The following is a 56,544-nucleotide window of genomic DNA, read 5'->3' as shown; positions in this document are numbered from 1 at the left end:
GGGAACGGCTCCAAAAAGCAGGCCGCTACCTTAGCCAGCGATCTCGGTCAAAAGCCGAACAATTCGATTACAGGTTTGTAATGAACCAAGAGGTAGGCATGCAGGTGTTGTTAGTGGAAGACCAGCCGAAATTAGCGCAACTCATGGCCCAGGGCTTGAGTGAGGCCGGCTTCGCAGTGGAAGTCGCAGCCAATGGCATGGCGGCTCAGCGGTTTGTGGAAAGCACTGAATATGACTTGGTGATCCTGGATGTGATGTTGCCGGGTTTGAATGCCTGGAAGTTGCAGCAGGCGATACGCAAGAAGGGTGAGACGCCGGTGTTGTTCTTGACGACCCCGGAAGGGATCGAAGACCGCCTGCGTGGGTTGGAACTGCATGAGGATGATTACTTGCTCAAGCCGTTTGAGGCCAAGGCGTTGGTGGCGCGGGTGAAGAAGCTGTTGCGGCGGGATCGTGGGCGCTGACTGATCCGGCATCTTCAGTGCCTGGGCCACCGCCATCGCAGGCAAGCCAGCTCCCACATTTGGAATGCATTCCCCCTGTGGGAGCCGGGCTTGCCCGCGATGGGGCCCTCATGACCACCCTACATTTCCCTACCGCAACCCATCCCGAAACTGCCCCGGCGTCATCCCCGTCCAGCGCTTGAACGCCCGGTTAAAGCTGCTGGTATCCGCAAACCCCAACAAGTGGCTGATCTCTGCCAATGGGCACTGCGGATCCCGTAGATGCAGCAACGCCAAATTCTCCCGGCATTCATTGAGCAACGCATCAAACCGACACCCTTCGTCCGCCAGGTGCCGCTGCAAACTGCGCAAGCTCAGGTGCAGGGCCTGGGCAATGCGCTCAGCACTTGGCTCGCCGTCCGGCAATTGCGCTTCAATAGCCGCACGCACCTTACGCTCCCAGGTCAGTGGCTGCAGTTGGGCGAGGGTGCGCTTGAGCACGGTTTCGTTGTGCTCGGCCAGTTCGGGGTTGGCGTCGTCCAAGTGGCTGTCGAAATCGTGGGCGGCAAACTCCAGGCAGTCTTCTTCGGCACCGAAGAACACGGGCGCACGAAACACGGTGTGCCACGGATTGGGATCGGCAGGCTCTGGCCGTCGCAGGTGCACCGCCAGCGGTGCGTACTCACGGCCCAGGCGATTGCGGCAGGTGCGCACATAGATCGCCGCAAACGCATCGATGGCTTCGAATGCCGGCGCCGGGCTGCCCGGGGGTTGCAGCAGGCGAAAGCGGTAGCGCTCGCCGTCCCCGCTAAGCGCCAGCGTCAGCGCATCACTGACCACCTGGTGATAACGCACGATGCGCTCGAACACCTCCCGCAGGCTGCCGCTGGCCACCAGCGCATACCCCAGCGCATGAAAGGTGGTGGGGCTGACAAACCGCGACACCCGCAAGCCAATCGCCGGATCACCGCTGGCGTGCACTGCCAATTCCCATAACCGCGTCGTGGCCGACAGCGGATAACGCGCATTGGGATCGTCCATCTGCTGCGGGTCGAGCCCGGCCTGCGTGCACAGCGCGGCGCTGTCCAGGCCCAAGGCGTCGAGCTGCTTGCGCAGGGCGCGGGTCCAGCTGGCGAGGGAAGTGGGTTCGGTCATGACGATTGGCGCTTGCGGTCAACAGGTTGGCGTCCAGGGCTAGCGTCCTGCCAGATCGCGTGGGGCAGGATGAACGCATCGATAACCAGAGGATGTGATCATGGACGGTACTTCTGCAAGCCCCCAGCAGATGAACGCACAACAGCGCTCGGCGCATATCCGTGACGTGGTGCTGGCCGAAGGCGTGCGCTTGCGCCGGCAGCACCCCTGGTTGCTGCATCAAGACGCATTGGGCGCGGGCATTCTGGCGTTTGCGCTGGTCGGCATGATTGGTTCGGCAGCGCTCTACATCACCGGGTATATGGCCTGGTGGGTGTGCCTGCTGCTCAACGCCTTCCTCGCTTCATTGACCCATGAGCTGGAACACGACCTGATCCACAGCATGTATTTTCGCAAGCAGCGCCTGCCCCACAACCTGATGATGGGCCTGGTGTGGCTGGCGCGCCCGAGCACGATCAACCCGTGGATACGCCGCCACTTGCACCTCAACCATCACAAGGTCTCCGGCACTGAGACCGATATGGAAGAACGCGCCATCACCAACGGCGAGCCTTGGGGTTTTGCGCGGTTGCTGATGGTCGGCGATAACGTCATGTCGGCGTTTATTCGCATGCTGCGGGCCAAGACCTGGAAGCACAAACTGTCGATCCTCAAGCGCTCGCTGCTGGTATACGCACCGCTGGCGCTGCTGCATTGGGGCGCGTGGTATGTGTTCCTGGGTTTCCATGCCGCCAATGGCATTGCCAGCCTGTTGGGTGCGCCCATCGAGTGGTCTGCCGGCACGTTGCAGACGATGCAGGTGATCGACATCGCCGCCGTGGTGATCATTGGCCCCAACGTACTGCGTACCTTTTGCCTGCACTTTGTCAGCTCCAACATGCACTATTACGGTGATGTGGAACTGGGCAATGTGATCCAGCAAACCCAGGTATTGAACCCTTGGTGGATGTGGCCGTTGCAGGCGTTCTGCTTCAACTTCGGCAGCACCCACGGCATCCACCATTTTGTGGTGAAAGAGCCGTTTTACATCCGTCAGATGACCGCGAAGGTGGCGCACAAGGTCATGGCGCAAATGGGTGTGCGCTTCAATGATTTCGGGACGTTTGCGCGGGCCAATCGGCTTGGATTTCCACCGCCTGCAGGGTTTCGATCAGCGCCTTCGCCGCAGGCGACAAGCGAGCCCCAGCGCGGCTGATCACCCGCTATGGTTGTTCAGGCTGTCCAGGGCACGGGGCAGGTTGCGCCAGTGCAGCCTCTGCAATTGGCCACTGGCGAAAGCGTCGACGAACGCTTCTTCGGCGCCCGCGGGCAGTTGGCGAAGGTCCATGGTGGGTCCGGCATCCTGTAGGAGAACCGGAATTTTAAGGGGACGCCTTATTCCGTCAATGAAGCGTTTTTGTTTTGTCTGGATCTTAAAGGTACATCTATAGAGCGGGTGCCGTTCGATAGGTGGCGGGGCTGAACACGCGGGTCACCACCAGCATCGCCACTGCCGTCATTGTCAGCACGACCCAGGCGCTGGCAAAGCTGCCGGTGAGTTCGCGCAACCAGCCGGTCAACCATGGCGAAATCGCATTGATCAAAAAGCCCACGCCTTGCACGAACGCCGCCAGTTGCCCGGCTTGGCGCGGGTCGCGGTGATGGTCGAGCGTCAGTAGCAGACTTAGGGCGAAACACGCGCCCAGGCCGAAACCACACAGCGCCACCCACAGATGGGGGAACTGCAACGGCGCCATCAACAGGCCGAGATAACCAATGGTCTGGGCCAGCAGGCTGATCCACAGCAGCGGCCGACGATCGATCCCGCGTTGTGCCAGCACCGGCATCAACAGCGCGGCGATTACCTGGAAGATGGTCATGAACGCCAGCAGCGAACCACTCGGCAGCACGCCCCAGCCCAGTTGCTGATAATAGGCCGGCAGCCACGCGACCAGGCTCATGTAGCCGCAGTTCACCAAGCCGAAATACAACGCCAGCAGCCAGGCGCGGCGATTGCGCAGGCCCTTGAAGGCGGGGATGACTTTCGCGCTTTTTGCCGCTCCCAGTGGCAGCCGGATCCACAGCAACAAGGCCGCGAATGCGGGCAACAGCCATATACCGAGCCCCGCCTGCCATTGCTGGAAATGCGTGGCGGCCACCGGGCTGAGCAGCGCCGCCAGCCCACCGCCGGCCATCAACGATGCGGAATACACGCCCATCGCCACTGGCACACGGTGATGAAACTCGCGCTTGATCATCGCCGGCACCAACGCCTGGATCAGCGCGACACCGGCACCGCCCAGCAACGCGGTCACCAGCAGCGTAGAACCTTGGCCCATCAGCCAGCGGGCCAGGCACGCCAGCAGGATCATCACCAGGCCGAGGGCGATGCCACGCCGTTCACCGAGCTGCGCTTCAACGCGTACACCCACCAGCGCCACCAGGCCCATGCACACCACGGGCAGGCTGGTGAGCAGGGCACTGCTCTGGAAACTCAAGCCGGTGGCCAGGCGAATCTCACCGAGCAGCGGGCTGATGGAGCTGAGGATGGGCCGCAGATTGAGACCCAGGACTACCAACAGTCCCCAGCCGGCGAATTTGCCGGCAGATGAAGGGTTGAACGTCATGCAGCAGGCTTCCGAAGGGTTAAAAATGAGGGGTGAGTATGGGCAGCGCCACGGGTATTCTGAAATTAAATACAACCATGCCAACCAGTGGCAAATGGAATGGTGACTGCCATGTTCGACCCCGTGTTATTGCGCAGCTTTGTCGCCGTAGTGGATTGTGGCAATTTCACCCGGGCGGCCGAGCGCCTGCACTTGACTCAGTCCACCGTCAGCCAGCAGATCCGCCGCCTGGAAGACGCGGTGGCGTGCCAGCTGCTGGATCGCGACCAACGCCGTGTGGTGGCGACGGCCGAGGGCGAGCGCCTGCTGGCCTATGCGCGGCGCATCCTCGCGTTGCATGAAGAAGCCGCCGACGTGTTGATCAGCCAGCAGAGCGACGGTGTGCTACGCCTCGGTGTACCGGAAGACTTTGCCGCCGAACGCCTGATGCCATTGCTCTCGGCCTTTGTGCTGGCCTATCCGCGGGTGCGCCTGGAAGTCACCAGCGGCCTCGGCCCCGAGTTGCAGCGCCAGTACCGCAGCGGTGAATTCGATGTGTTGCTGGTCAAGCAGATCGGTGACAGCGACGACTGCCTGGCCTCATGGCCAGAGCCTTTGTGCTGGGTGGATAGCCTCAGCACGCCGTCTCTGGGCCGCGATCCCTTGCCGTTGGTGGCATTCCCAGTGGGCGGCCTGTACCGCAATGAAATGCTGCAACACCTTGAAGTGGGCGGCTGGCGTTGGCGCATCGGGTATTCCAGCGCCAGCCTGGCCAGTGTGTGTTCAGCGGTAGCGGCGGGGTTGGGAATCAGCCTGTTGCCCCTGCGCGTGGTGCAGTCCGGCCATAGGGTGTTAGGTGCTGACAGCGGTTTGCCCGCGGTACAAGGCGTACGTTTGGCGCTTTACGCCCGTACAGGCCTGGGAGCAGCAGGGCATGCATTGCAGCAGCAAATCTTGAAGTTGTGCGCCGGGCAAATGGCATAGGTCAGTGGGTTCTATTCACTGTGGCACTCGCGCTTAATAGCGAGAGCTGCTCTGTGAGTTGAGCAGCTCGCACACAAGCGCCGTTGCTGCACCTTGTCCGCAGAGGTGGGCGATGTCTTGTCGTGAGCCCACCGCGGATTGCCCATCCTGGCCCGTATAGGCCAGCGTTCCCCCCAGCACTTCAACGGCACTGTGGTACCCGTTGCTGATCAAAAACGCGGCGGTGCCAGCCGCGCGTGCGTAGCGAGCGTCCCGTTCTCTGGGTGGTAAGTAAGCCATGGGATCGTTCGTGTTGCTTGATTGTTCTCTGAACGTGTCCATCACTTGAGTGAAGGGCTTTTGCTCACCGCGAAGCATGTCCCAGACGGCCAGGGTTTCCGCCTGTGTGCCAGACATGTGTGCCACCAACGGTTCGTCGGTGGTGTTCACCCGTTCGGTTTTCAGCTGCGCCACGTCCCATCGGCTAGGAAGCAACCGCTGTGATTGCGCAATACCCAGCAGGTCATCCGCTTGTCTCCCCAGGTTGTGAATGCCTGTGCGTGGAGGTTGCTCATTTGGCGGTTTGATTCGTTCCTGTTTTTTAGTCGGGCCGATGGTGCCCGAGCCCCCCAGTTCGGTAGTGGCGGCCATGGATTCCGCCGCCGGATGCGCAAGTCCCAGTAGGCGAGGAATCCATTTGCGCAGTTGCTGATTCTGCTCTTTCGTACGCTCGATGCCGGTCGTTGTATCGCTCAGAATCGCTCCGATATCACCCATGAGTGCTATCAGTACCGACCGATCTTTAGCCGTCGCGCTGTGACTGCCCGCCGGTATGTCGTTGACCAACCGTTGCAGGGTATTGAGCAAGGCCTGCGGCTTTTCGCCAGGCATGAGCCCTTCAGCTCCAAAAAGATGCCCCCCCAATGGGCCTTGCAGAATACCCAAGTAACTGATCATTTCGTGCGCTCGGCCCGCCGCTAACCCTATCTAGGTGCGTAACGTTTGACCGGGATGATAGAGCAGGTCCCTGGCCGCCACGGTTTGTTGCAATGCCAGTTCGCGTGTACGGCTTCCCTCCACGGACCGACTGGCGGGGTCAACAAACGCATTTGTCTGCGACGGTGCAGCAAGTTGGGTGACCGCGGCAGTGCCGTTGAATTGAGGTATTGAAGAGGAGGAGATCTGATGGATGAACATGTCAATACACCTTTTGGTTAGCTTGGTGTCGTTCAGTGACAGGGGCCACGCGTCGAGTTCCATGCCCCGCAACGGATCAACTGCGCTCGCAACGCCTGCTAAATGATGCCTTTCATGAATATTTTGTATGCCTGAAAAGCATTGGAACAGTCACGTGTCAAAGCCAGCCCTCGCAGGCCGTGGCTTTCAGGTTTTTCGATGTTTCGTTTATTCGGTTTTGATCTAGGTATAAATTTAAAGGTTACTTTAAGAGATAAGCGTCTAGGCCCGATGATTCAGCCTAGGACGGCCTTCCACGCAGGCCTGTCGGTTTTTTGTTTCAAACCGTAGGAAGGCGCCATGGCGCCAGGCCCCGGTTGGTGAGTTGGTCGACCTTGGCCGGCCGCACCGCGCGCCGTTGGGGCAACTGCGAACACAGAAAACTGTTTATCAACAAGGATGAAATCCAGCCGAACCTGCTGGAATTCAACTTGCAGGCGGCCAAGGCCAAGGACCCCGATGTGCGGGTGCAATTGCAGGCTGACGATGGCGTGAATTACGGCGAAGTGGCACGCGCCATGGCGTCTATCGAGCGCGCGGGGATTACCACGCTGTCGGTGATTACAGCGCGCTAATTTCAAACATCTCGACAGTTTTTGGGCCGTCTCCTTGGCAGGGTGCGGCCTTTTTTTTGCGCGCGATTCCTGCCACGACACTGAACCACTGTGTGCGGGCTTGCTCGCGAATGCGGTGGATCAGCCGGTACATGTATCGACTGACCCACCGCATTCGCGAGCAAGCCCGCTCCCACATTTTGATCTTCTGTGGGGTTGAGTTTTTGGTTATTAATAAATAGCTTCTTATTCCTTAACGAATATAATCCCCGTCCCTATACTGTTCAGCAACGTTAAACGCTGCAGGAGGGCACACCCATGCACAGCGAATCGATTCGTTATCTGATCGTGCCGGGCTGGCAAGGATCGCCAGAAGATCATTGGCAAAGTCACTGGCAGAACAACCTGCCCAACAGTGCACGGGTGGAGCAGGCCGATTGGCTCACCCCGCGTCGCGAAGATTGGGTGGCCGCGCTGGCCGAAGCCATCGCCGCCGACAGCACGCCGGTGATCCTGATCGCGCATAGCCTGGGCTGCATCACCGTAGCGCATTGGGCGGCCACGGCCCCCGTGCAGTTTCTGCGGCAAGTGCGCGGCGCCTTGCTGGTGGCCCCCGCCGATGTCGAACGTCCTGCCTGCTCGCCTGCCTTGCGCAACTTTGCGCCGATCCCCACCGACCTGCTGCCGTTTCCCAGCCAGGTGGTCAGTTCCGATAACGACAGTGCCGTCAGTGCTCCACGCGCCTTGGAGCTCGCGCGTAACTGGGGTGCCGAAGCCGGCATCTTGTCCGGTGCCGGGCATATCAATGTGAAATCCGGCCACCAGCGCTGGGAGCAGGGTTTCGCTTACCTCTATCGCCTGCAAAGCCGCCTTGAGCACCACGCCCGGCGTACTGCCTGAACATTTTTCAACGCCCCGTCCCTGAGTGGATTGGGGGCGGGAGCCTGCCATGAGTCTGCACGAAACCTACGGCCAGCCCTTGCTGACCTTTCCCGACGCCGAGAAAAGCCCGCTGAGCATCCGCGCCAAGGCGTTGGTGTTTGTTGATCCGCGTTCGCGCCAATTGCGCGAAGACCTGGAAAGCCTCGCGCCGCGCGCGTTACCTGTGTTGATCCGCGGCGAAACCGGTAGCGGTAAAGAGCTGCTGGCGCGGCATATCCACCGTGGCAGCGACCGCACCGGCTTGTTTGTTTCGGTCAACTGCGGCGCCATCAGCCCGACTTACGCCGATGCCGAATTGTTCGGCTATGCGGCTGGTGCCCACAGTGGCGCGGCCAGCAGCCGGGCCGGTTGGTTTGGATCGGCGAATGGCGGCACGTTGTACCTGGATGAGATCGGCGACTTGCCGCTGCCGATCCAGGTGAAACTGCTGGCCGCCCTGGAAAACCACGAAGTTACCCGCGTCGGTGCCCATCAGCCTAGCCCGGTGGATGTGCGCCTGGTTGCCGCCACCAGCATCGACCTGGCCCAGGCCGTGGCTGCCGGCAAGTTCCATGAGCGCTTGTTCCATTACTTGAGCGAAGGCCGGTTGGACTTGCCGGCACTGCGCGAGCGCGTCGGCGATATCCTGTCCCTGGCCGAGTACTTCCTCGGGATCTACAGTCAGCGCCTGGACCTGCCGGTGCCGCTGATCAGCGATGCAGCCCAGCGTGTGCTGGAACATCACAGCTGGCCGGGAAACACCCGTGAGCTGGAAAACGTTATTCACTTCGCATTGCTGGTCAGCAGCGGCGACGAGATTTTGCCCGAGCATTTGAACCTGCCAGCGGCGGGCTCACCCCTGGAGCGAGTACAGCGAATTTTCAACAGCGCCAGCCCTGCCGAGCAGGAAACCCTGCGCAAATTCCTGTATGAATAAAATGGAATATCAACGTGAATAAAAGATATTGTTCGGGAATAAAAAATCTAGGTATTGTCCATTCCACGCCGCGATAGCACTTCGCTGGCACACCTCATAAAAACGGTCGTCAGAGACGCCCCGGAATGTCGATAAGGACACTGCATGAAAAAGGTTCTGTTGTTTACCGCACTGGCGGCTGCCCTGACTGCAAGCTTGGCCCAGGCCAACGAGAAATTGGTCGTAGCGGCGACCCCGATCCCGCACGCCGAGATCCTCGAGCTGATCAAGCCAACCCTGGCCAAAGAAGGCGTGGACCTGGAAATCAAAGTCTTCACCGACTACGTGCAACCCAACACGCAGGTTGCCGAGAAACGCCTGGATGCCAACTACTTCCAGACCCTGCCGTACCTGGAAAACTTCAACAAGGGCAAGGGCACCAACCTGGTCACTGTAATTGGCGTACACGTTGAGCCAATCGGCGGTTACTCGAAAAAAATCAAGAATATTTCTGAGCTCAAAGATGGCGCCACCGTTGCCATCCCGAACGAAGGCTCCAACAGCGGCCGTGCCCTGTTGCTGCTGCAAAAGAATGGTCTGATCACGCTGAAAGACCCAACCAATGCCCTGTCCACACCGAAAGACATCAAGGACAACCCCAAGCACCTGAAATTCAAGGAGCTGGAATCGGCCCTGCTGCCACGTGTACTGGATCAGGTTGACCTCGACGTCATCAACACCAACTACGCCCTGGAAGCTGGCCTCAACCCGGCGAAAGACGCGCTGATCATTGAAGACGCCAAGTCGCCCTACGTGAACTTCCTGGTGGCACGCCCGGACAACAAGGACAGCGACGCTATCCAGAAACTGTCCAAGGCCCTGACCAGCCCGGAAGTCAAAGCCTTCATCGAGAAGAAGTACAACGGCGCGGTAGTGCCGGCGTTCTGATGTAAGCCAAAACCCCCTTCAAGGTTTCAACGCCGACGGCTACTACAGCGTCGGCGTTTTTTTATGCGGTCTTTTTGAAAAAAACAGGGTTGGAAAATATAGGCGCGTTAACTGCTTTATTGGCCTTGGCAAATGGTTTGGTTCATTTATCAATTTGAATAATTATTTCTGAGTGTATTTATAAATTATCTTACAGTTTTAGTTTTGCCCGATTGAATGTGTGAGAGCAAGCTTGCACAGGTTGTAGGAGTCATCGCATGGAGGCGCCAGTGAGTTATATAAGCTTTTGGAGCCGTTATTATGTTGAATTCCATTTCCCCCAATCATGTGCCGACCTTTATGGCCGCTCCTGCCGTTGGAGCTCACCCGCCGGAAAGTGCTGCAAGCTTCGAAACCCAATACCCCAAAGACCAGTTCAAGCCGGTGCCCAATAATATCCACATGGTCTGGGTCGGCTCCAAGCCCGGCTCAAACCAGAACACCTACTTACGCCAGTGGGCCAAGATGAACCCCAACCATAAAATTATGTTGTGGGTGGACTCTACTCAATTTGATACTTATGCAACTAATAAAACTGCACAGGCCAAAGCTGAAAGTATCTATCCAAACTATCAGTCGGAAAGGCCTGTTCGTGGTTTGTTCAGTCAACTTAAAACGGTGATGAGCAGCCCGGGGAACGAGCAGCGTAATAAGATTGAGCAAAAACAAGTGATCTCAGAGCTTAATAAAGAACTGTCGTCCCCAGGTAACAAAGCATTGAGGGCTTCTCTGCTGCCTGAGGGCGGGAAAGTGACTGCGGAAAATGCTTCGCAAGTGCTAAGTGCATTTGCGCGTCATGCTTCGCGTACCGATGATAAGTTTAATCAAGCAGAAGCCACCATTCTCGACCAGACCACTAAGTCCTGGGACCGCTATGTCAGCAACCCGCCCCGTGATACGACGGCGCTAGCTGCTTTGCAAGGGCGATTCGCAGACCTGAAAAACGTACAGATACGTGATTTGAGCAATCCGGCTGATATACGTTTGAAAAACCAGGACGTTTATCAACATGAAATCATCGGGCGCAATGGCGGTTATGCCGCAGCCTCTGACGTCGCCCGGTATGAAATCGTCAATCGACATGGCGGCACCTACACAGACATCGATCTGGAAAGCGTACGCCCGCTCGATGGCGCGTTGAATGCCCATCCGGACCTGATGCTGGTCGGCATGGCGGCAGGCAAGAGTGAAGCGAGTGGCAACGCCACACCTTATTTTGCCAACGCGTTGTTCGCCAGCCATCCCCAGAGCGCGATGCTGACGACCATGATTGATGACATCGGGGATAAATATCGCTCGATGAAAGGTAATGAGTACGCCGGCGACCGTTATTTCAGCCGCCCGAACAAAAGCACGATCGAAACCACCGGGCCCAACGCATTACGCGGGCATGTCGACCGGGTGATACAAGAAGCCAAAGGGCAACCGGACCAAATACGTAACGACGCCGCATCCTCCGCCGAACGTATATGGGACATGGCGAAGCCAGAGAACAAAGAGTACTGGAGCCTGGTGGATTCGCACTTCAAGTTCCCGGACAACTACGTCAATTTTGAAACGGAAGAGCAGCAGAAAAGTGCCACCAAAGCCATGGCGGGGGGCGCTGATCGGCGGCCATCGGCGCAAGGTTGAAAGCGTGAAAACAGCCTCACCGTGGTGAGGCTGTTTTTTTGTCACAGTGCCTGGCTATTGATTGCCCTGCGCAACGCCATCAACCATTTCACCAACTCCTGCGGATCAATCGGTTTCCCTTCGTTCATTGTTCAATCCCTCGAATCTCAGACCCCACAACCATAGCCGTCACCCGGCAAACCCGCGAATCCGCCGGTTATCTTTTTGGGTGATATCAATATGCTATTTTGGTATTTAAATTTTGCTTTTTATGCCTTTAAAGTTCGCGCTACCCGGCGTTACCCATGTCGGATCGGATTGCGCTCGCTGCATTACCCTTGCGGCGTCATGGACTGGAAATGACCTTCGATTTCGCTTTTATCCTCAGCACCCTGCCGGCGTTTTTGAAAGCCGTGGGGGTGACCCTGCAAGTAGGCTTGATCGCCATTGCCACCTCGCTGCTGGTGGCGCTGATCAACGCGGCGCTGCTGGTGTTTCGCACGCCGTACCTGTCGCGCCTGGTGGCGCTGTACGTGGAGCTGGCCCGCAACACGCCGCTGCTGATCCAACTGTTTTTCGTGTACTTCGCGCTGCCGGCCCTGGGCTTCAATATTTCCGGGTTCTGGGCGGCGATCATCACCATGACGTTCCTTGGCGGCGCGTACCTCACTGAAGTGCTGCGCGCCGGTGTGGAAGCCGTGCCGCTGGCGCAGATCGAGTCGGGCAAGTCCATCGGCCTGTCCGATTGGCAACTGCTGCGGCATGTGATCCTGCCGCAGGCCGGCATTCTCAGCCTGCCGGCGCTGTTCGCCAATTTCATCTTCCTGCTCAAGGAAACCACCGTGGTCTCGGCCGTGGCGGTGCCGGAGATTCTCTACACCACCAAGAGCTACATCGCGCTGTACTACAAGACTTACGAGATGCTCGCCGTGCTGACGCTGATTTGCGTACTGCTGTTCTTGCCGCTGTCGCTGCTGCTCAGCCGCTTGGAAAGGAGGCTCCAACATGGCCAGTTCGGGTCTTGAGTTGTTGTGGGTGTCGTTGCCGCAACTGGGCAAGGGCGCTGCGCAAACCCTGTCGATTTCATTCTTGAGCATCGCCTTCAGCACCGTCGGTGGCGTGTTGTATGGCGTGCTGCGCACCTTGAATAACACGCTGATCAACGCGGCGCTGCGGGTTTATCTGGAGCTGTTTCGCGCAATCCCGGTGCTGGTGTGGTTGTACCTGCTGTTTTTCGGTCTGCCGATTTTCTTTGGCCTGAGCATCCCGAGTTTCTGGTGCGCGGTGCTGGTGCTGTCGTTGTGGGGCGCCAGTGAAGTCGGCGAAGTGGTGCGTGGCGCCTTGCATTCGTTGCCTCGCGGCCAGCGCGAGGCGGGGTTGTCGATAGGCCTGTCTGATCCGCAGCTCTACGGCTACGTGCTGCTGCCACAGGCGCTAAAGCGCATGACGCCACCGACCATCAACGTCTACACGCGCATCATCAAGACCAGTTCCCTGGCGGTGCTGATCGGCGTGGTGGATGTGATCAAGGTCGGCCAGCAAATCATCGAGCGCACCTATGAGTCGGTCCTGATCTACGGCGTGCTGTTCCTGTTTTTCTTCTTTATCTGCTACCCGTTGTCGGCCGCCTCCAAGGTGCTGGAACGGCGCTGGGCCCAAGCATGAGCGCATTGATCGAGTTTCAGGGTTTCAACAAATTCTTCGGCGAGGCGCAGGTGCTCAAGGGCATCGACCTGAGCGTGCAAAGCGGCGAAGTGGTGGTGATCCTCGGCCCCAGTGGCTGCGGCAAAAGCACCTTGCTGCGTTGCCTTAATGGTCTGGAAGTCGCGCATAGCGGTAGCCTGCGCTTTGCCGGCAATGAGCTACTGGACAAGAAAACCGACTGGCGCCAGGTGCGCCAGGACATTGGCATGGTGTTCCAGAGTTACCACCTGTTCCCGCACATGAGCGTGCTCGACAACATCCTGCTCGGCCCGTTGAAGGTGCAAAAACGCGACCCTCGTGAAGCCCGCGAGCAGGCCGAAAAACTGCTGGACCGCGTGGGCCTTGCCGACAAGCGCGACGCCTTCCCACGCCAGCTCTCTGGCGGCCAGCAGCAACGCATCGCCATCGTCCGCTCGTTGTGCATGAACCCCCAAGTGATGCTGTTTGACGAAGTCACCGCCGCCCTCGACCCGGAAATGGTCAAGGAAGTGCTGGAAGTGATCCAGGGCCTGGCCCGCGATGGCATGACCCTGCTGATCGTCACCCACGAAATGGCCTTCGCCCGCGCCGTCGCCGACCGCGTGGTGTTTATGGAGGCCGGTCGCATCCTTGAACACAACACCCCCGAAGAATTCTTTACGAACCCGCAAACCGCACGCGCGCAGCAGTTCCTGGAGAAGTTCTCCTTTGTGTCAACACTGCCCAAAAAACCTAAGGAACTTGCGCTGATATGAAAAAGTTACTGCTGCCACTGTTTGCCGTCGCCTTACTGGCCGGGTGCGATAAAAAGGCCGAAGAGCCTGTAAAGCCGGCTGCCACCGTGAGCTACATCGACAAGATCAAGGCGCGCGACAAGCTGATCGTCGGCGTCTTCACCGACAAGCCGCCGTTCGGTTTTGTCAACGAAGCCGGTCGCTATGTGGGGTTCGATACCGACATTGGCCGTCAATTCGCCAAGGACCTGCTGGGCGACGAAAACAAAGTCGAATTCGTGGCGGTCGAGCCGGCCAGCCGTATTCCGTTTCTGCAAAGCGACAAGGTCGATCTGATCCTTGCCAACATGACTGTGACCCCGGAGCGCAAGGAAGCGGTGGACTTCACCAACCCCAACCTGAAAGTCGCGGTACAGGCCCTGGTGCCAAACAACAGCGCCGTGAAAAGCCTGGATGACCTGGCCACCCGTACGACCATCGTCACCACCGGTACCACGGCTGATATCTGGCTGACCAAGAACCACCCGGACTGGAAGCTGCTCAAGTTCGAGAAGAACTCCGAGTCGTTGCAAGCGTTGTCGGCGGGGCGTGGTGATGCCTATGCGCAAGACAACCTGGTGTTGTTCAGCTGGGCCAAGCAGAACCCGGGCTACCGCGTGCTGGAAGAGAAACTCGGTGATGAAGCGCCGATTGCGCCAGCGGTGAAAAAGGGCAATGTCGAACTGCGTGACTGGGTGAATGCCGAGTTGGCGAAGTTGGGTGAGGAAAAGTTTTTGCTCAAGCTGTACGACCAATATGTGCGTAAAGAGCTGAGCGATGACACCAAGCCTGAGAGTGTGATTGTGGAAGGTGGGAAGTGGCAGGGTTGATCCGTTCATTATTGAGTGACTGACCTACCGCTATCGCAGGCGAGCCCGCTCCCACATTTGAAAGTATTCACACATCAAAATGTGGGAGCGGGCTTGCCCGCGATGAGGCCAGTACAGGCGACGCCTATTCTGGCCAATGCCAAGCCGGCGCATCCAGAATCCCCTGCCCGACGATCCGTGTCTCCCCCAACACCTTCTCCAGCACAATCGAATTACACCCCTCATCCTGCTGCAACGCCGCAATCAACCGACTGGCATGGGACACCACCCACACCTGGCAATGCTGCGAAGCCTGGATAATCAAGCGCGCCAACGCCGGTAACAAATCCGGGTGCAGGCTGGTCTCCGGCTCGTTCAGCACCATCATGGTCGGTGGCCTCGGCGTCAGCAGCGCCGCGATCAGTAGCAAGTATCGCAAGGTGCCGTCGGATAACTCTGCCGCCGACAGTGGCCGCAGCAAACCTTCCTGATAAAACTCAATCGCAAAACGCCCGCCCTGCAGCGGCTCGATATTCAGGCGCGCGCCGGGGAACGCATCGCTTACCGCCCGCTGCAAAGCCTCGGGGTCGCCGATCTCGCGGATCGTCTGCAACGCTGCCGCCAGATCGCGCCCATCGTGGTGCAAAACCGGTGTGCGCGTACCCAATTGCGGCTGGCGTACCGGTGCATCCACATCGCTGCGAAAGTGATCATAAAAGCGCCAGCCACGGATGCTTTCCCGCAGCAGCAACACCTCCGGCGAGCCGCGCAGGCTGCCGACCTGGTCAAATAGGCTGTGATAGTTGGGCGTGTGCTGGGCGAGGACATCCCAGTTTCGACCGTCGCGTGCGCGCACCATGGGCCCGGACCGTTGCACCAGCAGGCTCGCCGGACGGTAGAGGTGGCCGGCCCAGATGCATTCCTTCTTTACTTCCGGGTCCAGGGAGAAGTACGACAGAGTCTTTTCCGGCAGCCCAAGGGAAATCGCGTAGCTGAAGTCGTCCCCGGCAAAGCCCAGGCGCAAGCGTTTGACGCCCTGGCGCACGGTGGCCTCAACCGGCACCTCACCGCTGCGCATGCGCCGGCTGAGGGTCTCCGGCCCGGCCCAGAAGGTGGAGTCCAATCCGCCTTCACGGGCCAGCGCATTGATCACCCCGCCCTGGGCGGTTTCCGCCAGCAGGCGCAGGGCGCGGTACAAGTTGGACTTGCCGCTGCCATTGGGCCCGGTGACCAGGTTCAGCCGGTCCAGGGGCACCACTAATGTGTTGATCGAGCGGTAATTGGCCACCGCGAGGGTCTTGAGCATCGGTCACATACCTGTAGTGAGCGGGCTTGCCGCGCGCGCTGGGGTGCGTAGCAGCCCCAAAAGGAATCACCCCATTCTATCGGAAAGAACTTCTGCACCTGGCGGGGGACCGCTTCGCAGTCCAGCGCGGGGCAAGCCCGCTCACTACAGAAAGCGCCCACCTGTGGAACCCTGAACTAAGCTCACAGTCGCATACACACTGGCAAGTCGGCATCACGCAAAAGGAGCCTGCATGGGCGCTCGCATTTCCACCTGTATTTTTGGTCTTGGCTTACTGACGCTACTGAGCGGCTGTGGCGAGGAAAAGGCTGAACCCAAGGCGCATTCACGGGTGTTTGTGCAGACCGTGCAGTCGGCGGATTTTGCGGCGGCGGTCACGCTCACCGGCGATATCCAGGCCAGGGTGCAAACCGATCTGTCGTTTCGCGTCGGCGGTAAGATTATCCAGCGCATGGTGGATGTGGGTGACCGCGTAACCGCCAAGCAAGTGCTGGCCAAGCTCGACCCGAAGGATTTGCAAACCAACGTTGATTCCGCCCAGGCCCAGGTCGTGGCCGAGCAGGCGCGGGTCAAGCAAACCGCCGCCGCCTTTGTCCGCCAGGAAAAGCTCCTGCCCAAGGGCTACACCAGTCGCAGCGAATACGATTCCGCCCAGGCCGCGCTGCGCAGCAGCCAAAGCGCACTGGCGGCCGCCCAAGCCCAGTTGGCCAATGCCCGCGAACAACTCGGTTATACCGCGCTGATCGCCGAAGCGCCGGGTGTGATTACGGCGCGTCAGGCCGAGGTCGGCCAGGTGGTACAGGCCACTGTGCCGATTTTCAGCCTGGCCCGCGATGGCGAGCGTGATGCCGTATTCAACGTGTACGAGTCGCTGCTGGTAGAGCCGCCGCCGGATGCGCCGATCACCGTCAGCCTGTTGGATAACCCGAGCATCAAGGCCGTGGGCAAGGTCCGTGAGGTCACGCCAGCCGTGGCCGCGAATACCGGCACCGTGCAGGTGAAAATCGCCCTGCAAGCCCTGCCCAAGGGCATGGAGCTGGGCTCGGTGGTGAGCGCTACCGCCAATGGTCCGGCCAAGGCCAGTATCGAATTACCCTGGGCCGCGCTGACCAAAGATCTCAGCGAGCCCGCCGTTTGGTTGATCGACGGCGACGGCAAGGCGCAATTGCATAAAGTTACCGTGGCGCGTTACCTCACCGGCAAGGTCATCATTGGCGATGGCCTCAAAGGCGGCGAAAAAGTGGTGGTGGCCGGTGGGCAATTGCTGCACCCCGGCATGCTGGTCGAGATCGCCCAGCAAGGAGCGCAGCCATGAAGCGCCTGACGGGGGTACTCGCCGCCAGCCTGTTGCTGGTTGCCTGTTCGAAGGAAGAGCCGCCGCCGGAGCCCCTGCGCCCGGTGCTGTCCATGGAAGTAACATCGGAAGATCAGGAAAACCTCGGTCGTTTTGCCGGCACCATCCAGGCCCGCTACGAAAGTAACCTGGGCTTTCGCGTGCCTGGGCGTATTGCGCGGCGCGCCGTGGATGTGGGGGCCGAAGTGGAGAAGGGTGCCTTGCTCGCCGTACTCGATCCCACTGACCAACAGAACCAATTGCGTTCCGCCCAGGGCGATCTGGCGCGCGTACAGGCGCAATTCATCAATGCCCAGGCCAACGCCCGCCGTCAGCAGGAGCTGTTCAACCGTGGCGTCGGCGCCCAGGCCCAGTTGGATATTGCCCAGACTGACCTGAAAACCACCCAGGCCACCCTCGAGCAGGCACAAGCCTCAGTCAATCAAGCCAAAGACCAACTCAACTACGCCGAACTGCGCACCGACCATGCCGGCATCGTCACCGCCTGGAATGCCGAGGCCGGCCAGGTGGTCAGCGCTGGACAGCAAGTGGTGACCCTGGCCCGTCCGGATATCAAGGAAGCGGTGATTGATTTGCCTGCCGGCCTTGCCGAGCGCCTGCCGCATGACGTGGTGTTCCTGGTCGCCGGGCAACTCGACCCGAGCGTCAACACCACAGCCATCGTGCGCGAGATTGAGCCCCAGGCGCAAAGCGCCACACGCACCCGTCGCGCGCGGCTAACGCTGGCCGAAACACCACCGGCATTCCGCCTCGGCACGGCGATCAGCGTCACTCTGAGCACCGCCATCGCCCCGCGCATCGAAGTGCCCCTGAGCGCCCTGCAGGACGTCGACGGCAAGACCCGCATCTGGCTGCTCGACACCCAAAGCCAGACCGTGCAACCGCGCGACATCAGCGTGATCAGCCGTGATGCCAACAGCGCCTTGCTCAATGGCGGCGTCAAACCCGGCGAGCGCATTGTCACCGCTGGCGTGAACAGCCTGAAGCCTGGGCAGAAGGTCAAAATCGACGAGGACAGCCCGCGATGAAAGGGAGTTTCAACTTATCCGACTGGGCCCTCAAGCATCAGTCTTTCGTCTGGTACTTGATGTTCGTCGCGCTTCTGATGGGCGTGTTCTCCTACATGAACCTGGGCCGCGAGGAAGACCCCTCGTTCACCATCAAGACCATGGTGATCCAAACCCGCTGGCCGGGCGCGACCCAGGAAGAAACCCTCAAGCAGGTCACTGACCGCATCGAGAAAAAACTCGAAGAGCTGGACTCCCTCGACTACGTAAAAAGTTACACGCGGCCGGGCGAGTCCACGGTGTTCGTGTTCCTCAAGGACACCACCAGCGCCAAGGACATCCCGGGCATCTGGTACCAGGTCCGTAAGAAGATCGACGATATTCGCGGCAACTTCCCTCAAGGTTTGCAGGGGCCGTCATTCAACGATGAGTTCGGTGATGTGTTCGGCTCGGTGTACGCCTTTACCGGCGACGGCCTTTCGATGCGCCAGTTGCGCGACTACGTGGAACAGGTGCGCGCTGAGATTCGTTCGGTGCCGGGGTTGGGCAAGGTCGAGATGATCGGCCAGCAGGACGAAGTGATTTACCTGAATTTTTCCACGCGCAAGCTGGCGGCCCTGGGGATTGATCAGCGCCAGGTCGTGCAGAGCCTGCAGTCGCAAAATGCGGTGACCCCGGCCGGGGTGATCGAGGCCGGGCCGGAGCGGATTTCCGTGCGCACGTCGGGGCAATTTGCCTCGGAGAGAGACCTGGCCAACGTCAACCTGCGGCTCAATGACCGCTTCTATCGCCTGGCAGATATCGCAGAGATCACGCGTGGCTACGTCGACCCGGCGCGGCCGATGTTCCGCTTCAACGGTAAGCCGGCGTTAGGCTTGGCCATCGCGATGCAGAAGGGCGGCAATATCCAGTCGTTCGGCAAGGCCCTGCATGAACGCATGGACGAGTTGACCGCCGACCTGCCGGTGGGCGTCGGCGTGCACAAGGTCTCCGACCAGGCGGAAGTGGTGGAAGAAGCCGTCGGCGGCTTTACCAGTGCGCTGTTCGAAGCGGTGATTATCGTGCTGGTGGTGAGTTTTATCAGCCTGGGCATGCGCGCCGGGCTGGTGGTGGCGTGCTCGATTCCGTTGGTGCTGGCGCTGGTGTTCGTGTTCATGGAGTACAGCGGCATCACCATGCAGCGGGTATCGCTGGGCGCCTTGATTATCGCCCTCGGCCTGTTGGTGGATGACGCGATGATCACCGTCGAGATGATGATCACGCGCCTGGAAAAAGGCGAAACCAAGGAGCAGGCGGCGACCTACGCCTACACCTCGACGGCGTTTCCGATGCTCACCGGTACTTTGGTGACGGTCGCCGGCTTCGTGCCGATTGGCCTTAACGCCAGCTCGGCGGGCGAGTACACCTTCACCCTGTTCGCGGTCATTGCCGTGGCGATGCTGGTGTCGTGGGTGGTGGCGGTGCTGTTTGCGCCGGTGATCGGCGTGCATATTCTCAGCGCCAACGTGAAGCCGCACGATGGCGAGCCGGGGCGAATTGGCCGCGCTTTCAATGGCGGCATGCTGTGGGCCATGCGTAACCGCTGGTGGGCGATCGGCATCACCGTGGCGCTGTTTGTGGCGTCGGTGTTCTCCATGCAGTTTGTGCAGAACCAGTTCTTCCCCTCGTCGGACCGCCCGGAAATCCTCGTCGACCTCAACCTGCCGCAGAACGCCTCGATCAACGAGACCCGTAAAGCCGTCGACCGTCTGGAAGCGATCATCAAGGATGATCCGGACATTTCGCGCTGGAGCACCTACATCGGCCAGGGCGCGATCCGGTTCTACCTGCCGCTCGACCAGCAACTGGAAAACCCCTACTACGCGCAGTTGGTCATCGTGAGTAAGGGCCTGGAGGAGCGCGGCGAGTTGATCCAGCGTCTGCAAAAGCGCCTGCGTGATGACTTTGTCGGCATCGGCAGCTTTGTGCAGCCGCTGGAAATGGGCCCGCCGGTGGGGCGCCCGATTCAGTATCGCGTGTCGGGCAAAGACACCGACCAGGTGCGCAAACACGCCATCGAACTGGCGACGTTGTTGGATAAGAACACCCACCTGGGCGAGATCATCTACGACTGGAACGAGCCGGGCAAAGTGCTGCGCATCGACATTGCCCAGGACAAGGCGCGGCAACTGGGGCTGTCGTCGGAAGACGTGGCGCAGTTGATGAACAGCGTGGTCAGCGGCGCTTCGGTGACCCAAGTACACGATGATATCTACCTGATCAACGTGGTCGGCCGCGCCGAAGACGCCGAGCGCGGCACGCCGGAAACCTTGCAGAACCTGCAGATCGTCACGCCCAACGGCACCTCGATTCCGCTGCTGGCCTTCGCCACCGTACGCTATGAGTTGGAGCAGCCGCTGGTGTGGCGCCGCGATCGCAAGCCGACTATCACCATCAAGGCCTCGGTGCGCGATGAGATGCAGCCGACGGATCTGGTGAAGCAGCTCAAGCCGGAAATCGACAAGTTCAGCGCCGGTTTGCCGGTGGGCTACAAGGTCGCCACCGGCGGTACCGTGGAGGAAAGCGGCAAGGCCCAGGGCCCGATTGCCAGCGTGGTGCCATTGATGCTGTTCCTCATGGCAACCTTCCTGATGATCCAGCTGCACAGTGTGCAGAAGATGTTTCTGGTGGCGAGTGTTGCGCCGCTGGGGCTGATCGGCGTGGTGCTGGCGCTGATTCCCACCGGCACGCCCATGGGCTTTGTGGCAATCCTGGGTATTTTGGCGCTGATCGGCATCATCATCCGCAACTCGGTGATCCTCGTGACGCAAATCCATGAATACGAGGTGGCCGGTTATACGCCGTGGGATGCGGTGGTGGAAGCTACCGAGCACCGGCGTCGGCCGATCCTGCTCACGGCGGCGGCGGCGAGCCTGGGCATGATCCCGATTGCGCGGGAAGTGTTCTGGGGGCCGATGGCGTACGCGATGATTGGCGGGATTATCATCGCCACGTTGCTGACGCTGTTATTCCTGCCGGCGCTGTATGTGGCTTGGTACAAAATCCGCGAACCCAAACAGGAAACCCAGGAAAAACGCAGTTAAAAATGTGGGAGCGGCGGTGCGACGATTCGACTTGCTCGCGAATGCGGTAGCTCAGTTACAGATGTACTGACTGACACCCCGCATTCGCGAGCAAGCCCGCTCCCACAGTCGGAATGCATTGCCAGGCTGCTTTCAGCGTTTGCGCCAGACACTCGCCAGCCACGGTTGCTGCTCCCGAGGCAACCCAGCGGGACGGTAGTAATGCTCCAACTCATCAAACCCAGCCGCTGTCAGCAGTGACTGCCACGCCTCCAGGTCGTGATAAGACCCATACCGTGGCCCGTTCCAGCCTTCCCGGTTTTCGCCGCGTGGATTGGAGCTGAACAAGACTCCGCCTGATTTCAACGACCCGTGAAGCTGCTCCAGCACACGCGGTAATTCCTGCTTGGGAATGTGAAACAGCACCGCATTGGCAAAGATTCCATCGAAGCGCCGGGCCGGCAGATCCAGTTTGAGGAAATCCTGCTGCAACACTTCACAGCCACTGTCTTCGCGCGCCATCTGCGCAAACCGCTCCGAACCATCAAGCCCCACGGCGATATGCCCCATGCGCGTAAACGTCTGCAAATCGCGCCCCGGCCCGCAGCCGAAATCCAGCACGGTAAACGGCGCGGAGCCCTGGATATGCCGCAACAGCGCGTCGATGTTCTGGCTCACATCGTGATCGCGGGTGCCTTCGCGGAAATCCTCAGCCACTGTGTTGTAGTGGCCAAGGGTGGTGGCGGTGATCTGGTCGAGGTCGTCGGGCTTGAGAGTCATGGAGAGCAATACCGGGCGCTGAGATGGTCCGACTATACCTCACCGCTTGTTCAACACCCGCGCCAACCGATCCCCACCCAACTGAATCACCGCCACCAGAATCACCAGCAGCACGATCACCGTCAGCATGATCTGCGTATCGAAGCGCTGATAACCGTAGCGGTAGGCGATGTCACCCAAACCGCCCGCGCCAATCGCCCCGGCCATGGCGGACGAGTTGATCATGGTCACCAGGGTGATGGTGAACCCGCCGACAATTCCCGGCAACGCTTCCGGCAGCAGCACGTGCCAGATGATGTGCCAGCGTCGGCAGCCCATGGCTTGCGCGGCTTCGATCAGGCCGTGGTCAACCTCACGCAGGCTCACCTCGGCAATCCGTGCAAAAAATGGCGTGGCGGCGATGGTCAATGGCACGACCGCCGCCCACACGCCGTAGGTGGTGCCGACGATCAATCGGGTGAACGGGATCAATGCCACCATCAGGATCAAGAACGGAATCGAGCGGAACAGATTGACGAACGCCCCCAGCACGCGGTTCAGCGCCGGGGCTTGGTAAATGCCGCCCTTGTCGCTGGTGACCAGGAACACCGCCAGTGGAATTCCCACCAGCAACGCGATCAGCGACGACACGCCGACCATCAACAAGGTGTCGATGGCGCCCTGTACTAAACGATCAAACCACATAGCCCAGCACCTCCACCTGTTGTGCCCAATTCCCGGCGCGTTTACGCAGCTCGCAGGCGTCGTGGGGCGAGCCACTCACCGCCAGCAGCAGTTGCCCCAGGGCGTGCCCCTGGATACGTTCCACGCCGCCTTGCAGCAGGCGTACACGCCCGCCGAGCGCGCTGAACAACGCGGCCAGGTCCGGCTCGTCGGTATCGCTGCCGGTAAACTGCAAACGCAGCACCACAGCGGCATCGGTGGATTGCGGTGTGGCCTGCAAACGGCTTTGCAACTCGTCCGGCAGCCCATGTTGCAGCGGTGCCAGCAGGGTTTTGCTGACGTCATGTTGCGGGTTTCCAAACACTTGCCATACCGGGCCCTGTTCAACGATGCGCCCGTGTTCCAACACCACCACGCGGTCGCAGATTTCGCGGATCACTGCCATCTCATGGGTGATCAATACGATGGTCAGGCCCAGGCGCCGATTGATCTCACGCAGCAGGCCGAGGATCGACTGGGTGGTCTCTGGATCAAGGGCCGAGGTGGCTTCGTCGCAGAGCAAAATCTCTGGGTCGTGTACCAACGAACGAGCGATGCCCACGCGCTGTTTTTGCCCGCCGGAAAGCTGCGCCGGGTAGGACGTGTGCTTGTCCTGCAAACCCACCAATTCCAGCAGTTCGCGCACCTTTTGCTCACGTTGGGGCTTGGGCACTCCGGCCACTTTCAGTGGTAATTCGACGTTTTGCCACACGGTCTTGGCCGACATCAAATTGAAGTGCTGGAAGATCATGCCAATACGCCGACGCAGCGCCACCAGGCGGTCTTCGTCAAATTCGCCAATGTCCACCTGATCGATCAGCACCCGTCCGCTGCTGGGCTGCTCCAGGCGGTTGATGGTGCGGATCAGCGACGACTTGCCGGCGCCGCTGCGGCCGATAATGCCGAACACTTCACCGGGCTGTATCGCCAGGTCTATGCCTTGCAAGGCGTGCACGGTGCCGTCATAGGTCTTGCCCAGGTTGATAAAACGCACATGGGCGCGGTTCAGGTCCGGATGCAGTTCTGTCTGCTCGGCGTCCCTGGGCGCTGAGCCCAGGTCGCGCAATTGGGCATTGGCGGCGGTCATTTTTTATCTTCCCAGCCGACTTGGTAGAGCTTGCCGAGGGACTTATCCAACGCAGCGCGTACCACGGGCGAGTGCTGGTAGATATCGACGAACTTGATCACCCGCGGGTCGGTTTTGCTTTTCGGCTGGATCACGAACTGGATCACGTACTCCGGGTGGTCGAGGCCGTCGAACAGCAGCGCCGACTCAGCATCGAAGGTTTTGGACAGGCGGATATAGGCCGGGTAGCCCTGCACCAGGTCTGCATCGTCATAAGCGCGCACCAGTTGTACGGCCTCGACTTGCAGGATCTTGATCTTTTTCGGGTTGGTCACAATGTCTTCTTCGGTGGCCTTGTAGCCCACGCCCGGCTTGAGGGTGATCAGGCCAGCCTTGGCCAGCAATTGGAGGCCGCGACCGCTGTTGATCGGGTCGTTGGCAATCGCCACGCTGGCGCCCTGGGGCAAGTCGTTGATGCTTTTATATTTTTTCGAATACAGCCCGACGTTGTTGATGATGCCCGGCGCGTACGGCACCAGGTCAAAACCGGCGGCGGCCTTGGCGTTTTCCAGGAATGGGATGTGCTGGAAGTAGTTCACGTCGATATCACCGGCGGCCAGGCTGACGTTGGGCGCGATCCAGTCGGTGAACTCCACCAGCTCGACCTTCAGGCCTTGTTTGTCGGCTTCGGCTACCGCGGCTTCCAGGGGAATGGCGAAGGCGGCGGTGGTGCCGATTTTCAACGGCGCATCGGCGGCGAACGCCGCAGAGCTGAACAAACCGAAGGCCAGGGCCAGTGCTTTGACTGGGTGAGAGAGCAGTGTTTTTTTCATGGTCGATTTCCAGTCATAAGGTGTATTCATTAACAACTCGGTCAACTGTGGGAGCTGGCTTGCCTGCGATGGCGGTCTTTCAGCCACATGTGTATTCGCTGACCTACCGCTATCGCAGGCAAGCCAGCTCCCACAGTTTTGGTTCAGTGTCGGTAGGTCGAGCCGGTGTGTTGTTCGGGTAAGCGGGCGCTGCCACCGAAGACCTTTTCGCGCAGCGTTCCGGTGTCATAAGCAGTCTTGTACGAGCCGCGGCGCTGCAACTCCGGCACCACCAGATCAATGAAATCCACGTAACTTTCCGGCGTGACAATGCGCGTCAGGTTGAAGCCATCCAGGCCGGTCTCACTGATCCACGACTCCAACTCATCAGCAACCTGCTCAGGCGATCCCACCAACGTGATATAGCGCCCGCCCAGGGCGTGTTGCTCGAGCAATTTGCGCCGGGTCCAGTCGTTGTTCTGCAGGTTCTTGGTGGCCGATTGGATCGCGTTGCTCTTCACGTATTGGATCGGCTCGTCCAGTTCGTACTGAGCGAAGTCGATCGCGGTGGACGCCGAGAAATGCGCCACGCCGGCCTCCGCGCTGGCGTAGCTCAGGTATTCGGCGTGCTTGGCCCAGGCCAGCGCTTCAGTGGCGCCAACGATCACGTTGAGGCCCATGAACACCTTGATGTCATCCGGGTTGCGCCCGGCTTCCACGGCGCTGGCGCGCACCTTGTCCACCTGGAGCTTGGTCGCGGTCTTGTTCTGTCCGCTGATGAACACGCATTCGGCATGACGCCCGGCGAACAGCAAGCCCCGGTCCGAACTGCCCGCCTGAAACAGCACCGGCGTACGTTGCGGCGAGGGTTCGCACAGGTGATAACCCTCCACCTGATAGAACTCACCGTGATGCTCGACCTTGTGCACCTTGCCCGGCTGCGCATACACCCGCGCTTGTGGATCGTTGATCACTGCGTCGTCTTCCCAACTGCCTTCCCAGAGTTTGTAGAGCACCTCCAGGTATTCATCGGCCTGGTCATAACGGCGGTCGTGCTCGACTTGCTCGGTAAGCCCCATGGCCTTGGCGGCGCTGTCGAGGTAGCCGGTGACGATGTTCCAACCGACCCTGCCACGGCTCAGGTGGTCGAGCGTGGACATGCGCCGGGCAAACAGATACGGCGGCTCATAGGTGAGATTGGCGGTGAGGCCGAAGCCGAGGTTTTTTGTGACGGCGGCCATGGCCGAGACCAGCAGCAACGGGTCATTCACCGGCAGTTGGATCGACTCCTTGAGCGGCACATCAATCGAGTGCTGGTACACGTCGTACACACCGACGATATCGGCGATGAACAGGCCGTCGAACAGCCCACGCTCCAGGGTTTGCGCCAGGTCGGTCCAGTACTCGATGGTTTTGTATTGGGTGGACGTGTCCCGTGGGTGGGTCCACAGGCCGTGGTTGATGTGCCCGATGCAGTTCATGTTGAAGGCATTGAGCAGGATTTTTTTCTTCGCCATCAAATGGTCCCCCGCAGTGGCGGGTTTTCATTGTTGAGGTAGTAATTGCCCACCGCGTGGTACTTCCAGCGCACCGGGTCGTGCAGGGTGTGCACGCGAGCGTTGCGCCAGTGACGGTCAAGGCCGTGCTCGGCCAGGGTGGCCTGGCTGCCGGTCAGTTCAAACAGCGTGCTGCCGGCGGCCAGGGAGATTTCGGTGCTCAAGGCGCGGACTTCGGCGATGGCAATCGAGGCGGCAGCCACGGTCTCGGCGTTGCTGTCGGCCTGGGCGCGGTCGAGAAATTCTCCTGCGCGTTCCAACAGCGCCTCGGTGGCGTGCAGGCGGATGCTCAGGTGACCGAAGCTTTTCAGGGTCAGCGGGTCTTCGGTGGCCTTGTCGCTGCCGGAATCGATCCACGGACGGGTCTTGGTGCGAACGAAGTGCAACGCATCTTCAAAGGCGGCGCGGGCAATGCCGGTGTCGATGGCCGCATGGAGGATCTGCGCCAGCGGGCCAACGGTGGTCGGGCGTTCGAAGGCGCTTTGGAACGGGATCACGTCATGCGCGGCGACCCACACGTTGTCGAACACCACCGAACCGCTGCCGGTGGTGCGCTGGCCGAAGCCGCTCCAGTCGTCGATGACCGTCAGGCCTTCGCTGTCGCGCGGTACAAAGGCGAGTTGCTGCACGCCCTGTTCATCCACCACCGAGGTGGGAATGCGTTGGGCGTAGATCGCGCCGGTGGAATAGAACTTGCGGCCACTGATGCGAAAACCATCGCCGTCGCGGGTGATGGACGTAACGCGGTCATGGGCGGTCTTGGTGCCCAGTTCCGCCAGGGCGTTGCCGAAGCGTTGGCCGGCTAGGACTTCGGCGTACAGGCGTTTTTGCTGCGCCGGGCTGCCGTTTACGCGCAGCACTTCCAGTGCGTAGAAATGGTTCTGCGGGATCTGGCCCAGCGAGGCGTCAGCCTGGGCGATCAGCGCAATGACCTTGGCCAGGGTGACGTTGGACACGCCTGCGCCGCCGTACTCCTTGGGCACGCTGATGCCCCACAGGCCGGAGCGCGAAAACACGTCCAGCTCGGGCAAGGGCAGGCGGCGCTCGCGGTCGCGCTGGGCGCTGTCGCGGCGGAAGTCTTCGGCCAGGTCGCTGGCGACAATAAGGGCGTGTTCGTCGCTGGTAATGACCGCGACGGGGTTAGAGAAAGTCATGATGTTCTCCAGATGTCTGGTCAGTCAGATCCAGGAATGTCGAGCCGGCAACGTGCCGTTCAGTCGATAAGCGCCCACCGCGTGATACTTCCAGCGCACCGGGTCGTGCAGGGTGTGCACCCGCGCGTTGCGCCAGTGACGGTCGAGGTTGAACTCGGCGAGGGTGGCGCGGCTGCCGGCCAGTTCGAAGAGCTTTTCGCTGACCAGCAGCGACACTTCGGTGGTCAGCACTTTCGCCTCGGCCACGGCAATCGACGCACGCGCGGCTGACTGAGCGGTGATCGGCGCGGCGCTGACCTGGTCCAGCACCTGACCGGCCTTGCGCAGCAGGGCTTCGGCGGCGTGCAGTTCGATCTTGAGCTTGCCGATATCGGCGATCACATACAGGTCATCACTGGCGCGTTCGACCTTGGCATCGATCCAGGGACGCGAGCGTTCACGAACGAAGGCGATGGTGTCCTCAAGCGCGCCGCGCGCAATGCCGGCGTCGATGGCGGCCTGAATCAGTTGGGAAACGGCGCCCTGGATGTTCGGGGTTTCGCCGATGCGCCAGTTTTCCACGACCCGTTCGGCGTCCACCGGCACCTGGTCCAGCAGCACCGTGCCACTGGCGGTAGTGCGTTGGCCGAAGCCCGACCAGTCATCAACAATGCGCAGCCCTTCGGTGCCACGGCGCACGAACGCCATGACCTGCTTGCCGTCATCGTTCAGGGCTTTTACCGCAACCCAATGCGCAAACAGCGCGCCGGTGGAATAGAACTTCTGGCCGCTGATTACGTAACCGTCACCCTTGGCGGTGATGCGCGCCTTGAGCTCCAGGGTGTTCTTGGTCCCGCGTTCAGGGCCGCCATTGCCGATGCGCCAACCGTCGAGGACGCTCTGGAACAGCTGCTTTTTCTGGCGCTCGGTGGCCGCACCCTGTAACAGGTGCAGGATGCCGAAATGGTTCTGCGGGATCTGCCCGAGGGCCGGGTCTGCCGCGCTGATGATCGCGAACACGTCGGCCAGGGTTACAAAAGACACCTGCGGGCCGCCGTATTCACGGGGAATGGAAATACTGCCCAGCCCACTGCGGGTGAACTGTTCAATCTGCGCCCACGGCAACTGGCGTTGCCTGTCGCGCTTGGCGGCTTGCAGGCGCGCAGCCTGAGCCAGCTCACGGGCAGCGTTCAACGCCTCTGCATCGTTGCGCAGCACAGCGGCCGGCAACAGCAGGGGGGCTACATCCAGATCACGCTGGGGAGTTGTTAGAGCCAAGTTAGACATCAGCGCCGCTCCTTGGCTGCACGTAATGCCCTGGCGTTGCGCACCGGGGTAATTCTGACCATACCGACCTCGCATTCAATGAAATAAAAACAGAAAAATCAGAGATGTCCGGTGGTCCGGTGCATATACCCTAAGCGTGTTAAATATTTAAATAAACTAACTTTTGGGAATATGCATAGAAGGTCTGTCACCCAGGTTCGCAGGGCGACCCGAGAGGGCGGGGACGATAGATCAGCGCAGTCCCGGCCGGGTGGGTTGGCACCTCGGCGGCAATGCGTAAAGTGCGGGCGGGTGCCCAGCGTGAGTTGTTGCCGACGCGATCCAGAATGCAATAGGTCACCTCCAGCCGGCAGTCGTCGCCGGCTTCGACAATCACCGTCGAAGGCACCCACACCTGCACCGCCTGGCCGATTTCCCTGGCCTGGATCTTCGGCAGATCCAGGCGCACATCGCCCCAGCGCAGGGTGATGGCATCGCCGGTGGTCATGTTCAGGTACGGCTCGATGGTCAGGGGAATACCACGCCGTACCTGGCTGGCGTTGACGCCGCAGCGGCGGATGGTCTCGGGCAGGCCCACGGGGGCGAGGTTGTGGTTTTCGTCGCGGTACAGGGGCGAGGGTTGGCCGCCAGGGTAGTGGGTCTTTACGCGCACCCGCGTTTCGGCGGAGCGCGCAGGGCCATGGCCGATCTGCATGACCTGGTAATGGACCTGAGCCGGTCCATCCAGCACGAAACTTTCCGGCACCCGCAGGTGGGTGAATGCGCCGACCTTGCACGCGGTCACCCGCCGTGAAGCGGCAAAGCAGTTGTTCCAGAACAGCTCGATCAGGTCGCCTTCATCCATGCCGGGATACGGCGCGATGTCGACCTGCAGGTGTGTGGCGGCCAGGGCATTGATGCCATTGCCGATGGCCTGGGGCAGTGTCGGGGCAGTGAGCAGGGGGGGCGTCATAAATAATCTCCTTGATACAGCCAGCAGCAATCGTCCCGGACCTTTGGCGCGGGTGCGCGGGGTGACCGAAATGAACGATTCAGAAAACAGCTGGGATAGGATCCAATCCTCTGAACGCTAGATAAGAGGGTTGGCAAAGGGGCGTCAATGGCGGCAAAAGGCTAAACGGCGGGTTTGGCGATATTCAGAAGGGTCTGACTGGGGCGGGGATATTCAGGCGGATACGGGGGGATGTTTTACAGGTTGGAATGAGGACTTCCTGTAGGAACACCCTTGTGTGGGAGCTGGCTTGCCTGCGATAGCATCACCCAGGTGTGACTGCTCTACCGAGGTGTCTGCATCGCAGGCAAGCCAGCTCCCACACAGGGGTTCAGTGCGCCAGAAACTTGCTCAAAAACTGCCGGGTGCGTTCTTCCTTGGGGTTGGCAAACAGCGTCTTGGCTTCGCCTTGTTCAACGATCACGCCCTTGTCGAAGAAGATCACGCGGTTGGCCACGTCACGGGCAAAGCTCATCTCGTGGGTGACGATGACCATGGTGCGGTTTTCTTCGGCAAGGCTGCGAATGGTCGCCAGCACTTCGCCCACCAGCTCCGGGTCCAGCGCCGAGGTGGGTTCGTCAAACAGAATCACCTCCGGCTCCATGGCCAGTGCACGCGCAATCGCCACGCGCTGTTGCTGGCCACCGGACAAGCGCCGTGGGTAGACATCTTCCTTACCTGCCAGGCCCACCTTGGCCAGCAGTTTGCGCCCCAGGGTGTCAGCGGCTTCGCGTGGCATCTTCTTGACCACGGTGGGGCCTTCGATGACGTTTTCCAGCGCAGTGCGGTGCGGGAACAGGTTGAAGCTCTGGAATACAAACCCCACGTGCTGGCGCAGGCGCCGCACCAGGCTTTGTTGCTGGTTGATCGGCCTGCTGGTGTCGATTTCGATGTCGCCTACCTTGATGCGGCCACTGGTGGGCTGTTCGAGGAAGTTCAGGCAGCGCAGGAAGGTGGTCTTGCCGGAACCGCTGGGGCCGATAATGGCGATGACTTCGCCTTCCTTGACCTCAAGGTCGATGCCGTTGAGCACCACCTGACCGTTGAATTGTTTGGTCAGTTTTTCAACCACGATCATGCTTCAGGACTCCAGGTCATGCCGGTTGACCCGGGCTTCCAGACGATTTTGGAAATACGCCAGGATGCTGACCAGCACCCAGTAGATCAGGGCGGCCGACAGGTACATCGCGAAAATCTCGAACGTGCGCGCGGACACCAACTGCGCCTGGCGCAGCAGCTCGGGCACTTGGATGGTCGCTGCCAGCGAGGTGTCCTTCACCAGCGATGTAAAGCTGTTACCCAGCGGGGGCAATGCAGTACGCATCGCCTGCGGCAGGATCGCCCGACGCAGGGTCTGCACACGGGTCATGCCGATACTGGCAGCGGCTTCCCACTGGCCACGCTCGATAGAGCTGATGGCGGCGCGCAAGGTTTCACAGATATACGCTGCCATGTTCAATGAGAGGCCGATCAACGCGGCGGGAATCGGGTCGAGTTCGATACCCACTTGCGGCAAGCCGTAATACATCATGAACAGCTGCACCAGCAACGGCGTACCGCGAAAGAACGACACGTAGACGCGGGCGATCCAACTCAGCGTCTTGAAGCGCGACAAACGCATCAAGGCCAGGCCGAAGCCCAGCACAAAGCCGAAAAACAAACCGCCCAGGCTCAAGATCACGGTGAAGTACACGCCCTGCATCAAGAAGGGCGTGGAATTCAGGATCAATTGAAACTTTTCTTCCATTATTGGGTGACGTCAGCGTTGAAGTACTTCTCGGAGAGTTTTTTCAACGTGCCGTCTGCGCGCAGTTTTTCGATGGCCTTGTTGACCGCAGCCAGCAACTCAGGCTCGCCTTTACGCAGGGCTACGCCTGCTTCTTGACGAGAAAACGCGTCACCGGCAGCGGCGGTGTCCGGGGCTTTTTTGGCGTATTCCAGTGCCGCCAGGCGGTCGATCAGGATGGCGTCGATACGGCCGATGCGCAGGTCCTGGAACTTGGTTGGGTCATCTTCGTAGGTGCGGATATCAGCGTTCTTGACGTTGGCTTTCACCCACTCCTCGTAATTGGTGCCCAGGCCCACCCCGACCTTTTTACCGGCCAGGTCGGCAGCAGATTTGATATTGAGTTTGTCTTCGTTCTTCTTCAGTACCAACGCCTGAATCCCGGAAACGGTATAGGGCTCAGAAAAGTCGTACTTCTTTTTGCGCTCTTCGGAAATGGTGACTTGGTTGATCACCGCGTCCAGTCGCTTGGATTCCAGTGCGGCCAGGATGCCGTCCCACTTGGTGGCCTGCAGTTTGACCTTCACGCCCAGCTCCTTGGCCAGCGCTTCGGAAAACTCCACTTCAAAACCCGCGAGCTTGCCGTCTTCCCCGACAAAGCTGAAGGGTGGGTAAGTGCCTTCCAGACCGACGTTGATGACGCCGGCTTTCTTGATGTTGTTCAGCTGCTCGCCGGCAATTGCCTGGCCCATCAGGCCAGCCCCGAGTGCCAGGCCCAAAGTGCCGACCAGCAACGTGCGACGGAATACAGAAATAGTCATGAAGAGCCCCTGTGTTTTTATGTTGAGCGAAGCAGGTGACGCGGTAGTCGTATCCTGCCTTAAAGCGCGTAGCGCGTCTTCGACTACGGCGCGACTATAAAGCTGGTTTTTAAGACTTGAAAATAATATAAATCTAAATTGATATTCTTTTTTGGAATATGTCAAGGATCTAATGTGGGAGCGTTTATTCAGCTGAACACTGAGTCATAGGCAAACAACGCCGGCGCCCCGCCGGTATGCAGGAAAATAATCGGCCCGTCTTCAAATCGGTTACGGCCGATACCGTCCAGCAAGCCGGCCATGGCCTTGCCAGTGTAGACCGGGTCCAGCAGCAGGCCTTCCTGACTCGCCAATAGCTTGACCGCAGAAAGGGTGCCGGCGTTCGGTTCGCCATAGCGCGGCCCGAAGTATTCGTCCCACAGGATCACCTTGAACGCTTGCGGGATATCCACACCCAGCAACTGCGCGGTACGTTCGGCCAAGTCCTGCACTTTCGGGCGCTGGGCTTCGTCGGTACGCGACACGGTGACGCCAATTACGGGCAGGTCTGGCAGCACTTCACTCAAGGCCAGGGCGAGGCCGCTGTGGGTCCCCGCACTGCCGGAGGCCAACACCACGGCGGCAAATTCGATGCCGCTGTCTTCGATCTGCGCGGCCAGCTCAAGCCCGGCGCGTACATAACCCAGGGCGCCCAGGGCATTGGAGCCGCCGATAGGCACCAGGTACGGCTTCTTGCCGCTGCTGCGCAGGCGGTCGGCGAGGGCATTGAGCTGGTCGTCGACGTTGTCGAGGTTTTCCACCAACTCTACTTTGGCGTCGAACAGGTCAAGCAGCAGGCGGTTGCCATTGCCCAGGTAGTTGGGGTCGTCGGTACCGGTAGGGTTTTCCAGCAAGGCAACGCAGCCCAGGCCCAGCTTGGCGGCCAGCGCAGCGGTCTGGCGTACGTGATTGGACTGGATAGCGCCGGCGGTCACCAGGGTGTCGGCGCCTTGGGCGATGGCATCGGCGGCCAGGTATTCAAGTTTGCGCAGCTTATTGCCGCCCATGGCCAGCGGCGTGGTGTCGTCGCGCTTGACGTACACATCCCTGCCCAGCCAGGCCGACAGCCGCTCGAGTTTTTCCAGGGCAGTGGCGCCGCCCAGCAATTCCAGGCGGTTAAAACGGTCGAGCTGTTGTTTGATCATGGCTACGCACGGTTGATGAGTATGGGGCGACTATAGGCAGGCACTTTTCATCGGGCAACCGACAATCGCTTATTCCGGACAGTTCTTAGTATCACACCATTGGTTCTTAAGAGTGGCCCGGGCGCATACCGTAAAGTGATGGCCATTTCGTCAGGAGTGAATACCGTGAGTGAGCGTTCCAGTCATTGGCAACTACAGACCATCGTCAGCCAACTGCGCGGCGCCCGGGACCAGTGGCGAACGCGCAATGGGCGCTTGAGTGGCGAGCATGGCGGCCGTGAGTTGCCGTCACGCGAGGCGGTGGCGCAGATTCTCGAAGCACTGTGTGGCGCGCTTTTCCCCATGCGCCTGGGGCCGGTGGACCTGCGTGAAGAGAGTGAAGATTTTTACGTCGGCCATACCCTCGATGTGGCACTCAATGCTCTGCTTGGTCAAGCGCGCCTGGAGTTGCGCTACGCTGCGCGCCAGGGCGCCCAGGACGACAGCACTGTCGATGCTCACGCCATCCGCCTGATCCAGGATTTCGCCCTGGCCCTGCCGTCCCTGCGCAGCCTGTTGGACACCGACGTTCTCGCCGCCTATCACGGCGACCCGGCCGCGCGCAGTGTTGATGAAGTGCTGCTGTGCTATCCGGGGATCCTGGCGGTGATTCACCATCGCCTGGCCCACCACCTGTACCGCGCCGGCCTGCCGCTGTTGGCGCGGATCAGCGCGGAAATTGCCCACTCGGCCACCGGTATCGATATCCACCCCGGCGCGCAGATCGGCCCGAGTTTCTTTATTGACCACGGCACCGGTGTGGTGATCGGCGAAACCGCGATCATCGGCGAGCGCGTGCGCATCTACCAGGCCGTGACCCTGGGCGCCAAGCGCTTCCCGGCCGATGAAGATGGGCAGTTGCAGAAGGGCCACCCACGCCATCCGATTGTCGAGGACGACGTGGTGATTTACGCCGGGGCGACCATCCTGGGACGCATCACCATTGGCAAAGGCTCAACCATCGGCGGCAACGTGTGGTTGACTCGCAGTGTGCCGGCGGGGGCGAACCTGACGCAGGCGAACCTGCAGCACGATGACGGCACGCAAAAGTAAACGCGTCAGCCGTCAAGCCGACTCAGTGACAGGCGGGTTTGCTCGCGCAACCATTCGTTGCGCCGCGCGGCCAGGTCGTTATAGACCTGGTCGTAGAGCGGCACATATTGCTTGGCGTTTTCTGATCTTTCCTCGGGTTATGTGCTGAACGTTTTGTCATCTCCGCCCGTCATACCTTTCCCTGAGCTAGTGTGGGAATTGTCTACCACTCGGCCCTGCGATTAGTCCCAGACCGCCTATCCATGTTTAACTTGAATGCTCGTTCAAGTTAAACCCGGTGGTTCGCTGCCCGCTCACAACAGGAGGCTTACCTTTGCTGAGTCCGTTATTTACAGCCACATCCCTCATCGTCGGGGTGCATCGTTCATGAGTGCATCGTCCACCCCCGCAAGCGGCCTGGTGCGCATGAATGCGCCGGTCTTCTACTTTGCCGCCAGCTTCATCCTGCTGTTCGGCATCACGGTCATCGCTATTCCGCAACAGGCCGGCGCCTGGCTGCTGGCGGCGCAAAACTGGGCGGCCAATACGGTCGGCTGGTACTACATGCTGGCGATGACCCTGTATCTGGTCTTCGTGGTGGTCACCGCGCTATCGGGCTACGGCAAGATAAAACTCGGTGCCGACCACGACGAGCCCGAATTCAGTTACCTGTCCTGGGCCGGCATGCTCTTCGCCGCCGGGATCAGCATCACGCTGTTTTTCTTCTGCGTGTCCGAGCCGCTGACGCACTTGGTGCAACCGCCTCAGGGTGCGCCGATGAATGCCGATGCCGCGCGCCAGGCCATGCAGGTGCTGTTTCTGCACTGGGGCCTGCACGGCTGGGGCGTGTTCGCCTTTGTGGGTATGGCCTTGGCGTATTTCGCCTACCGGCATAACTTGCCGCTGGCGTTGCGTTCGGCGCTGTACCCGCTGATCGGCAAGCGCATCAATGGCCCCATCGGTTACGCGGTGGATGGCTTCGGCATTATCGCCACGGTGTTCGGCCTCGGCGCTGACATGGGCTTTGGGGTGTTGCACCTCAACTCCGGTCTCGATTACCTGTTCGGCATTGCTCATACCCAATGGATTCAGGTCGGCCTGATCACACTGATGATGGGCGCCGCGATCCTGGTCGCCGTCTCCGGCGTCGACAAGGGCGTGCGGGTGATGTCCGACATCAACATGCTGCTGGCCTGTGCGCTGCTGCTGTTCGTACTGTTCGCCGGGCCCACCCAGCATTTGCTCAACACCCTGATCCAGAACATCGGTGACTACTTGGGCGCCTTGCCGACCAAGAGTTTCGACGTGTATGCCTACGACAAACCCAGCGACTGGCTGGGCGGTTGGACGGTGTTCTACTGGGCCTGGTGGATTGCATGGTCGCCGTTCGTGGGCCTGTTCATCGCACGCATTTCCCGTGGCCGGACCATCCGCGAATTCGTGTTCGGCGTGCTGCTGATCCCGCTGGGCTTCACCCTGGCGTGGATGTCGATCTTCGGCAACAGCGCCATCGACCAGGTGCTCAACCACGGGCTGACCGCACTCGGTCAGTCGGCCATCGATGACCCGTCGATGAGCCTCTACCTGCTGCTGGAAACCTACCCGTGGAGCAAAACCGTCATCGCGGTCACGGTGTTTATCAGCTTCGTGTTCTTCGTCACGTCGGCCGACTCCGGCACCGTGGTGCTCTCAACCCTGTCGTCCAAGGGCGGCAACGCCGACGAAGATGGGCCGAAATGGCTGCGGGTGTTCTGGGGCGCGATGACCGGGCTGGTCACCAGTGCCTTGCTGTTTGCCGGCAGCATCGACTCGCTTAAATCCGCGGTGGTGCTGACCTCGTTGCCGTTCTCGATGATCCTGCTGCTGATGATGTGGGGGCTGCACAAGGCGTTCTACCTCGAATCGCAGAAGCAGATCGCTCAACTGCATTCGCTGGCGCCGGTGTCGGGTTCACGCAAGGGCACAGGCGGCTGGCGCCAGCGCTTGAGTCAGGCCGTGCATTTCCCGTCACGGGATGAGGTGTACCGGTTCCTTGAGACCACGGTGCGCCCGGCGATTGAAGAGGTGACGGCGGTGTTCGTCGAAAAAGGCCTCAGGGTTGTCACCCAGCCCGATCCGTCCAACGACAGCGTCAGCCTGGAAATCGGCCACGGCGAGGAACATCCGTTCGTTTATCAGGTGCAGATGCGTGGCTATTTCACGCCGTCATTTGCACGCGGTGGAATGGGTTCCAAGCAGCTCAACAACCGTCGCTACTACCGGGCGGAAGTGCACTTGAGCGAGGGTAGCCAGGACTACGATCTGGTCGGCTACACCAAGGAGCAGATCATCAACGACATTCTCGACCAGTACGAGCGGCACCTGCAGTTCCTGCATTTGGTGCGCTGAGGCGACGGACCGCGCATTTACGTCATTGGACCGTACCACTCTCACAAGACTTTGCTGTAAAAAGAAAGGGCAGAGTTAAGCGATTCAGCTGGTTAAAAGGCCTGGGAATATCGTTATTCCCAGGCCTTATTTGCCTACGTCCAAGAGAGGATTCGATGACTTACATTGCTGCCGAAAACCGCTATGAATCTATTCCGTACCGCCGCGTAGGCCGCAGTGGATTGGTGCTGCCTGCACTGTCCCTGGGGCTGTGGCACAACTTTGGCGACAGCACTCCGATCGACACCCAGCGCGCCCTGCTGCGCACCGCGTTCGACCTGGGGATCAACCACTTCGACCTGGCCAACAACTACGGCCCGCCCTACGGCAGCGCCGAGATCAACTTCGGCCGTTTGCTGCGCGAAGACTTCAAGCACTACCGTGATGAACTGATCATTTCCAGCAAAGCCGGCTGGGACATGTGGCCTGGCCCCTACGGCCAAGGCGGCGGTTCGCGCAAATACGTGCTGGCCAGCCTCGACCAGAGCCTGCAACGCCTGGGCGTCGACTACGTGGATATCTTCTACTCCCACCGTTTTGACGCCGACACCCCATTGGAAGAAACCGCCAGCGCCCTCGCCACCGCCGTGCAACAAGGCAAGGCGTTGTACATCGGTATTTCCTCCTACTCCGGGGTAAAAACCCGCGAAATGGCGGCCTTGCTCAAAGAGTGGAAAGTGCCGCTGCTCATCCACCAGCCGGCCTACAACTTGCTCAACCGTTGGGTCGAAAAAGACCTGCTGGACACCACCGAGGCGCTCGGTGCCGGGGTGATTGCCTTCACACCACTGGCCCAGGGTTTGCTGACTGACAAGTACCTCAACGGTGTACCGGCGGATGCGCGGGTCAATCGCCCAGGCGGTGGTTCGTTGCAGGCCAAGCACCTGTCCGAAGAAAACATCGCTCATGTGCGGGCGCTTAATGAAATCGCCCAGCGTCGTGGTCAGAGCCTTGCGCAATTGGCGTTGGCTTGGACGTTGCGTGATCCACGGGTGACCAGCGCGTTGATCGGTGCGAGCCGGCCGGAGCAGATTATCGAGAACGTCGGGGCGTTGAAGAATTTGAGCTTCAGTGCAGAGGAATTGGCGGAGATTGATCGGTTTGCGCAGGAAGGCGGGATCAACTTGTGGGAAAAGCCATCCACCGCTGAATAACCGGACACACCTGGGTAAATTTGTGGGAGCGGGCTTGCTCGCGAAGGCGGAGTGTCAGTCGATGAATCTGTTGGCAGGTCCACCAAGCTCCCACATTTGAGCTTAGCCAGGCTCTAGAACGGTACGTCGCCCAAGATTGTGGCTCGATGCATCACCCGCCGCTGCGGCCGGTAGTCATCCACTGCGTAGTGCTGGGTCACACGGTTATCCCAGAACGCCACGTCGTGCTCCTGCCAGCGCCAACGGATGGTGAACTCCGGGCGGGTGGCATGGGCGAACAACAGCTTCAGAATCGCCTCGCTTTCCGCCGGTTCCAGCTTGTTGATCCTGGTGGTGAAGCCCTCACTCACAAACAACGATTTACGCCCACTCACCGGATGCGTGCGCACCACCGGGTGTGACAGCGGTGGGTTCTTCTTGCGTGCTTCTTCCCACCGCGCCAGGTCTTCGGCGGTGTTGCCAAAGCGCTCCAGCGGGAAGGATTTAGTGAAGTCGTGGGTGGCGGTGAGTCCATCGAGCAATCGTTTCAACGGCTCGGACAGTGCTTCATACGCCGCAATCCCACTGGCCCACAGCGTATCGCCGCCAAAGGCCGGCAGCAGCTTGGCACTCAGCACCGCACCCAACGCCGGAGTGGGCAGGAAGGTCACGTCGGTGTGCCAAACGGCATTGTCGCGCACGTCGGTGACGGCGGTGTCCAGGATCAATACTTCGGGCTGTTCCGGCACGTTGGGGTAGATCGGGTGAATATGCAGATCACCGAAATTCGCCGCGAACCGTGCTTGCTGCTGTGGGGTGATCGGCTGGTCGCGAAAGAACAGCACCGAATGCGTGAGCAACGCCTGTTCGATGGCGTCACGCTGTTCGAGGGTCAGCGGCTGGGTGATATCGACGCCATTGATCTGGGCGCCCAAGGCGGTGCTTAGTGGGGTAACGGTCAGGCTGCTCATGCTGTTCTCACTCAATGTGCCTGGCCATGCCACGGCACCAGTTTTCGCTGCAGGGCACGCAGGCCCATTTCCATGGCGAAGGCGATCAGGGCGATCACCAGGATGCCCAGCACCACCACGTCAGTGACCAGGAACTGCGCCGCCGACTGCACCATGAAGCCCAGGCCGCTGGTGGCCGCGATCAGCTCGGCGGCGACCAAAGTGGACCAGCCCACACCCAGGCCGATGCGCACGCCGGTAAGGATGTCGGGCAGGGCACTCGGCAGGATTACGTGCCGAATCAGCTGGGCACGGGTAGCGCCCAGCGACTGCGCCGCCCGCAATTTGGCGGGGTCAACAGTGCGCACGCCGGTGGCGGTGGCGATGGCAATCGGTGCAAAGATCGCCAGATAAATCAGCAGCACTTTGGACAGCTCGCCAATGCCGCACCAGATCACGATCAGCGGCAGATAAGCCAGGGGCGGGATCGGCCGGTAGAACTCGATCAGCGGGTCCAGAATGCCCCGCGCAATTCGGTTGGAGCCGATGGCAATCCCTACCGGCACGGCGGTCAGTATGGCAAAGCCCAGGCCCAGGCCGATGCGGCTGAGGCTCGCACCCAGGTGCTGCCACAACGTGGAGTCCATGTAGCCCGTGGTTGCCAACAGCCAGCCTTTTTGCAGCACGGCGGAGGGTGGTGGCAGGAACAGTGGTTCGATCAAGCCGGTGGCGGTCACGGCCCACCAGATGGCCAGCAACGCGACCAGGGTCAGCAGGCTGATCCAGCGCGTGCTCAAGCTGCGACGTGCCGGAATAACCGCGTGCGCCACCGGTTGTGCGGCGGTGGCGGGGAGTTCGTAGCTGCTCATGCGGACACCTGCCGTTGGGAGAACACTTTGCCCAGCACGTGCTCGCGGGTTTCGATAAAGCGCGGGTCAGACTTGATTGCCCGTGCCGATTCACCCGCTGCATAGCGTTGGCCGAAATCCAAATGCAGACGCTCGACGATCTGGCCCGGGTTGGGCGCCAGCAGAATCAGGTCGGTGGCAAGAAACACGGCTTCTTCGATGTCGTGGGTAATCAGGAACACCGGCTTGGCTGTACGCCGCCAGACTTGCAGCAAAAGCTCCTGCATCTGTTCGCGGGTAAACGCATCGAGGGCGCCGAAGGGTTCGTCCATCAGCAACACGCGAGGGTCGGCAGCCAGGGCGCGAGCCAGGCCAACGCGTTGCTTCTGGCCGCCGGAAAGCTGCCAGATGCGACGGCTGTCGAAACCCGCCAAGTCCACCAACGCGAGCATTTCCCGGGCGCGCACTTCACGTTGCGCCTTAGGTACACCGGCCAGTTCAAGGCCGAAGCCCACATTAGCCAGCACGTCCTGCCAGGGCAGCAGGGCGTCGTCCTGGAACACCACGCCACGCTCGGCGCTGGGGCCTTTGACCGGCACGCCGTCCAGGGTGATGCGCCCGGCAGACGGTTCGACAAAGCCGGCGATCAGGTTCAACAGCGAAGTCTTGCCACTGCCGGACGGGCCGAGCGCCACCAGCAATTGCTGGGGCCCAAGGTCGAGTGAAATGTCGGACAGTACCGGTTCTGTGGCGCCTGGGTACTGTGCGCTGATGCGCTCCAGCTGAAGCAAGGCCATCGCAGTGAACTCCTGATCAGTGGGTAATGAATTTGGCGCTGACGAAAGGTGCGTAGTCCGGCAGCACCGCTTCGACCTTGCCTTGTTCCTTGAGGAACGCAGCGGTGTCGGTCACGGCCTTGGTGGTCGGTGCGCCCAGCAGGGTCACCTGGTCAGCGGCCAGCGGGTAGACGTTGCCTTGCAGCAGCAATGGGATGTCGCTGGCCTTGGCGCCGGAGAGCTTCACCAGTTTGTCGACGTTGGTTTTATCGGCGATCCAGGCTTGTGGGTCTTTGCGGTAGGCGGCGTAGGCATCCAGAGTGACTTTGGCGAACGCCGTGACGATTTCCGGGTGCTTCTCGGCGAAGTCCTTACGCACGATCCACGCGTCGAAGGTCGGCGCGCCGAACTTGGCCAGCTCGCCGGAGGTGATCAGCACCTTGCCGTTTTCCTTGGCCACGCCCAGGGCGGGGTCCCACACGTAGGTAGCGTCGATATCACCGCGCTTCCAGGCGGCGATGATCGCCGGTGGGGCGAGGTTGAGGATGGTCACTTTGGACGGGTCGATGTTCCAGTGTTTCAACGCGGCGAGCAGGCTGTAGTGCCCCGTGGACACGAAGGGCACGGCGATCTTTTTACCGATCAGGTCCTGCGGGCTGTTGATCCCGGAACCGTTGCGCGCCACCAGGGCTTCGGCGCCGCCGATCTGGGTCGCGACAAGGAAGGTTTCCACCGGTACTTTGCGGGTGATCGCAGCGGTCAGCGGGCTTGAGCCGAGGTAGCCAATCTGTACGTCGCCGGAAGCGATGGCCGCGATGATGTCGGCGCCATTGTCGAATTTGCGCCAGTCGATCTTGGCGTTGGTGGCTTTTTCGTACGCGCCGTCGGCCTGGGCGACTTTGGCCGGGTCCACGGTGGTCTGGTAAGCGATGGTCACATCCGCCGCCTGGGCAAACAGGCTGGCACCGGCCAGGGACAATGCGGCCAGGAAGCGCAGAGGGGTTAACAGTTTCAAGGGGAAGCTCCTCAATCAGGCGGCCGAGGGTCGGCGTGTGAGGAGACTAAATGATCTAAGAATCCGAAAATAAATAACGTTTTCGAATTAGCTTATGAGCAGAAAAGTGCGACTCGGTCTTCAGGCTGAGGCGCAAATGTGGGAGCTGGCTTGCCTGCGATGCAGACAACTCGGTATTCCAGATAGACCGAGTTGATGCTATCGCAGGAAAGCCAGCTCCCACAGGGGACCGCGTAAGGATTTAGTTGCTGATGGCCAGAATGCTCGCCTGGTACGACCCGACAAACACATCAAAGTCGCCCACTTCGTTCTGCTCCAGCTCTGCCTGTTGCGCCAGCGATGTACGTGCCAGCTGTTCAAAGCGCGCCTGCTCGTCCGCCGGCAACGGCTCCTTGCGAAAGTGCTCAGCGTGCACCTGGCTCTGGTGCAGGGAGAACTGCGCAAAACTCTCTTTACGCTCGGCCATCGCCGCCAGCACCTGGGCCGACGGCGTCAGGGACGGGTCCTTGACCTTGGCCAACTGAGCGTCCAGCGCCTGGCTGTGCTCGGTGATGCCGTGGCTCTCATCCAACAACGCGGCCAACGGTGCAATCTGCTCCAGCAGCTCGGCAGCCCATTCCTTCATGTCCACCGGTTGCCCCTGACGTTGCAATTGCAGGCCCGGACGGCGACCTTCCTTGACCACGCTGAGGAAGTTGGAGGTTGCGTTGCCACATTCGTTGTTGGCGAACAGCGGGCTGTCGTTCAGCGCGCAATACAGCAGGAAAGCGTCGAGGAAACGCGATTCCGGCAGATCGATGCCCATCGGCAGGAATGGGTTGATGTCCAGGCAGCGCACTTCGATGTACTGGATGCCACGCGCCATCAGCGCCTGGATCGGCCGCTCGCCGGTGTAGGTCACACGCTTGGGGCGGATGTTGGAGTAGTACTCGTTTTCGATTTGCAGGATGTTGGTGTTGAGCTGTACCCATTCACCGTCCTTGTGCGTGCCGACTTCTACGTACGGCGCGTAGGGCGTTGCCACCGCTTCACGCAGGCTGTCGGTGTAGCTGGCCAGGTCGTTGTAGCACGGCGTGAGGCCGGCCTGGGCGTTGCTCTGGTAACCCAGGTCGCTCATGCGCAGGCTGGTGGCGTAGGGCAGGTACAGGGTGTCAGCGTCGAGCACTTCCAACTGGTGCGAGCGACCGCGCAGGAAGCCCGCGTCCAGCGCTGGCGAGGCCCCGAACAGGTACATCAGCAGCCAGCTGTAGCGACGGAAATTGCGGATCAGCGCGATATAGGCGTTGGACTGATAGTCGCGGTCAGTACCGACAAATCCTTCAGTTTCCTTGAGCAACGGCCACAGCTGTTCCGGCAGGGAAAAGTTGTAGTGGATGCCCGCGATGCATTGCATGGTTTTGCCGTAACGCAGGGCCAGGCCCTTGCGGTACACGTACTTGAGCTGTCCGATATTGGACGTGCCGTAGTAGGCAATCGGAATGTCTTCTTCGGCCGGCAACGGGCACGGCATCGAGGGGCTCCACAGGTATTCGCTGCCGAGCTTGGTGTAGGCAAAGCGGTGGATCTTGTCCAGGCTGCTCAGGGTATCGGCCGGGTTGGGCAGGGCGGGAGTGATGAACTCCAGCAGCGATTCCGAGTAGTCAGTGGTGATCAATTCGTTGGTCAACGCGGCGCCCAGGGCTTCGGGGTGCGGCGTTTGTGCCAGGCGGCCCTCACCCGTAACGCGCAGGCATTCGCGCTCGATGCCGTGCAAGCACTGCTCTAGCAGGGAGAGGTGTTCGCGCTTGCCGAGCAAAGCCAGGCGGCGGTTGAGAAGTTCGCTCAAGTTGGATTCCTTCACGCGTCAGTCGCCCCAATATGGGGGTGGGCAGGACGGTCTACAAGGGTGAAGTTAAAACTGGCGTGATCGCCTGGTTTAGAGTCGATTTGACCCGCTGTGAAAAAGCCTACTTCACTCCATGAATTTGGCTACAGCGCGGCAAGAAAATTCCGACGCTGTGATTGCAGCGCCGAAATTAACTCAAATCGGGGGTAGGGAGCTATAGGACAGCGAAGGTGCCCTGCGCTTTTGCGACAAGTCTTTCGTCTTGGTACACATCCGCCTCGACCACCAGCGTGCGGCGCCCGGCATGAATCACCCGGCTGGTGCACAGCACGTCACCGCCTTCCACCGCTCGGATATAGTTGATTTTGCACTCGATGGTCGCGCTCTGCTGGTCGAAACCATGTGAGCTGGAACAGGCCAGCCCCATCGTAATGTCCACCAGGCTGAAAATCGCCCCGCCATGGAGCTTGCCCGCGCGGTTGCGCAGGTGCGGCTCGAGGGTCAGGGCCACCTCGGCAACGCCTTCCTCCAGGCGTTGCAGACGGCAGCCGATCAGTTCGCTGAACGCGCTCTGGGTCAAGCCGGCCGGAATTTCCATCAACGCTTCTTCAGCTGTTTAGCGTTGGCGAACAGCGAGGCCATGGCGTTGTTGCTCGGCGCTGCGGTGGCGGTTTCCTTGCGTGGCGCGCTGTTTTGCGACTGGCGCGGTGCGGAGCCTGGGCGTGCGCCACGGGCACCGTCGATTTTCTCGCCGGGGGTGTCGCTCATGCGCATCGACAGGCCGACGCGTTTGCGCGGGATGTCGATTTCCATGACCTTGACCTTGACCACGTCACCGGCTTTCACCGCTTCGCGCGGGTCCTTGATGAATTTCTCCGAAAGCGCGGAGATATGTACCAAACCGTCCTGATGCACGCCGATATCCACAAAGGCGCCGAAGTTGGTCACGTTGGTGACGACGCCTTCGAGGATCATGCCCAGTTGCAGGTCCTTGAGGTCTTCGACACCGTCCTGGAACTCGGCGGTCTTGAACTCGGGGCGGGGGTCGCGGCCCGGCTTTTCCAGCTCTTGCAGGATGTCGGTGATGGTCGGTACACCGAAGGTTTCATCGGTGTACTTCTTTGGATCCAGACGCTTGAGGAATGCAGCGTCACCGATCAGCGAACGGATGTCGCGGTCGGTTTCGGCGGCGATGCGTTGCACCAGCGGGTAGGCTTCCGGGTGAACCGCGGAAGAATCCAACGGGTTATCGCCGTTCATCACGCGTAGGAAACCGGCGGCCTGTTCGAAGGTTTTTTCACCCAGGCGTGCGACTTTTTTCAGCGCTGCACGGGTTTTGAACGCGCCGTTTTCGTCACGGTGAGTCACGATGTTTTGCGCCAGCGTGGCGTTGAGGCCGGAAATACGTGCCAGCAACGCGACGGAAGCGGTGTTCACGTCTACGCCCACGGCGTTTACGCAGTCTTCCACCACTGCATCCAGGCCGCGCGCCAGTTTCAGCTGCGACACGTCATGCTGGTACTGGCCCACGCCGATGGATTTAGGGTCGATTTTCACCAGTTCGGCCAGTGGATCCTGCAGGCGACGAGCAATCGACACCGCGCCACGGATCGACACGTCGAGGTCCGGGAATTCCTTGGATGCCAACTCCGACGCCGAATACACCGAAGCACCAGCCTCGGAGACCATGACTTTGGTCATCTTCATGGCTGGGTATTTCTTGATCAGTTCGGCGGCCAGCTTGTCGGTCTCACGGCTGGCGGTGCCGTTGCCGATAGCGATCAGGTCGACCGAGTGTTTGGCGCACAAGGCGGCCAGGATCGCGAGGGTCTGGTCCCATTTGTTGTGCGGCACATGCGGGTAGACAGTCGCGTGGTCCAGCAGCTTGCCGGTGGAATCGACCACGGCCACTTTGCAACCAGTGCGCAGGCCTGGGTCGAGGCCCAGAGTGGCACGTGGCCCGGCCGGGGCAGCCAGCAGCAGGTCGTGCAGGTTGTGGGCGAACACGTTGATCGCCTCGGTTTCGGCGCCGTCGCGCAGTTCGCCCAGCAGGTCGGTTTCCAAGTGGGTGTAGAGCTTGACCTTCCAGGTCCAGCGCACCACTTCACCGAGCCACTTGTCCGCAGGACGGTTCTGATTCTGGATGCCGAATTGTTGACCGATCATGCCTTCGCAAGGGTGCATGGTGCCCGGCAACTCGTCGCCGACCTTCAGCGCGGAGCTGAGAATGCCTTCGTTGCGGCCACGGAAAATAGCGAGTGCGCGGTGGGACGGCATGCTCTTGAGCGGTTCGTCGTGTTCGAAGTAATCGCGGAACTTGGCGCCTTCTTCCTCCTTGCCGGCGATGACGCGGGCACTGAGGATGGCTTCCTGCTTAAGGTAGGTACGCAGTTTTTCCAGCAGGCTGGCGTCTTCGGCGAAGCGCTCCATGAGGATGTACTTGGCGCCTTCGAGGGCGGCCTTGACATCGGCGACGCCTTTTTCGGCGTCGATGAAGCGTGCGGCTTCGGTTTCCGGGGTCAGCGACGGGTCGTTGAACAACCCGTCGGCCAGCTCGCCCAGGCCAGCTTCCAAGGCGATCTGGCCCTTGGTGCGGCGTTTTTGCTTGTAGGGCAGGTACAGGTCTTCGAGACGGGTCTTGGTGTCGGCGAGCTTGATGTCGCGCTCGAGTTGTGGGGTCAACTTGCCTTGTTCCTCGATGCTGGCGAGGATGCTGATGCGCCGTTCGTCGAGTTCTCGCAGGTAGCGCAGGCGCTCTTCCAGGTGACGCAGTTGGATGTCGTCGAGGCTGCCGGTCACTTCTTTACGGTAACGGGCGATGAAGGGCACCGTGGAGCCTTCATCCAGTAGAGCGACGGCCGCTTCGACCTGTTGTGGGCGTACACCGAGTTCCTCGGCGATGCGGCTGTTGATGCTGTCCATAAAACCACCTGAAATTCTTAAAAGCAGCTCGCAAGCCCGGAAAACAAGGCGTTGGGAGGCTGGTTGAGCGGCCCGACTGGCGCCGCTGCCTGGGTCAAGAGGCAGCCTATTGACCCTCGAAATCGAAAAAATCACGACAAGCGGTGAAAAAAGCCTCGGCATCAAACGGTAACGATCTGACGTTGCCCTGCACGACGGCGCCGCATTATAACCAGCGTTCTGCCCTTGGGGGGGATTGCGCCAACGGTTGTAGGGCGCGGGTTCGCTGGCAGTAGAGGAAAAATCTGCTAACAATGCACACGGTGCGTATAACGGCAGCTAGGCCATAATGCGCGCCGAGATAAGAGGAGCATCTAATGAGCAGCACTGCACAAACTGCTGAAGGCGAAAAAATTCTCATCGTTGACGACGATCCGGGGCTGAGCAGCCTGCTGGAGCGTTTCTTCAACTCCAAGGGCTACCGCGCCCGCGCGGTGCCGAACACTGAGCAGATGGACCGCCTGTTGGGGCGTGAAGTGTTCAACCTGGTCGTACTCGACCTGATGCTGCCCGGCGAAGATGGCCTCACCGCCTGCAAACGCCTGCGCGGCGCGAACAACCAGATTCCAATCATCATGCTCACCGCCAAGGGCGATGAGCTTAGCCGCATCAAGGGCCTGGAGCTGGGCGCTGATGACTATTTGGCCAAGCCGTTCAACCCCGATGAGCTGATGGCGCGGGTAAAGGCCGTGTTGCGTCGCCAGGCGGCCCCGGTACCGGGCGCACCCGGCAGCGAAGACGAAAGCGTCACCTTTGGCGACTACGAACTGTCGCTGGCGACCCGTGAGCTCAAGCGTGGCGATGAAGTGCACATGCTGACCACTGGCGAATTCGCCGTGCTCAAGGCCCTGGTGATGAACGCTCGCCAGCCGCTGACCCGTGACAAACTGATGAACCTGGCCCGTGGCCGGGAATGGGACGCCCTGGAGCGCTCCATTGACGTGCAGATTTCCCGTCTGCGCCGGATGATCGAGCCGGACCCATCCAAGCCTCGGTATATCCAGACCGTGTGGGGTGTGGGTTATGTGTTTGTGCCGGATGGCAATAAAACCAGTTGACCGATGATTTGCAGGGCGGGCCTCCCGGCGTTTGATTCCATGAGAATCGACGGGAGGCCCGGCGTCTGCAATTCTGCGAGCGCTGCTCGTTTCTGCAAGGTATCTAGCTGTCTTCTATGAAAACCCCGCTGTGGTTCCCCCAAAGCTTTTTCTCTCGCACCCTTTGGCTGGTGCTGATCGTCGTTCTGTTTTCTAAAGCACTCACGCTGGTTTATCTGTTGATGAACGAGGACGTGCTGGTGGATCGACAATACAGCCACGGTGTTGCCTTGACGCTGCGCGCCTATTGGGCGGCTGACCCCGAGAACCGCGAGAAAATCGCCAAGGCCGCCACGCTGGTCCGTGTGGCGGGCGCGGGGGTGCCCGAGGGTGAGCAACACTGGCCCTACAGTGAAATCTACCAGCGCCAGATGCAGTCTGAACTCGGTGAAGACACTGAGGTGCGGCTGCGTATGCATGTATCGCCAGCGTTGTGGGTGCGCGCGCCAAGCCTGGGTGAGGATTGGCTGAAAGTGCCGCTGTACCCGCATCCGCTGCGTGGGCAGAAGATCTGGAACGTGCTGGGCTGGTTCCTGGCGATCGGGCTGCTTTCAACGGCGTCGGCGTGGATCTTTGTCCGGCAGCTCAACCAACCACTCAAACGCCTGGTGTTTGCCGCCCGCCAATTGGGCCAAGGGCGCAGCGTGCGCTTGCCGGTCAGCGATACGCCCAGCGAGATGACCGAGGTGTACGGCGCGTTCAACCAGATGGCGGAAGACGTCGAGCAGGCCGGGCGCGAACGCGAGTTGATGCTGGCGGGAGTTTCCCACGACTTGCGCACACCCTTGACGCGGCTGCGCTTGTCTCTGGAGTTGATGGGCAACCATAGCGATCTCACCGATGACATGGTCCGCGACATTGAGGACATGGACGCTATTCTCGACCAGTTCCTCGCGTTCATCCGTGATGGCCGGGATGAGGTGGTGGAAGAGGTCGACCTGACTGACTTGGTGCGTGAGGTGGTCGCGCCCTACAACCAGAACGGTGAGCAGGTGCGCATGCGCCTTGAGCCGATCCAGCCTTTTGCGTTGCGGCGGGTCTCGATGAAGCGCCTGTTGAACAACCTGATCGGCAACGCTTTGCATCACGCCGGTTCCGATGTTGAAGTGGCGGCGTATGTATCCGGCGACAGTGCTGCGCCCTATGTGGTGCTGAGCGTCATGGACCGGGGCGCGGGCATCGACCCGGACGAGCTGGAGGGGATCTTCAACCCTTTCACCCGCGGCGACCGTGCCCGAGGTGGTAAGGGTACTGGTCTGGGGTTGGCAATTGTGCGGCGGATTGCCTCGATGCATGGCGGCAATGTTGAGTTGCGTAACCGCGAGGAGGGAGGGTTAGAGGCGCGAGTGCGTTTGCCGCTCGGGCTGATGTTGCCGAGAGACGCGGTCTAACAAACAGCAGCGATCCAAATGTGGGAGCTGGCTTGCCTGCGATGAGGGCGGCGCATTCAACGTCATTGTTGACTGAGCCTCCGCTATCGCGGGCAAGCCAGCTCCCACAGTCGTTGTGAGAGTCTGGAGGTGGAGGGTTGGGGTTTGTCAGCCCTTGCCCTTGGTCCGAGTCATATTCGCCCCGCCACTCTTTTCCAAATGCTGAATGATGATCCCCGCCACATCCTTGCCTGTGGTGGTCTCGATCCCTTCCAGCCCCGGCGATGAATTCACCTCCATCACCAGTGGCCCATGGTTGGAGCGCAAGATGTCCACACCCGCCACGCTCAAACCCATCACCTTCGCCGCCCGCAGCGCGGTCATGCGTTCCTCGGGGGTGATCTTGATCAGGCTGGCACTACCACCGCGGTGCAAGTTGGAGCGGAACTCCCCCGGCTTGGCCTGACGCTTCATCGCCGCAATCACCTTGTCACCCACCACGAAGCAGCGGATATCGGCGCCGCCGGCTTCCTTGATGTATTCCTGCACCATGATGTTCTGCTTGAGACCCATGAATGCCTCGATCACGGATTCCGCCGCCGTCGCGGTTTCACACAGCACCACACCTATGCCCTGGGTGCCTTCCAGTACCTTGATCACCAGCGGCGCGCCATTGACCATCTCGATCAGGTCGGGAATATCGTCGGGGGAGTGGGCAAAACCGGTCACTGGCAGGCCGATGCCCCGGCGTGAAAGCAGCTGCAGCGAGCGCAACTTGTCCCGAGAGCGGGCAATGGCGACTGATTCGTTGAGGGGCGATACGCCCATCATTTCAAACTGGCGCAATACCGCGCAGCCATAAAACGTCACCGAAGCTCCGATGCGAGGGATCACTGCATCAAACCCCTCCAGCGGTTTACCCCGGTAATGGATCTGCGGTTTATGGCTGGCAATGTTCATGTAGGCACGCAACGTGTCGATCACCACCATTTCGTGGCCACGTTCAGTGCCGGCCTCAACCAGGCGACGGGTGGAATACAGACGCGGGTTTCGCGACAGCACAGCAATCTTCATGCAGCACCTGGGGCAGAAATAGTAGAGACCGGGAACACCGGCTTGTCTTGAACGTACTTGACGCCTGGACTGACCACCAATTGGCCGTCAATCAGCGCCTTGGAACCCAGTAACAGGCGATAACGCATGGCCTTGCGGCACGCGAGGGTGAATTCCACCCGCCATACCCGATCACCCAGCGCCAGGGTGGTGCTGATCACGTAGCGCACCTGCGCGTGGCCGTTGGAGCTTTTGATGGTTTTCATCGTCACCAGCGGCGCCTCGCAGCGGCGGTGGCGCAGTTGCACAATGCTGCCCAGGTGCGCGGTAAAGCGCACCCATTTCTCGCCGTCGCGCTCAAAAGGCTCGATATCGGTAGCGTGCAGGCTGGAGGTACTGGCACCGGTGTCGATCTTCGCGCGCAGGCCTGCCACTCCCAGGTCGGGAAGTGCCACCCACTCACGCAGACCCACAACGGTCAAATGGTCAAATGTCTTCAATATGGGTAACCGATCGATTCGCCCAGGCCTGGGGTGAAACCTCAGCCAGGGCTTTGAATGCAGGCTTGGCGAACCAATAACCTTGCATCAGAAATATTCCGCAGTCGGAAAGGAAGTCACGCTCACCAGCACTTTCGATGCCTTCGGCGATGACAGTAACCCCTAACTGCTCACAGATTGTGACAATCCCCCGGACGATGATCTGTCGGACACGATCCTGATCGACATCGCGAATCAGTGCCATGTCGAGTTTGATCAAGTCAGGTTGAAAATCGGCCAGCAAACCCAGCCCTGAATAACCCGCACCGAAATCGTCGATGGCGGTCTTGAAGCCGAATTCGCGGTATTCACGCAGAATATCCGTCAAATGGCGATTGTTATCTACGTGCTCGCTTTCGAGTGTCTCGAAAATCAGTTGGTTCAGCGGGAAATTGTTCGCGCGAGCCGCCTCCAGGGTGCTGCGGATGCACAGCTCCGGACGGTACACGGCGTTGGGCATGAAATTGATGGAAAGATGGGTTTGCATACCCAGGGCCGCCGCCCCGGCGATCGCTTGGGTTCGGCAGCGTTGGTCGAAACGGTAGCGGTTGCTTTCGTCGACCTGGTCCAGCACAAACTGCGCCCCTTCGCCTTGCGTACCGCGCACCAGGGCTTCGTGGGCGAAGATCGAATGGTCCCGAAGGTCTACGATAGGCTGGTAGGCAAACGCAAAATCGAAGCCCAAGGGCTCGCTTTGCTGGCAGCCCACGCAGCGCTGGTCAGGCGAGGTGAGTGAAGTGGGAAAGTCGGTCACAGCGTATCCTCGCGAAAACAGGGTGCTACCTGGCGTATCTTAGGTGAGCCTTGAGGTTTATGCGTCGAAGGGTTTCAACGTTAAAGTTGCGACATTTTTCAGAGCGAGGAATTCAAGTGGCTCAAAAGCAGGAAGAGGAAGAAAAAGTCCGTCTGGACAAGTGGCTGTGGGCTGCGCGCTTCTATAAAACCCGTGCCCTGGCGAAGGCTGCCATCGAGAGCGGCAAGGTGCATCATCGTGGCGAGCGCTGCAAGCCGGGCAAGGAACCTCGCGTCGGGGATGAATTTCAGATTCGTACCGGGTTTGATGAAAAAACGGTCGTGGTCCAGGCGCTTTCAATCGTGCGCCGTGGGGCGCCTGAAGCGCAGGCGCTGTATACCGAGACCGAAGCCAGTATTGCCAAGCGTGAAAATGCGGCGGCGATGCGTAAGGCCGGCGGTATCGGCATGACCACCGATGGCAAGCCGAGCAAGAAGCAGCGCCGCGACTTGTTCAAGTTTCGCGGCAGTGGCAATGACGACTGACCGAGCGCGTTTCTGTAGTGAGCGGGCTTGCCCCGCGCTGGGCTGCGAAGCGGCCCCAATCGAATACAGCCACCGTGGATTCACCATCAGAACGCATTGACAGGTTTTAGGGCCGCTTCGCGACCCAGCGCGGGGCAAGCCCGCTCACTACAAGCGTATGACGCTTAGCCGACTAATCAGTGGCACGCGTTGAAACAGCCGGAAGACGGGCGCTGTCACCCGCAACAACCCACCCGACACCTTCGCCGCAAACGGTGTGTAATACCCCCACCCCAGCGCCAACAGTGCCAGCAACACACCACCGATGTAGTCGTCCTGCCCCCAATGTGCCCCCGCCACCAGGCGCGGCATCATGAACAACATTGCCAGGCCCCAAATCACCAGCACCTGGCCGATGCGCTTGGCGAACACCGTCATGAACATCCCCCAGATCAACAGCACCGACGCGTGATCCCCCGGGAAACTCTGGCTCGAACGGTCCTTCAGTTCCCACGTCTTTTCCAGCCCCGGGAAGTAGTCGCTCATCTGGATCGCCCCGCTGATTACCATCGACGGGCTACTGTGTTGCCAGCCCATGTGTGCCGCGATTTTGGAAAACAGCATGCGGATAAACAGCAACAGCAGCAGAATTCCGACAAAACCTAACAATGCCTGGCGCACCTGCACGGCCTTGAATACCCAATCACCGCGAATCAACAGCAGCAGCAGAATTACGCCGACCACTGCATCAAACGGTCGCAAACTGGTCACGGCCCACACGTGCAGCCATGTGGAGTTGCTCGCCAGCGGATCATTGAGCAGATGAAACAGCCACTCGTCGAAAACCACACACAGCATCTGGCCCGTGGGCCACAGCCAAAAACACAGCAGCCCGATCGCGAGTAGATTGCACCAGGCCCATCCCCCGAGGTTCCACTTGGCTTGGAACAAACCCGGATTGTTCATAAACTGTCCCCCACGGCTCTAGAAAACCGCACCAAAACGGTGCTAAAGCGTTTAATTCTATAAACCTTGTAATCAATTTGTCATCAATTCAGATACCCAGACCTATGACTGATCTACCGGATACCGACTTCACCCAACGCTTCATCTTCGACGAGAACGACGCCCGCGGCGAACTGGTCTCGCTGGAGCGCAGCTATGCCGAAGTCCTTGCCAAGCACCCCTATCCGGAGCCGGTTGCGCAACTGCTCGGCGAGCTGATGGCGGCCGCCTCGTTGCTGGTGGGCACGATGAAATTCGACGGTCTGCTTATTTTGCAGGCGCGGTCTGAAGGTCCGGTCCCGATGCTGATGATCGAGTGTTCCAGCGAACGCGAAATCCGTGGCCTGGCCCGTTACGACGCCGACCAGATTGCCCCGGACGCCACCTTGTCCGACCTGATGGCCAACGGCGTGCTGGCGATCACCGTCGACCCGACCGAAGGCCAACGCTACCAAGGCATCGTCGACCTCGACGGCGAAACGCTGTCGGACTGCTTCACCAACTACTTCGTGATGTCCCAACAAGTCGGCACCAAGTTCTGGCTCAACGCCGACGGCAAGCGTGCCCGCGGCCTGTTGTTGCAACAATTGCCGGCTGACCGCATCAAGGACGACGATGAGCGCACCGATAGCTGGCGCAAGCTGACCGCCCTTGCCGGTACGCTGACGGCGGAAGAGCTGCTCGGCCTGGACAACGAAACCATCCTGCATCGCCTGTACCACGAAGAAGCCGTGCGCTTGTTTGACGCACAAGGCCTGCGCTTCCGTTGCAGCTGCTCACGTGAGCGCTCAGCCAATGCCTTGGTCAGCCTGGGCCTGGAAGATGCCCAGGATCTGGTGGTCGAGCACGGCGGCAATATCGAGATCGACTGCCAGTTCTGCAACCAGCGCTACCTGTTCGATGCGGCCGATGTCGCCCAATTGTTCGCCGGCGCAGGCATCGATACCCCTTCCGACACCCGCCACTAAAACGTTTAAGCACAGGTGAATCACCTGACAATTGCCGGTTTAGCGCTGTTCTGACGGGAGGGCCCTACTTTTTTTGGGCTTTTCTGGCATAATCCGGCCCACTTTTTTCGCGGTAGTAGTGCGCAACTTTCTACTACAAAACGTTTGGAGCACTCGGCCATAGGCCGACGGGGAACCTCATGACGCAAGCCAACAACGCCGTATACACCGATCTGAGTGTTGATGATCTGGTTAAAGAAGCCCTGCAGCGCGGTGAAGGCGTGCTTGCCGATACTGGCGCACTGGTCGTAGAAACGGGTCACCGTACCGGTCGTTCGCCGGTCGACCGTTTCATCGTTGAAGAGCCTTCCACCCAGGACGCCATTGCCTGGGGCCCAATCAACCGCAAGTTCCCGGCCGACAAGTTCGATGCCCTGTGGGCTCGCGTCGAGGCGTTCAACAACGCGCAAGAGCATTTCGTTTCCCACGTCCATGTAGGTGCTTCCGAAGACCACTACCTGGCCGTGAAGATGACCACCCAGACTGCCTGGCAGAACCTGTTCGGTCGCTGCCTGTTCATCAACCCGGCCCAGTACAACCCGGCCGGTCGTGAAGAGTGGCAAGTGCTCAACGTGGCCAACTTTGAATGCGTGCCTGAGCGTGACGGCACGAACTCCGACGGTTGCGTGATCCTCAACTTCGCCCAGAAGAAAGTGCTGATCGCCGGCATGCGTTACGCCGGTGAAATGAAGAAAGCCATGTTCTCGGTACAGAACTTCCTGCTGCCGGCTTCCGACGTCCTGCCGATGCACTGCGCCGCCAACATTGGCGAAGCAGGCGACGTGACCCTGTTCTTCGGCCTGTCGGGCACCGGCAAAACCACCTTGTCGGCCGACGAAAGCCGTTACCTGATCGGTGACGACGAACACGGTTGGGGCGAAGGTGTGGTCTTCAACATCGAAGGCGGTTGCTATGCCAAGTGCATCGACCTGTCCGAGAAGAACGAGCCGGTCATCTGGAAAGCCATCAAGCACGGCGCCGTGCTGGAAAACGTGGTTATCGACGATGCCAGGCACGCCGACTACACCAACGTCAGCCTGACCCAGAACAGCCGCGCCGCTTACCCGCTGGAGCACGTTGCCAAGCGTTCCGAAAAGAACCTGGGCGGCGAGCCAAACGCGGTGATCTTCCTGACCTGCGACCTGACCGGCGTGCTGCCGCCCGTGTCGATTCTCAGCGAAGAACAAGCGGCTTACCACTTCCTGTCCGGCTACACCGCACTGGTGGGCTCGACCGAAATGGGTTCCGGCAGCGGCATCAAGTCGACCTTCTCCACCTGCTTCGGCGCGCCGTTCTTCCCGCGTCCGGCCGGCGAATATGCTGAGCTGCTGATCAAACGCATCCGTGGCTTCGGCTCCAAGGTCTACCTGGTCAACACCGGCTGGACCGGCGGCGGCTACGGCGTCGGCAACCGCTTCAACATCCCGACTACTCGCGGCGTCATCGCAGCGATCCAGAGCGGCGCGTTGATCGGTGCTGAAACCGAACACCTGGACACCATCAACCTCGACGTGCCATTGGCCGTACCGGGCGTTGAGACTGGCCTGTTGAACCCACGTAACACCTGGGCTGACAAGGCTGCTTATGACGACGCGGCGAAGGCGCTGGCTGCGTTGTTCATCGAGAACTTCAAGAAGTTTGAAGTGAGCGATGCGATCAAGGCTGCGGGTCCTAAGTTGTAAGATTCGATCGGTGTGAAAAAGCCGCCTCTCGTAGGCGGCTTTTTTGTGTGCGAGAGTTTAATCGGCGATGTGCAGAACCACAGCGCCGACCAGTACCAGCACAACCCCCAGCACCTGCACCGCCGACAACCGCTCCTTGAAAAACACAAACCCAAGCATCGCCGCAATCCCGCCCGACAACGTACTGATCACCGTCACCACCGAAACCGACCCCGCCATCGCCCCCCACGAAAACGCCGAGAACCCACCGAGGTTCATCAGGCTAGCCCCGGTCAAGGTCACGCAGTTTTTCAGCGGCGGGATTTTCAGGCCGTCCTTGATCTTCAGCACCATCACCACCAGCACGCACAGGCCTACCAGGTAACCCAGCCACAACATCGAGACCGGCCCCAGCGCCGGTAAGGTGTACCGGCCTTGCAGCCAGAAACTGGTGCCGTACAGCAACGCGGCAAGCATGGCGTAGGCAATGGACAGGCGTGGGTTGTTGTGGGGTACACCGTTGTCCTTGTGGATGCTGGAGAGGATCACGCCGATCACGCACAGGGCGATGCAGCCCAGCTGGATCAGGCTGATGTGCTCACCGCTGGCCCAGGACAGCAATGTGGTGACCACGCCGTAGGACGTCACCAGTGGCGCGACGATGGCCGCTTTACCCAGGGCAAAAGCCTTGGACAGCGCAAGGGCGCCGGAGACGGTAAGCAATGCAGCAGCGATGCCCAGCAGCCAGACGCTCAGCGGCGCATCGAGAGATTTGAACAGGAAGGTGGGGAAGATGACCAGCAGCAGCGTCATGATCAGGAAACCGAGCGCTTGGCCAAAATAGACCGCGCGTTTAACGCCCACGGCTCTGGCGTTGAGGCCCACGAGAAAGTCCGTGCCACCCCAGAGCACGGCGGCCAGCAGGCCCATTATTACGTCCATGTAAAGTCCTTGTTGTTCAGTGCGCGGTTGAGCAGATTAGTGCAGATCCAGTGTGGGAGCGGGCTTGCTCGCGAAAGCGATGTATCAGTCAACATATTCGGCGACTGACCCTCCGCTTTCGCGAGCAAGCCCGCTTGTGTCTTGAACCAGGCTTAAACTGAAGGTGAGAGCGGTGAGTGACAAG

51 protein-coding genes and 2 pseudogenes are annotated in these 56,544 nt (G+C 60.2%); 24 read left to right on the top strand and 29 right to left on the bottom strand.

The genetic code is table 11. The annotated features are described in order from the left end of the window. Positions 1-98: 98 nt before the first annotated feature. Positions 99-464 carry a response regulator gene (locus JBO08_RS26120; protein WP_049710631.1) on the top strand — a complete coding sequence of 122 codons (366 nt, stop codon included), beginning with the start codon at positions 99-101 and terminating at the stop codon, positions 462-464. A gap of 129 nt (positions 465-593) precedes the next feature. On the opposite strand, the gene JBO08_RS26115 is transcribed toward JBO08_RS26120, so the two are convergent. Further along, a complete protein-coding gene (locus tag JBO08_RS26115) occupies positions 594-1,598 on the bottom strand; it encodes an AraC family transcriptional regulator (RefSeq protein ID WP_220075190.1) in 1,005 nt (334 codons plus the stop codon). A 100-nt stretch (positions 1,599-1,698) separates the two neighbouring features. Between JBO08_RS26115 and JBO08_RS26110 the strand changes: the two genes are divergently transcribed. Next, positions 1,699-2,793, top strand: coding sequence for a fatty acid desaturase (locus JBO08_RS26110; protein WP_065879725.1), 1,095 nt, complete (start codon positions 1,699-1,701; stop codon positions 2,791-2,793). Here the strand turns inward: JBO08_RS26110 and JBO08_RS28585 are convergent, their stop codons facing one another. Both JBO08_RS28585 and JBO08_RS26105 read right to left on the bottom strand, forming a co-directional pair. Further along, complete coding sequence (locus tag JBO08_RS28585) at positions 2,794-2,925, bottom strand: hypothetical protein (RefSeq protein ID WP_256530440.1); 132 nt, start codon at positions 2,923-2,925, stop codon at positions 2,794-2,796. A gap of 97 nt (positions 2,926-3,022) precedes the next feature. Next, positions 3,023-4,204 (bottom strand): CynX/NimT family MFS transporter, encoded by a 1,182-nt coding sequence (locus tag JBO08_RS26105; protein ID WP_220075191.1) that lies wholly within the window; start codon positions 4,202-4,204, stop codon positions 3,023-3,025. Positions 4,205-4,315: 111 nt separating this feature from the next. Between JBO08_RS26105 and JBO08_RS26100 the strand changes: the two genes are divergently transcribed. Continuing rightward, a complete protein-coding gene (locus tag JBO08_RS26100) occupies positions 4,316-5,167 on the top strand; it encodes a LysR family transcriptional regulator (protein ID WP_220075192.1) in 852 nt (283 codons plus the stop codon). 33 nt (positions 5,168-5,200) lie between these two features. Here the strand turns inward: JBO08_RS26100 and JBO08_RS26095 are convergent, their stop codons facing one another. Beyond that, positions 5,201-6,103, bottom strand: coding sequence for a hypothetical protein (locus JBO08_RS26095; protein WP_139113189.1), 903 nt, complete (start codon positions 6,101-6,103; stop codon positions 5,201-5,203). A gap of 571 nt (positions 6,104-6,674) precedes the next feature. On the opposite strand from JBO08_RS26095, the pseudogene JBO08_RS28235 reads away from it, so the two are divergent. From JBO08_RS28235 to JBO08_RS26050, 10 genes and pseudogenes are all read left to right on the top strand, one after another. Continuing rightward, positions 6,675-6,767, top strand: a pseudogene (locus JBO08_RS28235) (energy transducer TonB); the annotation flags it as partial. Further along, positions 6,763-6,957: pseudogene (locus JBO08_RS26090) on the top strand (ExbD/TolR family protein); the annotation flags it as partial. The pseudogenes JBO08_RS28235 and JBO08_RS26090, both read left to right, overlap by 5 nt. 297 nt (positions 6,958-7,254) lie before the next feature. After that, the gene (locus JBO08_RS26085) at positions 7,255-7,836 is read left to right on the top strand and encodes an alpha/beta hydrolase (protein WP_065910763.1); all 582 of its coding nucleotides are present in this window, start codon (positions 7,255-7,257) and stop codon (positions 7,834-7,836) included. Between the two features lie 49 nt (positions 7,837-7,885). Then, on the top strand, positions 7,886-8,794 hold the full coding sequence (locus tag JBO08_RS26080) for a sigma 54-interacting transcriptional regulator (protein ID WP_065875903.1): 909 nt from the start codon (positions 7,886-7,888) through the stop codon (positions 8,792-8,794). A 144-nt stretch (positions 8,795-8,938) separates the two neighbouring features. Beyond that, entirely contained in the window at positions 8,939-9,721 is a 783-nt protein-coding gene (locus JBO08_RS26075; protein WP_049710620.1) for a MetQ/NlpA family ABC transporter substrate-binding protein, read from the top strand. Positions 9,722-10,021: 300 nt separating this feature from the next. Then, on the top strand, positions 10,022-11,392 hold the full coding sequence (locus JBO08_RS26070) for a TcdA/TcdB catalytic glycosyltransferase domain-containing protein (protein WP_065879737.1): 1,371 nt from the start codon (positions 10,022-10,024) through the stop codon (positions 11,390-11,392). Positions 11,393-11,730: 338 nt separating this feature from the next. Then, positions 11,731-12,396, top strand: a complete 666-nt coding sequence (locus tag JBO08_RS26065) for an amino acid ABC transporter permease (protein ID WP_003187615.1) — start codon at positions 11,731-11,733, stop codon at positions 12,394-12,396. Then, positions 12,377-13,036, top strand: coding sequence for an amino acid ABC transporter permease (locus JBO08_RS26060; protein WP_065875899.1), 660 nt, complete (start codon positions 12,377-12,379; stop codon positions 13,034-13,036). Before JBO08_RS26065 ends, JBO08_RS26060 begins: the two co-directional genes overlap by 20 nt. Next, positions 13,033-13,809 (top strand): amino acid ABC transporter ATP-binding protein, encoded by a 777-nt coding sequence (locus JBO08_RS26055; RefSeq protein ID WP_065875898.1) that lies wholly within the window; start codon positions 13,033-13,035, stop codon positions 13,807-13,809. Before JBO08_RS26060 ends, JBO08_RS26055 begins: the two co-directional genes overlap by 4 nt. Further along, complete coding sequence (locus JBO08_RS26050) at positions 13,806-14,657, top strand: transporter substrate-binding domain-containing protein (protein WP_065910765.1); 852 nt, start codon at positions 13,806-13,808, stop codon at positions 14,655-14,657. Before JBO08_RS26055 ends, JBO08_RS26050 begins: the two co-directional genes overlap by 4 nt. 124 nt (positions 14,658-14,781) lie before the next feature. On the opposite strand, the gene JBO08_RS26045 is transcribed toward JBO08_RS26050, so the two are convergent. Then, a complete protein-coding gene (locus tag JBO08_RS26045; protein WP_220075193.1) occupies positions 14,782-15,942 on the bottom strand; it encodes an AAA family ATPase in 1,161 nt (386 codons plus the stop codon). A gap of 232 nt (positions 15,943-16,174) precedes the next feature. Here JBO08_RS26045 and JBO08_RS26040 point away from each other — a divergent pair, with 232 nt between their 5' ends. From JBO08_RS26040 to JBO08_RS26030, 3 genes are read left to right on the top strand one after another with little or no spacing between them, the layout of a single operon-like run. Then, the gene (locus JBO08_RS26040; RefSeq protein WP_065879744.1) at positions 16,175-17,257 is read left to right on the top strand and encodes an efflux RND transporter periplasmic adaptor subunit; all 1,083 of its coding nucleotides are present in this window, start codon (positions 16,175-16,177) and stop codon (positions 17,255-17,257) included. Beyond that, the gene (locus JBO08_RS26035) at positions 17,254-18,324 is read left to right on the top strand and encodes an efflux RND transporter periplasmic adaptor subunit (RefSeq protein ID WP_065875890.1); all 1,071 of its coding nucleotides are present in this window, start codon (positions 17,254-17,256) and stop codon (positions 18,322-18,324) included. The genes JBO08_RS26040 and JBO08_RS26035 overlap by 4 nt, the downstream gene beginning before the upstream one ends. Further along, positions 18,321-21,386 (top strand): efflux RND transporter permease subunit, encoded by a 3,066-nt coding sequence (locus JBO08_RS26030; RefSeq protein ID WP_220075194.1) that lies wholly within the window; start codon positions 18,321-18,323, stop codon positions 21,384-21,386. Before JBO08_RS26035 ends, JBO08_RS26030 begins: the two co-directional genes overlap by 4 nt. 132 nt (positions 21,387-21,518) lie before the next feature. Here the strand turns inward: JBO08_RS26030 and JBO08_RS26025 are convergent, their stop codons facing one another. The 12 genes from JBO08_RS26025 to JBO08_RS25970 all read right to left on the bottom strand — a co-directional run bounded on the left by JBO08_RS26025 (position 21,519) and on the right by JBO08_RS25970 (position 33,423). Next, complete coding sequence (locus JBO08_RS26025) at positions 21,519-22,145, bottom strand: bifunctional 2-polyprenyl-6-hydroxyphenol methylase/3-demethylubiquinol 3-O-methyltransferase UbiG (protein WP_065875886.1); 627 nt, start codon at positions 22,143-22,145, stop codon at positions 21,519-21,521. Between the two features lie 39 nt (positions 22,146-22,184). Beyond that, entirely contained in the window at positions 22,185-22,829 is a 645-nt protein-coding gene (locus JBO08_RS26020) for a methionine ABC transporter permease (protein ID WP_016974994.1), read from the bottom strand. Further along, a complete protein-coding gene (locus JBO08_RS26015) occupies positions 22,819-23,934 on the bottom strand; it encodes a methionine ABC transporter ATP-binding protein (protein ID WP_220075195.1) in 1,116 nt (371 codons plus the stop codon). The genes JBO08_RS26020 and JBO08_RS26015 overlap by 11 nt, the downstream gene beginning before the upstream one ends. Continuing rightward, positions 23,931-24,746, bottom strand: a complete 816-nt coding sequence (locus tag JBO08_RS26010) for a MetQ/NlpA family ABC transporter substrate-binding protein (RefSeq protein ID WP_065879750.1) — start codon at positions 24,744-24,746, stop codon at positions 23,931-23,933. Before JBO08_RS26010 ends, JBO08_RS26015 begins: the two co-directional genes overlap by 4 nt. A 143-nt stretch (positions 24,747-24,889) precedes the next feature. Continuing rightward, complete coding sequence (locus JBO08_RS26005; RefSeq protein WP_065875880.1) at positions 24,890-26,242, bottom strand: LLM class flavin-dependent oxidoreductase; 1,353 nt, start codon at positions 26,240-26,242, stop codon at positions 24,890-24,892. Further along, the gene (locus JBO08_RS26000) at positions 26,242-27,435 is read right to left on the bottom strand and encodes an SfnB family sulfur acquisition oxidoreductase (RefSeq protein ID WP_065875877.1); all 1,194 of its coding nucleotides are present in this window, start codon (positions 27,433-27,435) and stop codon (positions 26,242-26,244) included. The genes JBO08_RS26005 and JBO08_RS26000 overlap by 1 nt, the downstream gene beginning before the upstream one ends. Positions 27,436-27,459: 24 nt before the next feature. Then, the gene (locus JBO08_RS25995; protein WP_065875875.1) at positions 27,460-28,701 is read right to left on the bottom strand and encodes an SfnB family sulfur acquisition oxidoreductase; all 1,242 of its coding nucleotides are present in this window, start codon (positions 28,699-28,701) and stop codon (positions 27,460-27,462) included. A 187-nt stretch (positions 28,702-28,888) separates the two neighbouring features. Beyond that, on the bottom strand, positions 28,889-29,653 hold the full coding sequence (locus tag JBO08_RS25990) for a hypothetical protein (protein ID WP_065875873.1): 765 nt from the start codon (positions 29,651-29,653) through the stop codon (positions 28,889-28,891). A 370-nt stretch (positions 29,654-30,023) separates the two neighbouring features. Next, a complete protein-coding gene (gene tcyN, locus JBO08_RS25985) occupies positions 30,024-30,770 on the bottom strand; it encodes an L-cystine ABC transporter ATP-binding protein TcyN (RefSeq protein WP_065875871.1) in 747 nt (248 codons plus the stop codon). Positions 30,771-30,773: 3 nt separating this feature from the next. Then, positions 30,774-31,439, bottom strand: coding sequence for a cystine ABC transporter permease (gene tcyL / locus JBO08_RS25980; protein WP_049710605.1), 666 nt, complete (start codon positions 31,437-31,439; stop codon positions 30,774-30,776). Continuing rightward, positions 31,439-32,239, bottom strand: a complete 801-nt coding sequence (gene tcyJ, locus JBO08_RS25975) for a cystine ABC transporter substrate-binding protein (protein ID WP_065875870.1) — start codon at positions 32,237-32,239, stop codon at positions 31,439-31,441. The genes tcyL and tcyJ overlap by 1 nt, the downstream gene beginning before the upstream one ends. 188 nt (positions 32,240-32,427) lie before the next feature. Continuing rightward, positions 32,428-33,423 carry a D-cysteine desulfhydrase gene (locus JBO08_RS25970; protein ID WP_065879753.1) on the bottom strand — a complete coding sequence of 332 codons (996 nt, stop codon included), beginning with the start codon at positions 33,421-33,423 and terminating at the stop codon, positions 32,428-32,430. Between the two features lie 165 nt (positions 33,424-33,588). Here JBO08_RS25970 and epsC point away from each other — a divergent pair, with 165 nt between their 5' ends. The 3 genes from epsC (at position 33,589) to mgrA (ending at position 38,075) form a co-directional block, all read left to right on the top strand. Continuing rightward, the gene (gene epsC / locus JBO08_RS25965) at positions 33,589-34,515 is read left to right on the top strand and encodes a serine O-acetyltransferase EpsC (protein WP_065875866.1); all 927 of its coding nucleotides are present in this window, start codon (positions 33,589-33,591) and stop codon (positions 34,513-34,515) included. A gap of 405 nt (positions 34,516-34,920) precedes the next feature. Beyond that, positions 34,921-36,882: a choline transporter BetT gene (gene betT / locus JBO08_RS25960; protein ID WP_175406738.1), complete on the top strand. Its 1,962-nt coding sequence runs from the start codon at positions 34,921-34,923 to the stop codon at positions 36,880-36,882. 155 nt (positions 36,883-37,037) lie between these two features. Next, the gene (mgrA, locus tag JBO08_RS25955) at positions 37,038-38,075 is read left to right on the top strand and encodes an L-glyceraldehyde 3-phosphate reductase (RefSeq protein ID WP_065875862.1); all 1,038 of its coding nucleotides are present in this window, start codon (positions 37,038-37,040) and stop codon (positions 38,073-38,075) included. A gap of 113 nt (positions 38,076-38,188) precedes the next feature. On the opposite strand, the gene tauD is transcribed toward mgrA, so the two are convergent. The 7 genes from tauD to JBO08_RS25920 form a co-directional block, all read right to left on the bottom strand. Continuing rightward, complete coding sequence (gene tauD / locus JBO08_RS25950; protein ID WP_065875859.1) at positions 38,189-39,025, bottom strand: taurine dioxygenase; 837 nt, start codon at positions 39,023-39,025, stop codon at positions 38,189-38,191. A gap of 11 nt (positions 39,026-39,036) precedes the next feature. Beyond that, positions 39,037-39,873, bottom strand: a complete 837-nt coding sequence (gene tauC, locus JBO08_RS25945) for a taurine ABC transporter permease TauC (protein WP_065875857.1) — start codon at positions 39,871-39,873, stop codon at positions 39,037-39,039. Further along, a complete protein-coding gene (gene tauB, locus JBO08_RS25940) occupies positions 39,870-40,649 on the bottom strand; it encodes a taurine ABC transporter ATP-binding subunit (protein ID WP_064450187.1) in 780 nt (259 codons plus the stop codon). Before tauB ends, tauC begins: the two co-directional genes overlap by 4 nt. 16 nt (positions 40,650-40,665) lie before the next feature. Then, on the bottom strand, positions 40,666-41,643 hold the full coding sequence (gene tauA / locus JBO08_RS25935; RefSeq protein WP_220075196.1) for a taurine ABC transporter substrate-binding protein: 978 nt from the start codon (positions 41,641-41,643) through the stop codon (positions 40,666-40,668). A 241-nt stretch (positions 41,644-41,884) separates the two neighbouring features. Next, positions 41,885-43,468 (bottom strand): glutamate--cysteine ligase, encoded by a 1,584-nt coding sequence (gene gshA / locus JBO08_RS25930; protein WP_065879762.1) that lies wholly within the window; start codon positions 43,466-43,468, stop codon positions 41,885-41,887. 214 nt (positions 43,469-43,682) lie between these two features. Next, the gene (locus JBO08_RS25925; protein ID WP_049710588.1) at positions 43,683-44,066 is read right to left on the bottom strand and encodes a PaaI family thioesterase; all 384 of its coding nucleotides are present in this window, start codon (positions 44,064-44,066) and stop codon (positions 43,683-43,685) included. Continuing rightward, complete coding sequence (locus tag JBO08_RS25920) at positions 44,066-46,390, bottom strand: Tex family protein (protein ID WP_065875847.1); 2,325 nt, start codon at positions 46,388-46,390, stop codon at positions 44,066-44,068. The genes JBO08_RS25925 and JBO08_RS25920 overlap by 1 nt, the downstream gene beginning before the upstream one ends. Positions 46,391-46,746: 356 nt before the next feature. On the opposite strand from JBO08_RS25920, the gene ompR reads away from it, so the two are divergent. Next, entirely contained in the window at positions 46,747-47,487 is a 741-nt protein-coding gene (ompR, locus tag JBO08_RS25915) for a two-component system response regulator OmpR (protein WP_010214095.1), read from the top strand. Between the two features lie 116 nt (positions 47,488-47,603). Next, positions 47,604-48,917: an ATP-binding protein gene (locus tag JBO08_RS25910; protein WP_065875846.1), complete on the top strand. Its 1,314-nt coding sequence runs from the start codon at positions 47,604-47,606 to the stop codon at positions 48,915-48,917. 147 nt (positions 48,918-49,064) lie between these two features. Here JBO08_RS25910 and rimK read toward each other — a convergent pair whose 3' ends face one another. From rimK to JBO08_RS25895, 3 genes are read right to left on the bottom strand one after another with little or no spacing between them, the layout of a single operon-like run. After that, positions 49,065-49,970: a 30S ribosomal protein S6--L-glutamate ligase gene (gene rimK, locus JBO08_RS25905; RefSeq protein WP_049710586.1), complete on the bottom strand. Its 906-nt coding sequence runs from the start codon at positions 49,968-49,970 to the stop codon at positions 49,065-49,067. Further along, a complete protein-coding gene (locus JBO08_RS25900) occupies positions 49,967-50,416 on the bottom strand; it encodes an ATP-dependent zinc protease (RefSeq protein WP_175403004.1) in 450 nt (149 codons plus the stop codon). Before JBO08_RS25900 ends, rimK begins: the two co-directional genes overlap by 4 nt. Before the next feature lie 19 nt (positions 50,417-50,435). After that, entirely contained in the window at positions 50,436-51,242 is an 807-nt protein-coding gene (locus tag JBO08_RS25895) for an EAL domain-containing protein (protein WP_220075197.1), read from the bottom strand. Positions 51,243-51,358: 116 nt separating this feature from the next. Between JBO08_RS25895 and JBO08_RS25890 the strand changes: the two genes are divergently transcribed. Continuing rightward, positions 51,359-51,766 (top strand): RNA-binding S4 domain-containing protein, encoded by a 408-nt coding sequence (locus JBO08_RS25890; protein WP_065875839.1) that lies wholly within the window; start codon positions 51,359-51,361, stop codon positions 51,764-51,766. 147 nt (positions 51,767-51,913) lie between these two features. Here JBO08_RS25890 and JBO08_RS25885 read toward each other — a convergent pair whose 3' ends face one another. Then, a complete protein-coding gene (locus JBO08_RS25885) occupies positions 51,914-52,711 on the bottom strand; it encodes a phosphatase PAP2 family protein (RefSeq protein ID WP_220075198.1) in 798 nt (265 codons plus the stop codon). A 104-nt stretch (positions 52,712-52,815) separates the two neighbouring features. Here JBO08_RS25885 and hslO point away from each other — a divergent pair, with 104 nt between their 5' ends. Both hslO and JBO08_RS25875 read left to right on the top strand, forming a co-directional pair. Next, positions 52,816-53,718 (top strand): Hsp33 family molecular chaperone HslO, encoded by a 903-nt coding sequence (gene hslO / locus JBO08_RS25880; RefSeq protein WP_065875835.1) that lies wholly within the window; start codon positions 52,816-52,818, stop codon positions 53,716-53,718. Between the two features lie 179 nt (positions 53,719-53,897). Then, on the top strand, positions 53,898-55,439 hold the full coding sequence (locus JBO08_RS25875) for a phosphoenolpyruvate carboxykinase (protein WP_065875833.1): 1,542 nt from the start codon (positions 53,898-53,900) through the stop codon (positions 55,437-55,439). Positions 55,440-55,496: 57 nt separating this feature from the next. Here the strand turns inward: JBO08_RS25875 and JBO08_RS25870 are convergent, their stop codons facing one another. Beyond that, complete coding sequence (locus JBO08_RS25870) at positions 55,497-56,360, bottom strand: DMT family transporter (RefSeq protein ID WP_225930672.1); 864 nt, start codon at positions 56,358-56,360, stop codon at positions 55,497-55,499. Positions 56,361-56,544: the final 184 nt, after the last annotated feature.

Origin of the sequence: Pseudomonas sp. LAP_36 (assembly GCF_019456785.1) — a bacterium.
Classification (GTDB): Bacteria; Pseudomonadota; Gammaproteobacteria; order Pseudomonadales; family Pseudomonadaceae; genus Aquipseudomonas; species Aquipseudomonas tritici.
Note: the sequence above shows the minus strand (reverse complement) of the source record. Positions and strands in the feature narration are given on the sequence as shown.

Bases quoted from the DNA above. Each gene is read 5' to 3' on its own strand.
- JBO08_RS26120 (WP_049710631.1), top strand. From the start codon at position 99: ATGCAGGTGTTGTTAGTGGAAGACCAGCCGAAATTAGCGCAACTCATG.
- JBO08_RS26115 (WP_220075190.1), bottom strand. From the start codon at position 1,598: ATGACCGAACCCACTTCCCTCGCCAGCTGGACCCGCGCCCTGCGCAAG.
- JBO08_RS26110 (WP_065879725.1), top strand. From the start codon at position 1,699: ATGGACGGTACTTCTGCAAGCCCCCAGCAGATGAACGCACAACAGCGC.
- JBO08_RS28585 (WP_256530440.1), bottom strand. From the start codon at position 2,925: ATGGACCTTCGCCAACTGCCCGCGGGCGCCGAAGAAGCGTTCGTCGAC.
- JBO08_RS26105 (WP_220075191.1), bottom strand. From the start codon at position 4,204: ATGACGTTCAACCCTTCATCTGCCGGCAAATTCGCCGGCTGGGGACTG.
- JBO08_RS26100 (WP_220075192.1), top strand. From the start codon at position 4,316: ATGTTCGACCCCGTGTTATTGCGCAGCTTTGTCGCCGTAGTGGATTGT.
- JBO08_RS26095 (WP_139113189.1), bottom strand. From the start codon at position 6,103: ATGATCAGTTACTTGGGTATTCTGCAAGGCCCATTGGGGGGGCATCTT.
- JBO08_RS26085 (WP_065910763.1), top strand. From the start codon at position 7,255: ATGCACAGCGAATCGATTCGTTATCTGATCGTGCCGGGCTGGCAAGGA.
- JBO08_RS26080 (WP_065875903.1), top strand. From the start codon at position 7,886: ATGAGTCTGCACGAAACCTACGGCCAGCCCTTGCTGACCTTTCCCGAC.
- JBO08_RS26075 (WP_049710620.1), top strand. From the start codon at position 8,939: ATGAAAAAGGTTCTGTTGTTTACCGCACTGGCGGCTGCCCTGACTGCA.
- JBO08_RS26070 (WP_065879737.1), top strand. From the start codon at position 10,022: ATGTTGAATTCCATTTCCCCCAATCATGTGCCGACCTTTATGGCCGCT.
- JBO08_RS26065 (WP_003187615.1), top strand. From the start codon at position 11,731: ATGACCTTCGATTTCGCTTTTATCCTCAGCACCCTGCCGGCGTTTTTG.
- JBO08_RS26060 (WP_065875899.1), top strand. From the start codon at position 12,377: ATGGCCAGTTCGGGTCTTGAGTTGTTGTGGGTGTCGTTGCCGCAACTG.
- JBO08_RS26055 (WP_065875898.1), top strand. From the start codon at position 13,033: ATGAGCGCATTGATCGAGTTTCAGGGTTTCAACAAATTCTTCGGCGAG.
- JBO08_RS26050 (WP_065910765.1), top strand. From the start codon at position 13,806: ATGAAAAAGTTACTGCTGCCACTGTTTGCCGTCGCCTTACTGGCCGGG.
- JBO08_RS26045 (WP_220075193.1), bottom strand. From the start codon at position 15,942: ATGCTCAAGACCCTCGCGGTGGCCAATTACCGCTCGATCAACACATTA.
- JBO08_RS26040 (WP_065879744.1), top strand. From the start codon at position 16,175: ATGGGCGCTCGCATTTCCACCTGTATTTTTGGTCTTGGCTTACTGACG.
- JBO08_RS26035 (WP_065875890.1), top strand. From the start codon at position 17,254: ATGAAGCGCCTGACGGGGGTACTCGCCGCCAGCCTGTTGCTGGTTGCC.
- JBO08_RS26030 (WP_220075194.1), top strand. From the start codon at position 18,321: ATGAAAGGGAGTTTCAACTTATCCGACTGGGCCCTCAAGCATCAGTCT.
- JBO08_RS26025 (WP_065875886.1), bottom strand. From the start codon at position 22,145: ATGACTCTCAAGCCCGACGACCTCGACCAGATCACCGCCACCACCCTT.
- JBO08_RS26020 (WP_016974994.1), bottom strand. From the start codon at position 22,829: ATGTGGTTTGATCGTTTAGTACAGGGCGCCATCGACACCTTGTTGATG.
- JBO08_RS26015 (WP_220075195.1), bottom strand. From the start codon at position 23,934: ATGACCGCCGCCAATGCCCAATTGCGCGACCTGGGCTCAGCGCCCAGG.
- JBO08_RS26010 (WP_065879750.1), bottom strand. From the start codon at position 24,746: ATGAAAAAAACACTGCTCTCTCACCCAGTCAAAGCACTGGCCCTGGCC.
- JBO08_RS26005 (WP_065875880.1), bottom strand. From the start codon at position 26,242: ATGGCGAAGAAAAAAATCCTGCTCAATGCCTTCAACATGAACTGCATC.
- JBO08_RS26000 (WP_065875877.1), bottom strand. From the start codon at position 27,435: ATGACTTTCTCTAACCCCGTCGCGGTCATTACCAGCGACGAACACGCC.
- JBO08_RS25995 (WP_065875875.1), bottom strand. From the start codon at position 28,701: ATGTCTAACTTGGCTCTAACAACTCCCCAGCGTGATCTGGATGTAGCC.
- JBO08_RS25990 (WP_065875873.1), bottom strand. From the start codon at position 29,653: ATGACGCCCCCCCTGCTCACTGCCCCGACACTGCCCCAGGCCATCGGC.
- tcyN (WP_065875871.1), bottom strand. From the start codon at position 30,770: ATGATCGTGGTTGAAAAACTGACCAAACAATTCAACGGTCAGGTGGTG.
- tcyL (WP_049710605.1), bottom strand. From the start codon at position 31,439: ATGGAAGAAAAGTTTCAATTGATCCTGAATTCCACGCCCTTCTTGATG.
- tcyJ (WP_065875870.1), bottom strand. From the start codon at position 32,239: ATGACTATTTCTGTATTCCGTCGCACGTTGCTGGTCGGCACTTTGGGC.
- JBO08_RS25970 (WP_065879753.1), bottom strand. From the start codon at position 33,423: ATGATCAAACAACAGCTCGACCGTTTTAACCGCCTGGAATTGCTGGGC.
- betT (WP_175406738.1), top strand. From the start codon at position 34,921: ATGAATGCGCCGGTCTTCTACTTTGCCGCCAGCTTCATCCTGCTGTTC.
- mgrA (WP_065875862.1), top strand. From the start codon at position 37,038: ATGACTTACATTGCTGCCGAAAACCGCTATGAATCTATTCCGTACCGC.
- tauD (WP_065875859.1), bottom strand. From the start codon at position 39,025: ATGAGCAGCCTGACCGTTACCCCACTAAGCACCGCCTTGGGCGCCCAG.
- tauC (WP_065875857.1), bottom strand. From the start codon at position 39,873: ATGAGCAGCTACGAACTCCCCGCCACCGCCGCACAACCGGTGGCGCAC.
- tauB (WP_064450187.1), bottom strand. From the start codon at position 40,649: ATGGCCTTGCTTCAGCTGGAGCGCATCAGCGCACAGTACCCAGGCGCC.
- JBO08_RS25925 (WP_049710588.1), bottom strand. From the start codon at position 44,066: ATGGAAATTCCGGCCGGCTTGACCCAGAGCGCGTTCAGCGAACTGATC.
- JBO08_RS25920 (WP_065875847.1), bottom strand. From the start codon at position 46,390: ATGGACAGCATCAACAGCCGCATCGCCGAGGAACTCGGTGTACGCCCA.
- ompR (WP_010214095.1), top strand. From the start codon at position 46,747: ATGAGCAGCACTGCACAAACTGCTGAAGGCGAAAAAATTCTCATCGTT.
- JBO08_RS25910 (WP_065875846.1), top strand. From the start codon at position 47,604: ATGAAAACCCCGCTGTGGTTCCCCCAAAGCTTTTTCTCTCGCACCCTT.
- rimK (WP_049710586.1), bottom strand. From the start codon at position 49,970: ATGAAGATTGCTGTGCTGTCGCGAAACCCGCGTCTGTATTCCACCCGT.
- JBO08_RS25885 (WP_220075198.1), bottom strand. From the start codon at position 52,711: ATGAACAATCCGGGTTTGTTCCAAGCCAAGTGGAACCTCGGGGGATGG.
- hslO (WP_065875835.1), top strand. From the start codon at position 52,816: ATGACTGATCTACCGGATACCGACTTCACCCAACGCTTCATCTTCGAC.
- JBO08_RS25875 (WP_065875833.1), top strand. From the start codon at position 53,898: ATGACGCAAGCCAACAACGCCGTATACACCGATCTGAGTGTTGATGAT.
- JBO08_RS25870 (WP_225930672.1), bottom strand. From the start codon at position 56,360: ATGGACGTAATAATGGGCCTGCTGGCCGCCGTGCTCTGGGGTGGCACG.